General features: G+C 68.2%; 55 protein-coding genes and 1 pseudogene (1 of these 56 running past the window's edge). 23 read left to right on the top strand and 33 right to left on the bottom strand.

The features are described 5' to 3' along the window. On the top strand, positions 1-603 hold a 603-nt coding region (locus KLK06_RS53590; RefSeq protein ID WP_214643603.1), incomplete at its 5' end, for a protein kinase. 239 nt (positions 604-842) lie between these two features. Here the strand turns inward: KLK06_RS53590 and KLK06_RS53595 are convergent. Beyond that, positions 843-2,471, bottom strand: coding sequence for a YncE family protein (locus KLK06_RS53595; protein ID WP_214643604.1), 1,629 nt, complete (start codon positions 2,469-2,471; stop codon positions 843-845). Between the two features lie 1,070 nt (positions 2,472-3,541). Here KLK06_RS53595 and KLK06_RS53600 point away from each other — a divergent pair. Both KLK06_RS53600 and KLK06_RS53605 read left to right on the top strand, forming a co-directional pair. Beyond that, entirely contained in the window at positions 3,542-3,958 is a 417-nt protein-coding gene (locus tag KLK06_RS53600) for a YciI family protein (RefSeq protein WP_214643605.1), read from the top strand. Continuing rightward, positions 3,958-5,172, top strand: coding sequence for an RNA polymerase sigma factor (locus KLK06_RS53605; protein ID WP_214643606.1), 1,215 nt, complete (start codon positions 3,958-3,960; stop codon positions 5,170-5,172). The genes KLK06_RS53600 and KLK06_RS53605 overlap by 1 nt, the downstream gene beginning before the upstream one ends. 103 nt (positions 5,173-5,275) lie before the next feature. Here the strand turns inward: KLK06_RS53605 and KLK06_RS53610 are convergent, their stop codons facing one another. The 5 genes from KLK06_RS53610 to KLK06_RS53630 form a co-directional block, all read right to left on the bottom strand. Then, complete coding sequence (locus KLK06_RS53610; RefSeq protein WP_214643607.1) at positions 5,276-7,678, bottom strand: FAD-dependent oxidoreductase; 2,403 nt, start codon at positions 7,676-7,678, stop codon at positions 5,276-5,278. Between the two features lie 204 nt (positions 7,679-7,882). After that, positions 7,883-8,869: an ABC transporter substrate-binding protein gene (locus KLK06_RS53615; protein WP_308168903.1), complete on the bottom strand. Its 987-nt coding sequence runs from the start codon at positions 8,867-8,869 to the stop codon at positions 7,883-7,885. Positions 8,870-8,913: 44 nt separating this feature from the next. Beyond that, entirely contained in the window at positions 8,914-10,989 is a 2,076-nt protein-coding gene (locus KLK06_RS53620; protein ID WP_214643608.1) for an ABC transporter permease subunit, read from the bottom strand. Further along, entirely contained in the window at positions 10,986-12,047 is a 1,062-nt protein-coding gene (locus KLK06_RS53625) for a glycine betaine/L-proline ABC transporter ATP-binding protein (protein ID WP_214643609.1), read from the bottom strand. Before KLK06_RS53625 ends, KLK06_RS53620 begins: the two co-directional genes overlap by 4 nt. A gap of 24 nt (positions 12,048-12,071) precedes the next feature. Next, the gene (locus KLK06_RS53630) at positions 12,072-13,532 is read right to left on the bottom strand and encodes an aldehyde dehydrogenase family protein (protein ID WP_250907481.1); all 1,461 of its coding nucleotides are present in this window, start codon (positions 13,530-13,532) and stop codon (positions 12,072-12,074) included. 225 nt (positions 13,533-13,757) lie between these two features. On the opposite strand from KLK06_RS53630, the gene purU reads away from it, so the two are divergent. Further along, the gene (gene purU / locus KLK06_RS53635) at positions 13,758-14,621 is read left to right on the top strand and encodes a formyltetrahydrofolate deformylase (RefSeq protein WP_214643611.1); all 864 of its coding nucleotides are present in this window, start codon (positions 13,758-13,760) and stop codon (positions 14,619-14,621) included. A 73-nt stretch (positions 14,622-14,694) separates the two neighbouring features. On the opposite strand, the gene betA is transcribed toward purU, so the two are convergent. Further along, positions 14,695-16,332, bottom strand: coding sequence for a choline dehydrogenase (gene betA / locus KLK06_RS53640; RefSeq protein ID WP_214643612.1), 1,638 nt, complete (start codon positions 16,330-16,332; stop codon positions 14,695-14,697). Between the two features lie 128 nt (positions 16,333-16,460). Here betA and KLK06_RS53645 point away from each other — a divergent pair, with 128 nt between their 5' ends. After that, positions 16,461-17,240, top strand: coding sequence for an IclR family transcriptional regulator (locus tag KLK06_RS53645; protein WP_214643613.1), 780 nt, complete (start codon positions 16,461-16,463; stop codon positions 17,238-17,240). Here KLK06_RS53645 and KLK06_RS53650 read toward each other — a convergent pair. The 5 genes from KLK06_RS53650 to KLK06_RS53670 are packed head-to-tail and all read right to left on the bottom strand — an operon-like array spanning position 17,206 to position 23,252. Then, a complete protein-coding gene (locus KLK06_RS53650; protein ID WP_214643614.1) occupies positions 17,206-19,458 on the bottom strand; it encodes an FdhF/YdeP family oxidoreductase in 2,253 nt (750 codons plus the stop codon). The genes KLK06_RS53645 and KLK06_RS53650 overlap by 35 nt on opposite strands. Beyond that, the gene (locus KLK06_RS53655; protein ID WP_308168906.1) at positions 19,458-20,573 is read right to left on the bottom strand and encodes an aromatic ring-hydroxylating dioxygenase subunit alpha; all 1,116 of its coding nucleotides are present in this window, start codon (positions 20,571-20,573) and stop codon (positions 19,458-19,460) included. The genes KLK06_RS53650 and KLK06_RS53655 overlap by 1 nt, the downstream gene beginning before the upstream one ends. A gap of 56 nt (positions 20,574-20,629) precedes the next feature. Continuing rightward, positions 20,630-21,715, bottom strand: a complete 1,086-nt coding sequence (locus tag KLK06_RS53660) for an S-(hydroxymethyl)mycothiol dehydrogenase (RefSeq protein ID WP_214643615.1) — start codon at positions 21,713-21,715, stop codon at positions 20,630-20,632. A 14-nt stretch (positions 21,716-21,729) separates the two neighbouring features. Continuing rightward, positions 21,730-22,902, bottom strand: coding sequence for an FAD-dependent oxidoreductase (locus KLK06_RS53665; RefSeq protein WP_214643616.1), 1,173 nt, complete (start codon positions 22,900-22,902; stop codon positions 21,730-21,732). Then, positions 22,899-23,252: a bifunctional 3-phenylpropionate/cinnamic acid dioxygenase ferredoxin subunit gene (locus tag KLK06_RS53670; protein ID WP_214643617.1), complete on the bottom strand. Its 354-nt coding sequence runs from the start codon at positions 23,250-23,252 to the stop codon at positions 22,899-22,901. The genes KLK06_RS53665 and KLK06_RS53670 overlap by 4 nt, the downstream gene beginning before the upstream one ends. A 371-nt stretch (positions 23,253-23,623) precedes the next feature. Here KLK06_RS53670 and KLK06_RS63385 point away from each other — a divergent pair. From KLK06_RS63385 to KLK06_RS53685, 4 genes and pseudogenes are all read left to right on the top strand, one after another. Next, positions 23,624-23,989 (top strand): annotated as a pseudogene (locus KLK06_RS63385) (NUDIX domain-containing protein); the annotation flags it as partial. A gap of 69 nt (positions 23,990-24,058) precedes the next feature. After that, positions 24,059-24,427 (top strand): hypothetical protein, encoded by a 369-nt coding sequence (locus tag KLK06_RS63390; RefSeq protein WP_374197205.1) that lies wholly within the window; start codon positions 24,059-24,061, stop codon positions 24,425-24,427. After that, complete coding sequence (locus tag KLK06_RS53680) at positions 24,354-25,508, top strand: 5'-methylthioadenosine/S-adenosylhomocysteine nucleosidase (RefSeq protein ID WP_214643619.1); 1,155 nt, start codon at positions 24,354-24,356, stop codon at positions 25,506-25,508. The genes KLK06_RS63390 and KLK06_RS53680 overlap by 74 nt, the downstream gene beginning before the upstream one ends. Positions 25,509-25,555: 47 nt before the next feature. Then, positions 25,556-27,499 (top strand): hypothetical protein, encoded by a 1,944-nt coding sequence (locus KLK06_RS53685; protein ID WP_214643620.1) that lies wholly within the window; start codon positions 25,556-25,558, stop codon positions 27,497-27,499. 471 nt (positions 27,500-27,970) lie between these two features. On the opposite strand, the gene KLK06_RS62825 is transcribed toward KLK06_RS53685, so the two are convergent. From KLK06_RS62825 to KLK06_RS53735, 10 genes are all read right to left on the bottom strand, one after another. Further along, a complete protein-coding gene (locus KLK06_RS62825) occupies positions 27,971-28,210 on the bottom strand; it encodes a helix-turn-helix domain-containing protein (RefSeq protein ID WP_308168909.1) in 240 nt (79 codons plus the stop codon). Positions 28,211-28,281: 71 nt separating this feature from the next. Further along, entirely contained in the window at positions 28,282-28,575 is a 294-nt protein-coding gene (locus KLK06_RS53695; protein WP_214643622.1) for a hypothetical protein, read from the bottom strand. Next, positions 28,575-30,467 (bottom strand): hypothetical protein, encoded by a 1,893-nt coding sequence (locus KLK06_RS53700; protein WP_214643623.1) that lies wholly within the window; start codon positions 30,465-30,467, stop codon positions 28,575-28,577. The genes KLK06_RS53695 and KLK06_RS53700 overlap by 1 nt, the downstream gene beginning before the upstream one ends. A gap of 43 nt (positions 30,468-30,510) precedes the next feature. Next, positions 30,511-31,365 carry a hypothetical protein gene (locus KLK06_RS53705; protein WP_214643624.1) on the bottom strand — a complete coding sequence of 285 codons (855 nt, stop codon included), beginning with the start codon at positions 31,363-31,365 and terminating at the stop codon, positions 30,511-30,513. Then, positions 31,362-31,775, bottom strand: a complete 414-nt coding sequence (locus KLK06_RS53710; RefSeq protein WP_214643625.1) for a hypothetical protein — start codon at positions 31,773-31,775, stop codon at positions 31,362-31,364. The genes KLK06_RS53705 and KLK06_RS53710 overlap by 4 nt, the downstream gene beginning before the upstream one ends. 14 nt (positions 31,776-31,789) lie before the next feature. Further along, a complete protein-coding gene (locus KLK06_RS53715) occupies positions 31,790-32,239 on the bottom strand; it encodes a hypothetical protein (RefSeq protein ID WP_214643626.1) in 450 nt (149 codons plus the stop codon). A gap of 2 nt (positions 32,240-32,241) precedes the next feature. Then, complete coding sequence (locus KLK06_RS53720; protein WP_214643627.1) at positions 32,242-32,466, bottom strand: hypothetical protein; 225 nt, start codon at positions 32,464-32,466, stop codon at positions 32,242-32,244. A gap of 161 nt (positions 32,467-32,627) precedes the next feature. Further along, complete coding sequence (locus tag KLK06_RS53725; RefSeq protein WP_214643628.1) at positions 32,628-32,843, bottom strand: hypothetical protein; 216 nt, start codon at positions 32,841-32,843, stop codon at positions 32,628-32,630. Then, complete coding sequence (locus tag KLK06_RS53730; RefSeq protein WP_214643629.1) at positions 32,843-34,111, bottom strand: DUF2637 domain-containing protein; 1,269 nt, start codon at positions 34,109-34,111, stop codon at positions 32,843-32,845. The genes KLK06_RS53725 and KLK06_RS53730 overlap by 1 nt, the downstream gene beginning before the upstream one ends. Further along, complete coding sequence (locus KLK06_RS53735; protein WP_214643630.1) at positions 34,108-34,464, bottom strand: WhiB family transcriptional regulator; 357 nt, start codon at positions 34,462-34,464, stop codon at positions 34,108-34,110. Before KLK06_RS53735 ends, KLK06_RS53730 begins: the two co-directional genes overlap by 4 nt. Before the next feature lie 286 nt (positions 34,465-34,750). On the opposite strand from KLK06_RS53735, the gene KLK06_RS53740 reads away from it, so the two are divergent. After that, a complete protein-coding gene (locus KLK06_RS53740) occupies positions 34,751-35,452 on the top strand; it encodes a GntR family transcriptional regulator (RefSeq protein WP_214643631.1) in 702 nt (233 codons plus the stop codon). Between the two features lie 186 nt (positions 35,453-35,638). Continuing rightward, complete coding sequence (locus tag KLK06_RS62830; protein WP_214643632.1) at positions 35,639-36,343, top strand: NPCBM/NEW2 domain-containing protein; 705 nt, start codon at positions 35,639-35,641, stop codon at positions 36,341-36,343. A 202-nt stretch (positions 36,344-36,545) separates the two neighbouring features. On the opposite strand, the gene KLK06_RS53750 is transcribed toward KLK06_RS62830, so the two are convergent. Both KLK06_RS53750 and KLK06_RS53755 read right to left on the bottom strand, forming a co-directional pair. Then, positions 36,546-37,133, bottom strand: coding sequence for an HD family hydrolase (locus tag KLK06_RS53750; RefSeq protein ID WP_214643633.1), 588 nt, complete (start codon positions 37,131-37,133; stop codon positions 36,546-36,548). Positions 37,134-37,145: 12 nt separating this feature from the next. Beyond that, entirely contained in the window at positions 37,146-38,294 is a 1,149-nt protein-coding gene (locus KLK06_RS53755) for a helix-turn-helix domain-containing protein (protein WP_308168911.1), read from the bottom strand. Positions 38,295-38,474: 180 nt separating this feature from the next. On the opposite strand from KLK06_RS53755, the gene KLK06_RS53760 reads away from it, so the two are divergent. The 11 genes from KLK06_RS53760 to KLK06_RS53810 all read left to right on the top strand — a co-directional run bounded on the left by KLK06_RS53760 (position 38,475) and on the right by KLK06_RS53810 (position 48,092). Then, positions 38,475-38,927, top strand: coding sequence for a hypothetical protein (locus tag KLK06_RS53760; RefSeq protein WP_214643634.1), 453 nt, complete (start codon positions 38,475-38,477; stop codon positions 38,925-38,927). A 129-nt stretch (positions 38,928-39,056) separates the two neighbouring features. Then, positions 39,057-39,734: a GPP34 family phosphoprotein gene (locus tag KLK06_RS53765; protein ID WP_214643635.1), complete on the top strand. Its 678-nt coding sequence runs from the start codon at positions 39,057-39,059 to the stop codon at positions 39,732-39,734. 20 nt (positions 39,735-39,754) lie between these two features. After that, the gene (locus KLK06_RS53770; protein WP_214643636.1) at positions 39,755-41,257 is read left to right on the top strand and encodes an APC family permease; all 1,503 of its coding nucleotides are present in this window, start codon (positions 39,755-39,757) and stop codon (positions 41,255-41,257) included. A gap of 16 nt (positions 41,258-41,273) precedes the next feature. Continuing rightward, complete coding sequence (locus KLK06_RS53775; protein ID WP_214643637.1) at positions 41,274-41,933, top strand: GNAT family N-acetyltransferase; 660 nt, start codon at positions 41,274-41,276, stop codon at positions 41,931-41,933. Positions 41,934-42,043: 110 nt separating this feature from the next. Then, positions 42,044-42,238 (top strand): hypothetical protein, encoded by a 195-nt coding sequence (locus KLK06_RS53780; protein ID WP_214643638.1) that lies wholly within the window; start codon positions 42,044-42,046, stop codon positions 42,236-42,238. Between the two features lie 177 nt (positions 42,239-42,415). Further along, positions 42,416-43,360: a hypothetical protein gene (locus KLK06_RS53785; protein WP_214643639.1), complete on the top strand. Its 945-nt coding sequence runs from the start codon at positions 42,416-42,418 to the stop codon at positions 43,358-43,360. 264 nt (positions 43,361-43,624) lie between these two features. Then, positions 43,625-44,416: a class I SAM-dependent methyltransferase gene (locus tag KLK06_RS53790; protein ID WP_214643640.1), complete on the top strand. Its 792-nt coding sequence runs from the start codon at positions 43,625-43,627 to the stop codon at positions 44,414-44,416. A gap of 2 nt (positions 44,417-44,418) precedes the next feature. Continuing rightward, on the top strand, positions 44,419-45,393 hold the full coding sequence (locus KLK06_RS53795) for a hypothetical protein (protein ID WP_214643641.1): 975 nt from the start codon (positions 44,419-44,421) through the stop codon (positions 45,391-45,393). 2 nt (positions 45,394-45,395) lie between these two features. After that, positions 45,396-46,238, top strand: coding sequence for a phytanoyl-CoA dioxygenase family protein (locus tag KLK06_RS53800; protein ID WP_214643642.1), 843 nt, complete (start codon positions 45,396-45,398; stop codon positions 46,236-46,238). Between the two features lie 19 nt (positions 46,239-46,257). Further along, positions 46,258-46,563 (top strand): putative quinol monooxygenase, encoded by a 306-nt coding sequence (locus KLK06_RS53805; RefSeq protein WP_284735402.1) that lies wholly within the window; start codon positions 46,258-46,260, stop codon positions 46,561-46,563. An 83-nt stretch (positions 46,564-46,646) separates the two neighbouring features. Next, positions 46,647-48,092, top strand: a complete 1,446-nt coding sequence (locus KLK06_RS53810; RefSeq protein ID WP_214643644.1) for a glycine hydroxymethyltransferase — start codon at positions 46,647-46,649, stop codon at positions 48,090-48,092. An 812-nt stretch (positions 48,093-48,904) separates the two neighbouring features. On the opposite strand, the gene KLK06_RS53815 is transcribed toward KLK06_RS53810, so the two are convergent. From KLK06_RS53815 to KLK06_RS53840, 6 genes are all read right to left on the bottom strand, one after another. Further along, positions 48,905-49,165 (bottom strand): hypothetical protein, encoded by a 261-nt coding sequence (locus KLK06_RS53815; protein WP_214643645.1) that lies wholly within the window; start codon positions 49,163-49,165, stop codon positions 48,905-48,907. A gap of 54 nt (positions 49,166-49,219) precedes the next feature. After that, positions 49,220-49,522: a hypothetical protein gene (locus KLK06_RS53820; RefSeq protein WP_214643646.1), complete on the bottom strand. Its 303-nt coding sequence runs from the start codon at positions 49,520-49,522 to the stop codon at positions 49,220-49,222. Between the two features lie 46 nt (positions 49,523-49,568). Then, a complete protein-coding gene (locus tag KLK06_RS53825; RefSeq protein WP_214643647.1) occupies positions 49,569-50,540 on the bottom strand; it encodes a peptidoglycan recognition family protein in 972 nt (323 codons plus the stop codon). Positions 50,541-50,614: 74 nt separating this feature from the next. Then, positions 50,615-50,950, bottom strand: a complete 336-nt coding sequence (locus KLK06_RS53830; protein WP_214643648.1) for a hypothetical protein — start codon at positions 50,948-50,950, stop codon at positions 50,615-50,617. Positions 50,951-51,046: 96 nt separating this feature from the next. Further along, positions 51,047-51,694: a hypothetical protein gene (locus KLK06_RS53835; protein ID WP_214643649.1), complete on the bottom strand. Its 648-nt coding sequence runs from the start codon at positions 51,692-51,694 to the stop codon at positions 51,047-51,049. Beyond that, positions 51,691-54,135, bottom strand: coding sequence for a fibronectin type III domain-containing protein (locus KLK06_RS53840; protein WP_214643650.1), 2,445 nt, complete (start codon positions 54,133-54,135; stop codon positions 51,691-51,693). Before KLK06_RS53840 ends, KLK06_RS53835 begins: the two co-directional genes overlap by 4 nt. Between KLK06_RS53840 and KLK06_RS53845 the strand changes: the two genes are divergently transcribed. Then, entirely contained in the window at positions 54,122-54,316 is a 195-nt protein-coding gene (locus KLK06_RS53845; RefSeq protein ID WP_214643651.1) for a hypothetical protein, read from the top strand. The genes KLK06_RS53840 and KLK06_RS53845 overlap by 14 nt on opposite strands. 165 nt (positions 54,317-54,481) lie before the next feature. On the opposite strand, the gene KLK06_RS53850 is transcribed toward KLK06_RS53845, so the two are convergent. The 3 genes in view from KLK06_RS53850 to KLK06_RS53860 are tightly spaced (at most 4 nt apart) and all read right to left on the bottom strand, a layout consistent with a single transcriptional unit that may run on beyond the window. Next, on the bottom strand, positions 54,482-54,649 hold the full coding sequence (locus KLK06_RS53850; protein WP_214643652.1) for a hypothetical protein: 168 nt from the start codon (positions 54,647-54,649) through the stop codon (positions 54,482-54,484). Then, a complete protein-coding gene (locus KLK06_RS53855; protein ID WP_214643653.1) occupies positions 54,646-55,119 on the bottom strand; it encodes a hypothetical protein in 474 nt (157 codons plus the stop codon). The genes KLK06_RS53850 and KLK06_RS53855 overlap by 4 nt, the downstream gene beginning before the upstream one ends. 4 nt (positions 55,120-55,123) lie before the next feature. Then, positions 55,124-57,437, bottom strand: the 3' portion of a protein-coding gene (locus tag KLK06_RS53860) for a fibronectin type III domain-containing protein (protein ID WP_214643654.1). Its footprint extends 401 nt past the window's final position; the window shows 2,314 of its 2,715 coding nt (coding positions 402-2,715); its start codon lies off the right edge, out of view; it ends in the stop codon at positions 55,124-55,126.

The following is a 57,437-nucleotide window of genomic DNA, read 5'->3' on the forward strand; positions in this document are numbered from 1 at the left end:
CAGCCCGGCAGCCTCAACCTCCACCTCCAACAACGGGCAGGCGCCGGCGTCTCGCTGGCGTGGAGCCTGCAGGTCCTGGATCAGGTGCTGGCCGGACTGCAGGCCGCCGCCCTGAGCGACATCATCCACCTCGACATCAAGCCACAGAACATCGTCCTGGACGGCCCTGCCAACATCAGGATCATCGACTGGGGCATGTCCCAACTGCACCAAGCCGGCAAGAGCGTCTCCACGGTATCCCCCGGCGGCACCAAATGGTTCGCCAGCCCCGAGCAGCTCGGCGCCACCGACGCCGCCCCCAGCGGCCTGTCCGACCTGTACGGCGTCGGCGCCCTGGCCTACTGGCTACTGACCGGCCAGGCCCCACTACGACGCGAGATCGAAACCACCATCGGCACCGACGCCGGCGCCGACCTGCTTCAGGTCCGCCACCTGATGCAAGCCGGCACCCGGCCCGAACGCGCCGATCACCTCACCCCGAACGTCCCCGAACACCTCGGCCGGCTCATCGACCAATGGCTCAACTACACCCCCACCAACCGCATCCCACACGGGATGAACCCCACCGCTGCACTCAGCTGGGCACGCACGGCCTTGAGCTGACAACGCCCGTATCCGCATCCCAGTGGGAGACATTGACTGGAAGTGCCCGGCCAGCCGGCCTTCCTCGGGCGTGCGGAGACGTACCCGTTCAGCCGAATGGCTGCGGGCGAACGCGCCGAGGGATTCTGCCTTGGCGCGCCTGCTCTGCTGGTCGTTGCGGGGCCTCTGTAGTCCTTCGCCGTGGGACGGGAGACATGGGTGACGGCGATTCGGATCGCCGTCACCCGGTCGTCGGGATGTTACGCGGTCGGCTGGAGGACGGTGACGCCGTGGCTGGTGTTCGCCGGCTCGACAACCGAGTTCCCAACCAGCCTGATGGTGTACGTGTGTTCGCCGGCCGTGGTCGGCGTATCGGCGAAGCCGAACGACCCGTCGGCGGCGGCAGCCATCTTCACCAGGGCTTTCGAGGTGACGGTGCCATCCGGGCTGACGACCTTGCGTGAGACGGTGATCGTTGTTTGCGGGAAGACGACGCCGTCGGCGCCGAAGGTTCCGCTGAATTCAAGTCGCTCGCCGACGACGCCTGTCGCCGGTCCGGTCACGGTGAGCACCGGGTGATACCGGGCCACCGTGACGGTCACCGAGGCGCCGCGACCCCGGAACCATGAGTTGCCCGGCCAGTACACCTGATACTTGAACGCCCCGATGGACGGCGGGGTGTCGGTGAATTGATAGGTCCCGTCCGCCGCCGTGGTGACCTCCTGGAAGCTGGAGGTGCCGTCGGGGAGCCAACGGTACAGTTCGAGCGTCTGTACGCCGGGCAGCGATCCGGTGCTCAGCGTGAGCCGTCCGCTGAAGGTCAACTGCTTGAATGCGGTCGCCTCGGAGGGAGCCGTCAAGGTCAGTGCGGAGGAGTGGAAGGGCGAAGGCGGCAGCCGCCAGAGGTGCATCCGCCCGGTGTCAGGCTCCTTCAGCACTCCCCAGATGAGTGTGCCGTAGAAGGCGATGCTGCCCGCCACCAACGCCTTCCCCTGGTGGTCGGTCGCGTAGATCACCTCCGCCGTGGTCGCGTCGTACACCACGAGCTCCGCCGTGTCACCCGGAGAGGAGTTCCAGCCGCCCACGACGTAGGCGCCGTCCGGACTGGCCGCGACAGCAGTGGGGAGACCGTGCTCGCTTGACCCGCTGCTGTTGTAGGGACGGGCCTGAGTCAGGGTTGTCGTGTCCCAGGCGTCGAACTGGCGGGCGTCGGCCAACGCCGACAGCGCCGCCGACCCGTCCTCGGTGAGGGCGAGATCCCGCAGGGGCGGCAGCCCGTTCGCGTCTCCGCGGATCTCGCCGCGCGGGGTGGCCGGGGTGGTGCTGATGTCGTACACCCTGACTGCGGCGGGGCTGACTCCCGGCTCCCCAGCCACCAGCGTGTTCCTGGCGATGGCGACCAGCGGAGGCTGGGTCGTGCCCGGCCCGACCCGGACGAGGGTGGGTGTCGTCGCCGACAGAACGAGGCCGACGACACCTCCCTCTCCCGCTTCGCCGCAACCGTATCCGATCCACAGCCGGTCGTAGGACTGCGCCAGAGTCGACGGGCACGGGTACGCGGTGAGGTCGATACGCCTGGTGATGGCGAGCGTGGTGGTGTCGATCTCGATCACTTCATGCGAATCGCGCAGCGCCGCGTACACCTTCCTGCCGGTCTCCGGCGAGGCCAGGGCGACGGCACCGGACAGGCCGGGGATCGTGTTGATGACCTTGCCGTCGATGGACGCGACCATGATCCGATCGTCGGCGGCGACGAAGACCTTGCTGCCGCCCGCCACCACGTCTCCGCCTCTCCCGGCGACGCCGAGGTCGGTGACGATCCCGGCGGCCGCGGCGGCGGGCGCCTGAGCGACGAGCAGGCCCGCCATCAGGAGCAAGGACCCGGTCAAGGCGACTAATCGGCGGGATAGAGGAGCACGGCCAGAGGTTGATGGGCGCACATGCACTCCATTCTGGAGGAGGAGGGGAGAAGCGAGCGCCCCGACATGACTAAGGGACTCGCTTCCGCTGATGATCTCCGTCAATCGAACGTATATTCGCATAGTGTGGCATTGCCGTCTAGGGCACCTTCGGTGTAGTGATTCGAAGGGCGGACCCGTCCCCCGGCCATCACCTATGTCATGACCCACCCGACGGCGGTCAAGACCGCTCTGCCGGCCTACGAGGCGACCCGAACGGCAGCACGCGCGGCCCTCGAAGAGTTTGAGCGAATACGACGACGCCGTGCACCACGAGCGGGAGGCGCTGGCCGCGCAGGCGCGAGCAGCCCGTGACGGAACCGAGCCGGCGGCAGACGTCCCGGCGGACCCCAGGACGCGACGCGATGGGCTTCACGCGGGCCAGCGGTCCGGCACGAGAACACCAGCCTGCTCGCCCAGATGATCGCCGACCTCGAAGCCCGGCTCACCGAACCGGCAGCAGGCTGACCGGGACCACCTGCGCGCCATACAGCCGTCTCGATCCTGACACCGGGCTGACCTGGCCGCGTGTCGGCGTACGGGTTCCGACGCAGCGCCAGGTACGCCAGACGTACACAGGTCGGGATGCTTAGCGCGCCGACCCGGCAGCACCCTTCCGCTACTCACGCTGAGTTATCGGTAGGGTCCGGTCGCACTCGGATCGCGGCAAGAGCGTGCGCCGCGGGCGAAACGCCGCTAAAGATTCCCGTCGCCATCTCTTCAGCCAGGTAGCGGAAAGAACCACTGGCCGCGTCCCGAATGCTTTTCCCAGATCCGTGTGAGCGTTGCCGCCTTCTAAAGCTGCGACGTTAAGCTTTCTGATCAGCATGGCGCCCGCGTCGGACATCGCTCAGGGCCGGTCTGACGGGCGCGACGCGGGCCGGAGGGATCGGCTGCGTCGTGGCGGGAGATTTCTTTGGGACTGTGTCGATCCGCGGGCCGTTCGTTCGACGTGTGGGGTGCGAAGGCCGAGAGGCGGCCCCGCCGAGGAGGAGAACACGATGCCGAAGTACATGCTGATCATGCGGGGCACCGATGAGTCGAACGCGGCCCTGATGGCCGGGTTCGAAGAGTTGGCGGCCACGACTTACCACTACATCGAAGAGCTGGTCAAGGCCGGCGTGTTCGTCGCGGCCGAAGGACTGGACGATGCGGGCCAGGGCGTCGTGGTCGACTTCAGCGGCGAGACCCCGGTGGTCACGGACGGGCCGTACGGCGAGACCAAGGAACTGTTCGGGGGCTACTTCCTGCTCGATGTCGCCTCGAAGCAGGAGGCGGTCGAGTGGGCCAAGCGGGTCCCGTCGGTCACCGGGTCCAAGATCGAGGTCCGGCGGGTGGCCGGGGACGACGAGATGCCGCAGGACAGCGAGGGGTCCGTCGAGGAACGGGCCGGGAGCGAGAGCACCGGCCGGATCTGATGGGTACGGCCGACGTCGAGGCCGTCTGGCGGATCGAGTCGGCGCGGATCGTCGCCGCGCTGACCCGGTTCACCGGCGATTTCGGGCTGGCCGAGGATGCCGCCCAGGAGGCGGTGGCCGAGGCGCTGACGTCGTGGCCGCTCACCTCTCCGGCCAATCCGGCCGGCTGGCTGATGGCCACGGCCCGGCGGCGGGCCATCGACGCGCTCCGCCGCCGGACCGCCCTCCAGGACAGATACGCCCTGCTGGCGGCTGACCCGGTGGTCGACGAGGACATCGACCCCGACCGGATCGACGACGACATCCTGGCGCTGATGTTCGTCAGCTGCCACCCGGTGCTCTCCCCCGAGGCTCGGGTGGCGCTGACCCTGCGCGTGGTCGGCGGTCTGTCCAGCGAGGAGATCGCCCGCGCGTTCCTCGTACCCGTGCCGACCGTCCAGGCCCGCATCACCCGGGCCAAGAAGACGATCGCGGCGGCCGGGGTGCCGTTCGAGCTGCCGCCGGCCGGCGAGCGCCGGGAACGGCTGGGCGGCGTGCTCAGCGTCGTCTACGTGATCTTCACCGAGGGGTCGACAGCCACGTCGGGCGACCGGCTGCTACGCCCCGACGTCGCGTACGAGGCGATCCGGCTGGCCCGCACGCTGGCCGCGCTGCAGCCGGACGAGCCGGAGGTGCACGGTTTGCTCGCGCTGTGCGAGCTGACGGCCGCGCGCTTCCCGGCCCGGACCGGCCCGGATGGTTCGCCGGTCCTGCTGGCGGACCAGGACCGGCGGCGGTGGGACTTCTCGGCGATCCGCCGTGGGCTGGCCGCGCTTGCCAAGGCATCGGCTCGCGGCCTCGGCCCTTACGGCCTGCAGGCCGCGATCGCGGCCGCCCACGCGTCGGCGCCCTCGGTGGAGGCGACCGACTGGGACCGGATCGTGGTGCTCTACGAGGCGCTCGGCCGGATCGCGCCCTCGCCGGTGGTCGAGCTCAACCGGGCCGTCGCCGTGGCCATGGCCTCGGGTCCGGCGCAAGCCCTGGCCATCGTGGACGAGCTGATCGCCTCGGACCGGCTCCCCGGTTCGCATTTGGTTCCGACCGTACGCGGTGAGCTGCTGGCCCGCCTCGGTCGGCGACCGGAGGCGCGCGCCGAGCTGGAGCTGGCGGCCCGGCTGTGCGCCAACCAGCGCGAACGCTCAGTGCTGCTGTGCAAGGCGGCCGCGCTGGGCTGACTTCTCCAGCGCGGCCGGCCGAGATTCGAGCGCGGCCCGGATGCCGTCGATCGCGTCGGCCGATGCTCATCCGAGGTGTTCCGGCGCTGCCGGACGTCCGCTTCTAACCGCGCAGCCGGGTCATCGCCGGGTCGAACAGGGGCTCTTCGGCCACGACGGCGCCCACGCGCCGGTCGAAGTAGCCGATGTGGACGGTCTGGCCAGGGTTCGCGAGCGAGGCGGGCAGCCACGCGTAGGCGATCCCTCTGCCGATCGTGTATCCGTGGGCGGCGCTGGTGACGTAGCCGACCGGCCGCTCGCCGTCGTACACCGGCTCCCTGCCCATGACGACCTCGTCGGTGAGCAGGCAGGTGAGGCGGCGGCCGACCGACTCCTTGCGGGCGAGCAGCGCCTCGCGGCCGATGAAGTCGCCCTTGCCCAGTTTGACGGCGAACCCGAGGCCCGCCTCGTACGGGTCGTGCTCGAAGGTCATGTCGGTGCCGAAGGAGCGGTAGCCCTTCTCCAGGCGCAGGCTGGTGAAGGCGCCCCGGCCGGCGGCGATGACGCCGTGGTCCTGGCCGGCCTCCCACAGGGTGTCCCACAGCTTGAGGCCCATGTCCGCGGTGGTGTAGATCTCCCAGCCGAGCTCGCCGACGTAGGACAGGCGGAGCATGGTGACCGGCACGTTGCCGAGGTGGGCGCGCGTGCCGCGGAAGTAACGCAGCGCGGTCAGGTCGGCGGTGGCCAGCGGCTGGACGAGGTCGCGGGCCTTGGGCCCCCAGAGGCCGATGCAGCAGGTCCCCGGGGTGAGGTCGCGGAGGTACACGTCGGCGGACCGGTGCCGGTCGAACCAGTCGAGGTCGAGGTTGCCGTTGGCGCCGACCTGGAACTCCTGCGGGCCGAGGCGGGCCACGGTGACATCGCTGCGGATGCCGCCGTCGGTGTCGAGCAGCAGGCAGTACGTCACGGAGCCGACGGACTTGTCCACGTCGCCGGTGGTGAGGCGCTGCAGGAAGGCGACGGCTCCCGGGCCGCTGACCTCCAGGCGCTTGAGCGCGGTCATGTCGTACATGGCGACGCTCTCGCGGGTGGCCTGGGCCTCCGCGCCGACGATGGGCGACCAGTAGCGCGCCGCCCAGTCTCCCGGCGTGGGGATGTCGCGGCCCGGCAGCAGCGGGGCGTTGGCGTCGTACCACTGCGGGCGCTCCCAGCCCGACGCCTCCAGGAAGGTCGCGCCGAGCTCCTGCTGCCGGGGGTGGAACGGGCTGGTACGCAGCGGGCGCGGGTCCTCCATCGGCTGGAGCGGGTGGATGATGTCGTAGACCTCGACGTAGTTCTGGCAGCCGCGGGCCAGCACGTAGTCGGGCGCGAGCTGGTGCGGCTCGAACCTGTTGACGTCGCACTCGTGCAGGTCGAACGTCGTGCAGTGGCCGTCGACGAGCCATTCGGCCATCGCCCGGCCGACTCCGGCGGAGTGGGTGACCCAGACGGCCTCGGCCACCCAGAAGCCCTTGACCTCGCGCGACTCGCCCATCAGCGGCAGGTGGTCGCTGGTGAACGAGAACAGCCCGTTGATGCCGTCCTCCACCTTGGCCGAGCGCGTGGAGGGGAGCAGTTCCCGGGTCTGCGTCCAGGCTTCGGCGAAGTCGTCGGGGGTGAAGGTGAGTACGGACGGCATCACCTCGGCGGCATCGACGGACACGATGTCGTCGGAGCTGATCGGCATGGGCCGGTGACCGTAGTAGCCGATGCCGAGCGTGTCGTAGCGCTCGCGGTAGTACAGGTCGGCGTCCTGGTGGCGGAGGATCGGCCGGGAAGCCTCGACGGTCTGGCCCGCCAGGTCGGGCACCTGCCCGGTCCAGGCGAGCTGGTGCGCGAGGGGGGTGAGCGGCAGCTCCATCCCGACCATGCGGGCGACCCGCGGGCCCCAGATCCCGGCGCAGCACACCACGATGTCGGCGGGGATCTCGCCCTGGTCGGTCACCACCGCGGTGACCCGGCCGTCCTCGCTCCTGATGTCCAGCACCTCGTGCCTGCCGAGCACGCGCACGCCGCGCTCCTGTGCCCGCGCGAGCTGCGCGTCGACCGCCTTGACCGCCTTGGCCAGCCCGTCGGTGGGGATGAACAGGCCGCCGAGCACCTTGTCGCGGTCGAGGAGGGAGTGCTTGGCCACGCTCTCCTCCGGGGAGAGCAGGTGGGCCTCGATCCCCCAGGAGGTGGCCCAGCCGTGGCGGCGCCGCAGCTCGGCCAGCCGCTCGGGGGTGGTGGCCACCTCGAGCCCGCCGACCTGGAGGAAGCTGTCCAGCTCGACGAACTTCTCGATGGTGTAGCGGGCCATCTCGGTCATGGTCTTCGATCCGTTGATCTGGAACACCAGACCTGGCGCATGGGAGGAGGAGCCGCCGGTGGCGGGCACGTCTCCCTGATCGACGACCGTGACGCCGGTCCAGCCGCGGGCGGACAGCTCGTCGGCGAGAGCCGCGCCGACCACACCCGCGCCGATGATGACGACGCTCGGGCCCGTCATAGCCACCTCCGTTGTTGCCTAATATGCAACCAAGCGCACTTTCCGCAACAAGCGTCGCTCGCCGCGTTCGGGGTGTCAAGAGTGAGTCGCGCCTTATTCCCTGCGGTTTGCCGGGCCGCGCCGAGCCTGGCCGCCCGCCACCTCCGCACACGCATGCGCCCGGCCCGATCGACGGACGTCGACCGGGCCGGGCGCATGCGGATCTCAGCCGGCGGGCAGCCAGGCCTTGACCTTGTCGGGGTTGTCGGCCACCCACTTGGCGGCCGCCTCATCGGCGGTCATCTTGTCCTCGGCGATGTACTTGGCCACGAGGTTCTGGTCGTCGTTCGTCCAGGTGAAGTTCTTGACCAGCGTGTACGCGGGACTGCCGGAGTCCGCGAACTTCTTGCTCACGATCTTGTCCAGCTCGTACGGCGGATAGTCGCACGCCACCTTGGCCGCGTCGGAGTCACAGCCCTTGGTGTAGGCAGGCAGGTTGACCTTGACCAGCCTGAGCTCCGACAGGAACCACTGCGGCTCGTAGAAGTAGCCCAGGATCGGCTTCTGCTGTTTCTCCGACTGGCGGAAGCTGGTGATGAGCGCGGTCTCGCTGCCCGCGTACACGACCTTGTAGTCGAGCTTGAGGTTCTTCACCAGGGCAGCGTCGTTGGTGACGAACGACGGGTCGCCGTCGAGGAACTGGCCCTTGCCGTCGGACTCGGAGGTCTTGAACAGCGAGGCGTACTTGTTGAGGTTCTTCCAGTCGGTGATGTCCGGGTATTTCTTGGCCATCCATGGCGCCACGTACCAGCCGATGACGCCCTTGTTGCCGGTCGGCCCGGCGGACACGGCGACCTTCTGGTCGTCGATGTACTTCTTCTTGAGATCGTCGTGGGCCCAGTTCTCCACGATGGCGTCGACCTCACCGGTGGCGAAGCCCTGCCAGGCCACCTCCTCCTTCAGGTCCTTCTTGACCACCTTGCAGCCGAGTTGTTTCTCGGCCACCTGCGCGATCACCGCCGCGTTGGCCTCGTAGCCCACCCATGGGTTGACCGCGAGATTGACGGTCCCACAGCTCTTCGCGCCGCCGGCACTGCTGCTCGTGGCGCTCTCGACCTGCCCGACCTTGGCCCCACCGCACGCGCTGAGCAGGAGGCCGGCGCCGGTCACGAGCACGACGGCCCGGACCTTTCCACTCCTGGTTACTGCCACCTGGTCCTCCTGTAGTTCCTCCGGCCGGAACCGGCCGGTGTCGTTCACCTCTGATGAAGCCCGCCGTGCGCGGCGGCGTCCGCCCGCTCGGTGGCGGCCCGTGTGACGCGGTCGAGCACGATGCCGAGCACGACGATCGCGAGCCCGGCGGCCAGCCCCTTGCCTCGCAGCTGGTGCTGCGAGAATCCGGCGACGACGTCGTAGCCGAGCGCTCCCGCGCCGACCAGACCGCCGACGACCACCATGGAGAGCACGTAGATGAGCCCCTGGCTCGTCGCCAGAGTCACGGCGCTGCGTGCCATCGGCAGCTGCACCTTGGAGATGAGCTGCCAGGCACTCGCCCCCGCCGAGGTCGCCGCCTCGACGGTGGTGGCCGAAACCCCCCTGATGCCCTCCGCGACCAGCTTGATCGCGACCGGCGCGGCGAACACCACGGCCGCGATGATCGCGGTGAACCGCGTCGGCCCGAACAGGCCGAGGATGGGCACCAGGTAGACGAAGGCCGGCATGGTCTGGCCGGCGTCCAGCACGGGGCGGAGCAGGGTGTCGACCCGGTCGCTGCGGCCCATCCACACTCCGACGACCATGCCCAGCAGCATGACCAGGACCGTCGCGACGAGCGTCGAGGCCAGCGTGACCATGCTGTCCTGCCAGAGCCCGAGCAGCACCAGCACCAGCAGCCCGACCGTGGCGACCAGCGCGGCCCGCACGCTGCCCACCAGCAGGATGACGACCACAGCCACGGCGGCGACCAGCCACCAGGGCGAGCCCGTCAGCAGTTTCTCGAAGGGGTTGAGCAGCGCGTTGGTGAGCAGGTTCTTCAGCGCGTCCGTGTAGGTGACCAGGCTGTCCTGCACCCACTGGCTCGCGGCGTCGGCCGCGCGGCGTACGTACGGGCCGAGGTTGGCGTCGGCGGGGAACTCCGCCGCCCAGATATAGGTGTAGGACAGGTAGCCGAGCACGGCGGCGACCCCGAGAACGCCCGCCACCTCGACGCGGCGCCCCCGTGCGGTGCGCAGCCGGCCGGCCCGGCGCGCGACCTCCACGCGGCGGCTGGCCGCCGAGGTCACCCGGTCGAGCACCACGGCCATGATGACGATGGCCAGCCCGGCGTTGAACGCGGTGCCCACGTCGAGCGTCTGCAGCGCCTTCAGGACCGTCTGGCCCAGGCCGGGGGCGTCGATGAGCGCCGCGATGGTGGCCATGGACAGGGCGGCCATGATGGTCTGGTTCACCCCGACGATGATCGTCTGTTTGGCCATGGGGAGCCGCACCAGCCTCAGCGCCTGCGCGGGCGTGGCACCCATGGAGGTGCCGGCCTCCAGGGTCTCGGGCGAGACCTGCCGGATGCCGAGCGCGGTGATCCGGATGGCGGGCGGGATCGCGTAGATCATCGTGGCGACCGTCGCGCTGGCCGGGCCGATCAGGAAGAACAGCGTGAGCGGCGCCAGGTAGACGAAGGTCGGCATGGTCTGCATGAAGTCGAGCACCGGGGTCACCAGCCGGTGGAACCGGTCGCTCAGCCCGGCCCACACCCCGAGCGGGATGCCCACGGCCAGCGACAGCACCACGGCGGTCAGCGTGAGCGCCAGCGTGTCCATGCTCTCCTGCCAGAGGCCCAGGACGCCGAAAGAGAGGAATCCGGCGGCGGTGAGCAGCGCCACTTTCCTGTTGCCGTACAGCAGGGCGATGGCGGTCGCCAGGCCGGCCACGCCGAGCCAGCCGAGCACCGGCACCGGCCGGTCGAAGGACGGCTGGCTGATCAGGGCCTGGACGAACCGCACGGCCTCGTCGATGAAGAGCCGGATGTAGTTGATGAAGTAGAGGAAGAACGGGTTGCTGTTGCGGCTGTCGTCGATGGCGTCCATGCCGGTGTTCAGCCCGCCGTGCAGCGGGGTCAGCTCCGCGCCGCCGAGCGCCAGCGTGTCCCGCCCGCGCAGCAGCGCCCAGCCCAGCACCCACACCGCGAGCGTGGCCACGACCAGGTAGCCGCGGGCCGGCAGCCGGGCGGCCACCCGCGCCGCCACCGCGGACACCCTGCCCTCCTTCGCCTGACTCTCCTTCGCCGGTTTCATGGCCACGGTGCCGCGGCTCTGGACGACCTCACCGCGTCCGGTCATGCCTGCGGCCCTCCGGCGATCACTTCGAGAATCTCCGCGCTGGTGACCACGCCGAGCAGCGTCTCCCCGTCCATCACGCGCACCGGCCGCTCGGCCGAGAGCACGGCGTGCACGGCGTCCCTGATGACCACGTCGGGGCCGAGCGTGGGGCCGTCGAGCGGGTCGCCGGGCTGGGCCGGGCGCATGATCCAGCGGAGCGTCAGCACGTCCGAGCGGGGGATGTCACTGACGAAGTCCCTGACGTAGTCGTCGGCCGGCGCGCCCACCACCTGGTCGGGCGTGCCCACCTGGACGAGCTCGCCGTCGCGCATGATGAGGATCCGGTCGCCCAGCTTGAGCGCCTCGCTGAGATCGTGGGTGATGAAGACCATGGTCTTGCCGACCTCGTGGTGCAGCCGGATGACCTCGTTCTGCATCTCGCGCCGGATCAGCGGGTCCAGCGCGGAGAACGGCTCGTCGAACAGGAGCACCTCGGGGTCGGCCGCGAGCGCCCGCGCCAGGCCCACCCGCTGCTGCATGCCGCCGGAGAGCTGGTCGGGGTAGGAGTTCTCGAAGCCGTTGAGACCGACGAGCTCGATCACCTCGCGGGCCCGCGCATAGCGCTCCCGCTTGGAGACCCCGCGGATCTCCAGCCCGAAGGCGACGTTGTGGAGGACGCACCGGTGCGGCAGCAGCCCGAAGTGCTGGAAGACCATGGCCATGCGGTGCCTGCGCAGCTCGCGCAGGCTGCGGTCGTCGGCCTTGCGCACGTCCTCGCCGTCCAGCAGGATCTCGCCCGCCGTGGGTTCGATCAGCCGGGTCAGGCAGCGGACCAGGGTGGACTTGCCCGAGCCGGACAGGCCCATGACGACGAACACCTCGCCCCGCCGCACCTCGAAGGACACGTCGCGGACGGCGGCGACGCAGCCATTCTGCTGCTTGAGCTCGTCGCGGGTGAGCGTGCTGCCGACGACGCTCTCGGCCTTGGGGCCGAACACCTTCCACAGGCCGCGCACGGCGAGGATGGGAGGGGCGTCGATGTCGGGGGCACTACGTTCGGCCACTGACGGCACAGTCATGACCACCTCTTGGTCGTCGGAGCGTCAGTTCGCTGGGAACCACCGCTGGGGTCGCGGGCGGGTGTTCTGCCATACATGTTTGATCTCGCGATATTCGTCCAGGCCGGTCGGTCCGAGCTCGCGGCCGATACCCGACTGTTTGAAGCCACCCCATTCGGCCTGCGGGACGTAGGGGTGGTAGTCGTTGATCCACACCGTGCCGTGCCGCAGCCGTCCCGCGACCCGCTGCGCCTTGCCGGCGTCCTGGGTCCACACGGCGCCCGCCAGGCCGTACTCGGTGTCGTTGGCGAGGCTGACGGCCTCGTCCTCGGTGGTGAAGCGCTCCACGGTCAGCACGGGGCCGAACGACTCCTCGCGCACCACCCGCATGCCCTGCTTGCACGCGTCGAGCACGGTCGGCCGGTAGTAGAAGCCCTCACCGGCCGGCCGGTGGCCACCGCAGCGCAGCACGGCGCCCTCGGCGAGCCCGGCCGCCACGTACTCCTCCACCTTGGCCAGGTGCGCGGCGGAGATGAGCGGGCCGGTCTGGGCCGCCGGGTCGAAGGGGCCGCCGAGGCGGATCAGCTCGGCACGCCGTACGACCTCGTCCACGAACGAGTCGTGCAGCGAGTCCTCCACCAGGAGCCGGGCACCGGCCGAGCACACCTGCCCGGAGTGCAGGAAGACGGCCGTGAGCGCGAAGTCCACCGCCGTGTCGAAGTCGGCGTCGGCGAAGACGATGTTGGGGTTCTTGCCGCCGAGCTCCAGCGCGACCCGCTTGACCGTGGCGGCCGCCGCGGCCATGATCCGCCGCCCGGTGGCCGCGCCGCCGGTGAAGGAGACCAGGTCCACGTCGGGGTGCTCGGCGAGCGGCGCGCCCGCGGCCGGTCCGGCGCCGAGCACGAGGTTGGCGACGCCCGCGGGCAGGCCCGCCTCCTCCAGCGCGCGGATCAGCAGGATCGCGGTGCTCGGGGTCAGCTCGCTCGGCTTGAGCACGAAGGTGTTGCCCGCGGCGAGCGCGGGCGCCACCTTCCACGTCGCCTGCAGCAAGGGGTAGTTCCACGGCGTGATCAGGCCGCACACGCCGACCGGCTCGTAGACGACCCGGCTGATCGCGTCGTCCCGGCCGGTGTCGATCACCCGCCCGGCGTCGGTGCCGGCGACGCCGGCGAAGTAGCGCAGGCTGGCCACGGAGTCGTCGACGTCGTACTCGCTCTCGACGAGCCGCTTGCCGGTCTCGGACGACTCCGCGTGGGCGAAGGCCGCTTTGTCCCGCTCCAGCAGATCGGCCACCCTGTACAGCAGCGCGCCGCGCTCGCGCGCCGGCGTGCCGGGCCAGTCGCCCAGGTCGAAGGCGCGCCGGGCGGCCAGGATCGCGGCCACCGTGTCGGCCGCGGTGGCTTCGGCGACCGTGGTGACGAGGCTGCCGTCGGCAGGGCAGCGGATGTCGCGTCGTCCACCGTCGGCCGGCTCGGTCCACGTGCCGCCGATGTAGAGATCGATCATCGGCACACCCCTGATCGTTGCGTATCGCGCAAGACAATGCTTAGTGGGGAACAGCATTGACGGGCTTGCTCGAATAAGTCAAGAGGTGGCCGACATCACAGCCGGAATCCTTGCCCGGTGATTCCGCAGCTCCATGCTTCGCCCTCTTGACTGGACGGCATCCAGGCATACACCCTGTTGCGCATACAACGCCGCTTTGCGCCATACGCAACACTAGGAGGTGTGATGTCTCCCCGGCCCGATCCTGGACGCGAGTTCATCCTCACGGTCTCCTGCTCCGACAAACCAGGCATCGTGTACGCCGTGACCAGCTTCCTGGTGCAGCACGGCGGCAACATGCTGCAGAGCAAGCAGTTCAACGACCGCCAAGGCGGCGGCTTCTTCATGCGCGTGCACTTCGCGGCCCAGCACGGGCTCGAGGAGCTGCGCGCCGGCTTCACCTACGTCGCCGAGTCCTTCCAGATGACCTGGCAGCTCAAGGACGCCGCGACCCCCACCAGGTCGCTCATCATGGTGTCGAAGTTCGGTCACTGCGTGAACGACCTGCTCTTCCGTCGTCAGGTGGGCGGGCTGAACATCGACATCCCCGCGATCGTCTCCAACCACCCCGACCTCGAACCGCTGGCCGCCTCCTACGGCGTGCCCTTCCACCACGTGCCGGTCACGCCCCAGAGCAAGGCCGAGGCCGAGGCCAGGGTGCTGGAGCTGGTGGCGGAGTACGAGGCGGACCTGGTGGTGCTCGCCCGCTACATGCAGGTCCTGTCGGACGACATGTGCAAGCGGCTCGAGGGCCGGGCCATCAACATCCACCACTCGTTCCTGCCGGGGTTCAAGGGCGCCAAGCCGTACCACCAGGCGCACGAGCGCGGGGTGAAGCTCATCGGCGCGACCGCGCACTACGTCACGGCCGACCTCGACGAGGGGCCGATCATCGAGCAGGACGTGGCCAGGGTGGACCACGAGCTGGACCCCGAGGACCTGATCGCGGCGGGCCGGGACGTCGAGGCCCAGGTGCTCGCCCGGGCCGTGAAGTGGCACAGCGAGCAGCGGGTGCTGCTCAACGGCGACCGCACGGTGGTCTTCCGCTGAAGACTCGGCTGGAGGCGGTGGGGGCGTGCGGCGGCCCCCACCGCCTCTTTTCACTTGCCGGTGGCGCGGCTCCTCACGCGCGGTGCCGGTAGAACTCGGTCGTCTCGGGCGCGAGCGGGGTGTTGCCGAGGATCAGGTCGGCCGCCTTCTCCGCCAGCATCATGACCGGCGCGTAGATGTTGCCGTTGGTCACGTAGGGCATGGCCGAGGCGTCCACCACGCGCAGCCCGTCCAGGCCGTGTACGCGCATGGTCTCCGGGTCGACCACCGACAGCTCGTCGGTGCCCATCCGGGCCGTGCACGAGGGGTGCAGAGCCGTCTCCCCGTCCTTGGCGACCCAGTCCAGGATCTCCTCGTCGGTCTCTACGGACGGCCCGGGTGACAGCTCTCCGGTGCTGAACTCGGCCAGGGCGGGCGCGCCGAGGATGGCGCGGGTCACCCTGATGGCCTCCACCCACTCCCGCCGGTCCTGCTCGGTGGACAGGTAGTTGAAGCGCAGGGCGGGGTGCTGCCGCGGGTCGGCATTCTTGATCTTGACCGAACCGCGGGCGTCGGAGTACATCGGCCCGACGTGCACCTGGTAGCCGTGCCCGCCCGCCGGCGCCGAGCCGTCGTAGCGCACGGCGATGGGCAGGAAGTGGAACATCAGGTTGGGGTAGTCGACGTCGTCGTTGCCGCGTACGAAGCCGCCCGCCTCGAAGTGGTTGGTCGCCCCCGGCCCCCTGCGCGCGAACAGCCACTGCGCGCCGATCCAGGGATGGCGCCACTTCTGCAGGTTCGGCTGCATGGTGACCGGCTTGGCGCAGCCGTGCTGGATGTAGACCTCAAGGTGGTCCTGCAGGTTCTCGCCGACGCCCGGCAGGTCGTGCACCACGTCGACGCCGAGGGCGGCCAGCTCCCCCGCGTTGCCGACGCCGGAGAGCTGCAGCAACTGGGGCGAGTTGATCGCGCCGCCGGAGAGGATGACCTCCTTGGCGCGTACGGTGCCGCCGTCGTACTCCACGCCGACCGCCCGTGTGCCCTCGAAGAGGATCCTCGTCACGAACGCGCGGGTCTTGACCGTAAGGTTCGGGCGCTTCAGCACAGGGTGCAGGTACGCCCGCGCGGCGCTGAGCCGGCGGCCCCGCCGGATGTTGCGGTCGAAGCGGGCGAAGCCCTCCTGGCGGTAGCCGTTGACGTCGTCCGTGAGCGGGTAGCCGGCCTGCTGGACGGCCTCGAAGAACGCCCCGAACAGGGGGCTGCTCGCGGGCCCGCGCTCCAGCGCCAGCGGCCCGTCGTGGCCGCGGAAGGGGGTGCCGGGGTCGGCCAGGCAGTTCTCCATCCGCTTGAAGTACGGCAGGCAGTGCGCGTAGTCCCAGCTCTTCATGCCCGGATCGGCGCCCCAGCGCTCGTAGTCGAGGGGGTTGCCGCGCTGGAAGATCATGCCGTTGATGCTGCTGGAGCCGCCGAGCACCTTCCCGCGGGCGTGATAGATCCGCCGGCCATGCATGTACGGCTCGGGCTCGGACTCGTACCGCCAGTCGTAGAAACGGTTGCCGATGGGAAAGGGCAGGGCCGCGGGCATGTGGATGAACACGTCCCACGGATAGTCCGAACGGCCGGCCTCCAGGACCAGAACCTGCGTGGCGGGGTCCGCGGAGAGCCTGTTGGCCAGGGCGCACCCCGCCGAGCCGCCCCCGACGATGACGAAGTCGTATTGCAGTGGCGTCATAGGTGCCTCGTCTCATCACACGTTTCACCAAATCGTAGCGCTATACGCACCGCGTTTCACTAGCCGCAACAAAAGATCTTTTGGCATTGCGGATCGACGGAGTTCCCTGGAGCACTTACAGTTTCGCTATGAGCAACGATTCGGGCAGTGGAGGCGTACAGTCAGTCGACAGAGCGATCAGCGTGCTGGAGATCCTCTCCCAGCGCGGCGAGGCCGGCGTGAGCGAGGTAGCCGCCGAGATCGACGTGCACAAGTCGACGGCCTTCCGGCTGCTCGGCGCGCTCGAGGCCCGCGGTCTGGTGGAGCAGGCCGAGGACCGCGGCAAGTACCGTCTGGGCTTCGGCATCATCCGGCTGGCCGGCGGGGTCAGCACGCAGATGGACATCACCGGCCGCGCCCGGCCGATCTGCCACCGGCTGGCCGCGGAGATCGGCGAGACGGTGAACATCGCCGTGCTCCGCTCCGCCCACGCGGTCAACCTCGACCAGGTGCGCGGCCCCTCGGCGATCACCACCTACAACTGGGTCGGCCAGATCACCCCGCTGCACGCCACCTCCAGCGGCAAGGTGCTGCTCGCCTACCTGGACGACGGCGAACGCGCCCGGCTGCTGTCGGACGGCGAGCTGGAGAGCTTCACGCCCAAGACGATGGTCGACGCCGACGCGCTGGAGCTGCAGCTCGCGCAGACGCGGCAGACGGGCTACGCCTACTGCCTGGAGGAGCTCGAAGAGGGGCTGAACGCCATGGCCGCGCCCATCCGCTCCTATCACGGCGAGGTCGTGGCCGCGATCAGCGTCTCGGGGCCGGCCTACCGCTTCACCGTCGAGCGCATCCACGAACTCGCCCCCGACCTCGTCAGCGGAGCCGACGAGATCAGCCGCCGGCTGGGCTACGCGGACCGGCCCTGAGCAGCCGGATCACCACGCTCTTCGAGGTCGGGGTGTTGGACGTCTCGGCCACCGAGTCGAGCGGCACCAGCACGTTCGTCTCCGGGAAGTAGGCCGCGCAGCAGCCTCGGGCCGTGGGGTAGGCGATCGCCCTGAACCCCCTGGCCGTACGTTCGCCGTCGGGCCACTCGCTGACCAGGTCCACCAGGTCGCCGTCGGCCAGCTCGCGCTCGGCCAGGTCGTCCGGGTGTACGAAGATCACCCGGCGGCCCGCCTTGACCCCGCGGTAGCGGTCGTCGAGCCCGTAGATCGTGGTGTTGTACTGGTCGTGGCTGCGGACGGTCTGCAGCAGCAGCCGGCCGGGCGGCACCCGCAGCACCTCCAGCTCGTTGACGGTGAAGTTGGCCTTCCCCGTCGCGGTGGGGAAGCGGCGCTCGTCCCTCGGCGCGTTGGGCAGCGCGAACCCGGCGGGCGCCCGCGCGTTGAAGTCCTCGAAGCCGGGGACGACCCGCGCGATGCGGTCCCTGATCGCACCGTAGTCGCGCTCGAACTCCGCCCACGGCACGTGCGGGTCGTCGGCGAAGAGCGCGCGTGCCAGCCGGCTGACCACGGCCACCTCCGGCAGCAGGTCCGGGGAGCCGGGCTTGAGCCTGCCCCGGGAGGCGTGGACGAGCCCCATCGAGTCCTCGACGGTCACGTAGCCGCCGGGATCGCGCTCGGTGCGCCCGAGCACCGGCAGGATCAGCGCCTCCTCGCCGCAGACCGCGTGGGAGCGGTTGAGCTTGGTGGACACCTGCACGGTCAGCCTGGTACGGCGCAGCGCGGCCTCCGTCACGTCACTGTCGGGCGTGGCCCGGACGAAGTTGCCGCCCATGCCGAAGAAGACCTTGGCCGTCCCGTCACGCATGGCACGGATCGCGTCGACCGTGTCGAGGCCGTGGCGGCGGGGCGGTTCGAAACCGAACTCCGCGCGCAGCGCGTCGAGAAAGGCCGCGGACGGCTTCTCGTAGATGCCCATCGTCCGGTCGCCCTGCACGTTGGAGTGGCCGCGCACCGGGCACACGCCCGCCCCGCTCCGGCCGACGTTGCCGCGCAGCAGCAGGAAGTTGACCACCTCCCTGATCGTCGCCACGGAGTTGCGGTGCTGGGTGAGGCCCATGGCCCAGCAGACGACGACCGAGCGGGCCGTACGGACCTCGCGCGCCGTCTCCTCCAGCTCCGCCCGGGTCAGGCCCGTCGCCTCGAGGACCCTCTCCCAGTCGAGCGCGCGCAGGTGCTTCTCCCACGCCTCGAACCCGTACGTGTGCTCGTCGATGAAGGCCCGGTCGGCACTGTCGAGGAGCAGCAGGGACAGCGCCTGGAACAGCGCCATGTCACCGTTGAGCCGGATCTGCAGGAACCGGTCGGCCAGCGCGGTGCCGCGGCCCGCCCCGGAGGGGCGCTGCGGGTTCTTGAAGCGCAGCAGGCCCGCCTCGGGCAGCGGGTTGACCGCGATGATCCGCGCCCCGCCGCGCTTGGCCCGCTCCAGCGCGGTGAGCATGCGGGGGTGGTTGGTGCCGGGGTTCTGGCCCACCACGAAGATGAGCTCGGCCCGGTGCAGGTCCTCCAGCGACACCGTGCCCTTGCCGATTCCCAGCGTCTCGGTCAGGGCCGAGCCGCTGGACTCGTGGCACATGTTGGAGCAGTCGGGCAGGTTGTTGGTGCCGAACCTGCGCACGAGGAGCTGGTAGGCGAAGGCCGCCTCGTTGGAGGTGCGGCCGGAGGTGTAGAAGACGGCCTCGTCGGGGCTGTCGAGGGCGCGCAACTCCCTGGCGATGATCTCGAACGCCCGCGACCAGGTGATCGGCTGGTAGTGCTCCGCGCCGGGCGGCTTGTGCATCGGCTCGGTCAGCCGGCCCTGCTTGCCGAGCCAGTGGTCACTGCGGACGGCCAGGTCCGCCACCGGGTGCGCGGCGAAGAACTCCCGCCCGACCCGGCGCGTGGTGGCCTCCTCGGCGACGGCCTTCGCGCCGTTCTCGCAGAACTCGGCGGGGCTGCGGTGCTCGCCCTCGGGCCAGGCGCAGCCGGGACAGTCGAAGCCGTCCTTCTGGTTCACCCGCAGCAGCGTGCGCGCGGTGCGCGCGACGCCCATCTCGCGATGGGCGATCTCCAGCGCGTGCCCCACGGCGGGCAGCCCGCCCGCCCACTCCTTGGGCGGGCCGACCCTCAGCCCCTCGTCTTCGTTCTCGCCCGTCACCATCAGCCGATCCGGTCCTGGACCCACTCGTGGAAGGCGCCGATGTGGTGCTCGCTGGGCACCAGCACGCCGCCCTCGCGGTACGTACGTGAGCTCATGGCGGGCTGGCAGCGCTCGCAGGCGTCGAAGTCCTGCTCGTTGACGCGGTGGAAGAGCTCGACCGACTTGTCCAGGTCCTTGCCCGCGGCCACCACGTCGGGCAGGTAGAGCCAGTCGCATTCGACCACCGTGCGATCGACCGCGAGCGGGAACATGCGGTGCAGGATCACGTGATCGGGCACCAGGTTGATGAAGACCTGCGGCTTGATGGTGATGGCGTAGTAGCGCCGGTCCTGGTCCTCGGTCACGCCGGGGATGCGGCTGAGCCCGGCCGAGCCGTCGACGGTGAAGCCCTCGATCCGCTCGCCGAACTCCGCGCCGTGGCCGACGAAGTACTGGGCGGCGAACCCATCGGCGAACTCGGGCAGCACCTCGGTCAGCTCGGGGTGGATCGTGGCGCAGTGGTAGCACTCCATGAAGTTCTCGACGATGAGCTTCCAGTTGGCCTTGACGTCGTAGACGATCCGCCGGCCCACCGACAATCCGGCCACGTCGTAGTTGTCGATCAGGTCCAGCGCGCCCAGCCGCTCGGCCACCGCCCCCTGCACGTCCCGCTCGAACGGCGGCGGCTCGTCGGCCAGGCACACCCACACGTAGCCGAGCCACTCGCGCACGTGCGCCTTGACCAGCCCGTACCGCACCCGGTCCAGGTCGGCCATCTTGGTCAGGTTGGGCGCCGCGATCAGCTTGCCGTCGAGGTCGTAGGTCCACGCGTGATACGCGCACTGGAAGGCCCGCTTGACCTCGCCCGACTCCTCCGTGCACAAGGTGGCGCCACGGTGGCGGCAGACGTTGAAGAAGGCGCGGACCGACCCGTCGCGTGCCCGGCTGATGAGCATGCTCTCGGTGCCGACCTGCACCGTCTTGAAGGCACCCGGTTTGGGCAGGTCGGACGAGCGCACCGCGCAGAACCACATCGTCTCGAAGATGTTCCGCTGCTCCAGCGCGAAGATCTCCGGATCGGTGTAGAAGCGGCCCGGGAGGGTGGGGATCACGCTGGAGGTGGTTGAAGTGGTCACGGGACTACTCCTCTATGTAACGGGCCGGGTCAGTGTCCTCGGCGGATCGATCCGCATCACAGCACCACCACAGAGCGGAGCACCGCGCCGTGGTGCATCTTGGCGAAGGCGTCCTCGACGTCGCCCAACCCGATGGTCTCGGTGACGAACGCGTCGAGGTCGAAGCGGCCCTGCAGATAGAGGGAGACCAGCATGGGGAAGTCGCGGCTCGGCAGGCAGTCGCCGTACCAGCTCGACTTCAGCGCGCCGCCGCGGCCGAAGACGTCGAGCAGCGGCAGCTCCAGCGTCATCTCCGGGGTGGGCACGCCCACGAGGACGGCGGTCCCGGCCAGGTCCCGGGCGTAGAACGCCTGCTTGAACGTCTCCGGCCGGCCCACGGCGTCGATCACGACGTCGGCGCCGAAGCCGCCGGTGAGCTCCCTGATCCGCTCGACCGGGTCGGCCTGCCCGGCGTTCACGGTGTGGGTCGCGCCGATGCCACGCGCCCAGTCGAGCTTCCTGTCGTCCACGTCGACGGCGATGATCGTCGTGGCGCCGGCCAGCCGCGCTCCGGCGATCGCCGCGTTGCCGACGCCGCCGCAGCCGATGACCGCGACCGAGTCGCCGCGGCTGACCGCGCCGGTGTTCACGGCGGCGCCCAGCCCGGCCATCACGCCGCAGCCGAGCAGCCCGGCGGCGGCCGGGGAGGCGGCCGGGTCGACCTTGGTGCACTGCCCCGCGGCCACCAGCGTCTTCTCGGTGAACGCGCCGATGCCGAGCGCGGGGCTGAGCGGCGTGCCGTCCGCCAGCGTCATCTTCTGGGTGGCGTTGTGGGTGGCGAAGCAGTACTGCGGGCGGCCCCTCAGGCAGGACCGGCAGGACCCGCACACCGCCCGCCAGTTGAGGATCACGAAATCGCCGGGCGCCACGTCGCTGACATCGGGGCCGACGGCCTCGACCACTCCGGCGGCCTCGTGGCCGAGCAGGAACGGGAAGTCGTCGTTGATGCCGCCCTCGCGGTAGTGCAGGTCGGTGTGGCAGACGCCGCAGGCCTGCACCTTGACCAGCGCCTCGCCGGGACCTGGGTCCGGCACGATGATCGTCTCCAGGCTGACCGGCTTGCCCTTGCCCATCGCGACCACGCCGCGTACTTCATGAGCCATGATTCACTCCTGTTTCAGCCGGTCTGGACCGGCGCGGTCTCCAAATGGCGGCGCCAGCGGGTGAACAGCCGGACCTGGTTGACACCCAGCACCGCCACGAGCCGGTCCCCCTGCCGGTAGGCGGCGAGGAAGCTGTGGTCGGCCGGGTCGCCCTCCTCCACGGTCACCGTGTCCGCGTCGCCGGCGTGCCCGATGAACTGGATCTTCACGTCGAACTGGTCGGACCAGAAGTAGGCCGGGCGCGCGGGCTCGGGGCGGGCGGTGCCGGCGGACAGCAGCGTTGCCGCCGCGACGGCGGCCCGCTGGCGGGCGCCGGTCCAGTGTTCGACCCGGTGGTGCCTGCCCCGCACCGGGTCGTACCAGGCCGCGCAGTCGCCGACCGCGACGATGCCCGGCGCGGAGGTGCCGCCGCCCTCGTCGCAGAGCACCCCGTCGCCCAGTTCGACACCGCTCCCGTGGAGCCAGCCGGTGCTGGGCACCGCGCCGATCCCGACGACCACGACATCGGCGGGCAGGTGCGTGCCGTCGGCCAGCCGTACGCCGTCGGCCCGGTCCGTTCCGGTCACCTCGGTGACGTAGGCGTGGCGTACCAGCCGGACGCCGCGCCGCTCGTGCAGGTCGGCGATGACGCGCCCCATCGTGGGGCCGACGACGGCGGCCAGCGGCGCCTCCCCCGATTCGACGAGGGTCACGTCGAGGCCGAGTTCGCGGGCGGTGGCGGCGACCTCGGCGCCGATGAAGCCGCCGCCGATCACCACCAGCCTCCTGGCGGTCGCCAGGTCGGCGCGCAGCGCGCGAGCGTCGTCGAGGGTGCGCAGCGTGTGCACCCCGCGCAACGCCTCCGTCCCCGGCAGCGTGCGCGCGGCCGCGCCGGTGGCGATCACGATGCCGTCCGCCACGAGCGACGTGCCGTCGCTCAGCGTGATCCGGCGGGCGGTCGCGTCCAGGCCGGTGGCGGCCACGCCCAGCCGCCAGTCGATGTCCTGCTGCTCACCGCCGCCCTCCAGCGCCAGGTCGGACTCGCCGATCACGCCCTTGAGGAAGTCCTTGGACAGGGGTGGCCGGTCGTAGGGCCGGTGCTCCTCGGCGCCGACGACGACGAGCCGCCCCCCGTAGCCCTGGCTGCGCAGGGCCCGCGCCGTCAGCAGCCCGGCCAGCGAGGCGCCGACCACGCAGACCGTCTTCACGCCTGCCCTTTCAGGGTGACGCCCGGCGGCAGGTTGGGCGGCGCGTCCGACGGCACGACGTGGATGACGTCGTTCTCGACGACGACCTGGTGGACGCGGACCGGCCGCTTCGCGGGAGGGGCGTCCACCTCGCCGGTGCGCAGGTTGAACCGGGAGGCGTGCAGCGGGCACTCGATCTCGCAGCCCTCCAGCCAGCCGTCGGCCAGCGAGGCATCTTGATGGGTGCACGTGTCGTCGATCGCCAGGATGTCGCCCTCGTCGGTGTGGAAGACCGCGATGGGCGGATCGACAACATCGAGACGGAGGGCCTCACCTCGCGGCAGTGACGCGAGAGGGCACACTGGGATCATTGTCACACCCCGGTTTCACAACGAGCAACGTCTAGCGCTATACGCAACAGATTGAGGGCGCGAAATGCGGATGTCAAGACTGTTTGCGATGACTTCCGACAGGGTTTCCGATTAGCCCGACGGCGGCCAGCCCCACCCAGGAACCGGCCCGCCGCCATGCCGCGCCGGTCGGCGGTCCGAGCACACGACGAAAGGCCGGTCCCGATACGGGACCGGCCGTCATCAGAGCGCTATGACGACGCGTTCAACGAACGGGTGAGCCAGTGACGGCGCGGCCGAGCGTGGTCCCCGCCAAGGCGGCGATATCCGGGTCGCCACCATCACCATTCCGCTACTTCTTGTCAGTCTGACAAAAAGCTAAGCTCCAGCACATGTCCGACACCTTGTGGGTACCACCGTCCGTCTTGCTTGCCGTTGATCTGGTGATCTTGACCTTGCGCGGGATACGCCTGAGCGTGCTGCTCGTCGAGCGCGGGATCGACCCCTACAAGGGCATGCTCGCGCTGCCCGGTGGGTTTCTGCGGCACGTGGAGGAGGACCTCGCCGCAGCCGCTCGGCGAGAGCTCGAGGAGGAGACCCGCCTCGATGTCACGACCCTCCGCCTGGAGCAACTCGGTGTCTACGGGGACCCGGCCCGGGACCCTCGCGGCCGGGTGGTGTCCGTGGCCTATTTGGCCATCGCGCCCAGCCTGCCGGAACCCGCCGCTGGCACGGATGCGTCCGACGCGGAATGGCACTCCGTCGACCGAGTGCTCTCTGGTGACACCAGCCTTGCCTTCGACCACCAGAAGATCGTCAAGGACGGCGTGGAATGCGCCCGCGTCAAGCTTGAACGCTCTGCCCTCGCGACGGCGTTCTGCGGACCGACCTTCACCATCACGCAGCTGCAGGACGTGTACGAGGCGGTTTGGGGGATGTCCCTGGACCCTCGGAACTTCTATCGCAAAGTCCAGAAGGTGGAGGGCTTCATTGTCCCGGCTGGGGCGGCTCGCAAGGCGGCTACCGGCAGGCCGGCCCGACTGTTCAAAGCGGGCCCGCGCACGATTCTCTCCCCGCCCATGGTTCGACCCGGTGAAACATCGAGCGCAGAGGAGCTGAAGAGTGAACAGACACCACGTGGTGATACTGACCGCGCTGGATCTCGAGTACCAAGCGATCCGGGAACTACTCGTTGAACCGGACGTGCATCGCCATCGGCACGGCACGCGATTCGAGGTCGGCGCCCTCAGGGATGGCCGTTGCACCCTGGCTCTGGCGCACGTGGGCACGGGCAACCAGTCGGCTGCGGTCCTGGCCGAGCGGGCGATCGCAGAGTTCAGCCCGGCGGCGCTGCTCTTCGTAGGAGTGGCGGGCGCACTCCATTCCCACATCAACCTGGGTGACGTGGTCGTGGCCACACGCGTATACGCCTATCACGGTGGGACGAGCGAGGACGGCGGACTCAAGAGTCGTCCTCGCAGTTGGGAAACCTCGCACGCGGCAGACCAGGTCGCCCGACACATCGCTCGCACCGGGGCCTGGACGGACGGCGGTCCGGCGCCCACCGTGCACTTCGGCGCCATCGCCGCCGGCGAGGTGGTGCTCAACTCCAGGACCTCAGGACATGCCCGGTGGATCAATCAGAACTACAACGACGCGTTCGCCGTCGAGATGGAAGGCGCTGGCGTAGCGCAGGCCGGCCATCTGAACGGCGCCTTGCCGGTGGTCGTCATCCGTGGAATCAGCGACAGGGCCGACGGAACCAAGGAGGTCACGGACCGAGCGCTGTGGCAACAGCGCGCCGTGGCCAACGCGGCCGCATTCGCGGCGGCGCTGGCCGAGGAGATCGCCGCTGAGGACAGGGACGGCAACTGGGCCGGGACACCGGCGAAGGCGAGGGGAGCAGAGATGGGGAGACAGCCGGTGACCTACAACATCGCCCGTGACAACGCGCAAGTAGGAGTGCAAGTCGGAGTGGTACACGGTGACGTCAGGAACGGCCCGGACGGCCGCCCGTCGACAGACCTGGCTGCAGCGCTCGCGCGATTCCGCGAGATGCTCCATTCCGCCCAGGCCGACGGCCGTCTGGACGGAGACGACTGCGAGGCGGCGAAGGCAGAGCTGGCCGTGGCGGACGAGGCCATGAGGTCAGCGGAACCCGAGAGCGCGAGCAAGGTCAAAGTGGCGCTCAAGAAGCTGCGGGGCCTGGTCAGCGACGTTGCCGAGTTGGCTACCGAGCTGGCGGCCATCATCGCCTTGACCAAGGGCACGTCATGACGCCCCAGGAAGCCGGCGGAGGGAATACCGCTGCCGAATCTTCGCACGTGGGTGTGCAGGCGGGAGTGGTTCACGGCGACGTCAACAACTACATGGCGCCTCCAGACGCGACGCCGGAGGAGAAGTTCGAGACGGGTATGCGACTCCTCGACAGCGGTGCGCGAGAGCGCGCCTGGCATCTCATCAACGATGCCGTCGTCGCCGGATACTCCACCAACCGGGTCTGCTTCTACTGGCTTCTCGCACTTCTGAGCGGGCGGACGCAGGACGAGCTGCCCGATGAGGAGATCGCCAGTCTGCGGGACTCCGCCCGTCGGCTCCCGCTCACCCAGGACGACTCCTGGGCGGAGGGTGTGCGGGTCATCCGCAGGCTGCTCGACTTCGATGAGGGGCCGGACACAGATGTCCCCGTCCTGATCATGGAGTTCGACAGGCTCAGGCCGATCCAGCGAGCTCTGATACTGCGCCACTTGGAGATGGTCCTGAAGGGCCAGCTCAAGGAGCAGATGTGGATGCGTTCCCTCGATCGCGCATGTGAGGGCCAACTGGCCGACGGCCGCAAGGATCGAGTCTGGAAGTTCTTTCAGCCCACGCCTGCCGGTCCTCGCGTACGGCAGGCGGATCCTCCCGCGATCGCGGTCGGTACCTGGGCGCAGGCGTTGACGGGGACGTTGCTGTGGCTCGCGGCCACGGCCTTCCTCGGCTATCTCCTCGCGCGAGGCGGCCTGCTCATCCCCCTGTTCGCCCTGCTCCTGGCCGGAGGCGTCGGCGGCTATCTCGCCGCGGGGAACGGCATCGAATGGCGCTTCCGCTCACAACGGCGCCGCGCCAAGGACGCGGAGCATGCAATGGGGCCGCCTCCCAAGACGACCGCGCCTCCTGGAGGCTTTGCCAGGAGTGTCGACCATCGATTCGACCACTACTTCGCCCTGTACGTACCGCACGGTATGGAGCGAGATGCCTGGTTCGCGCAGACCGCCGGCATCCGCAAGCGCCTGCGAGACGAGATCGTGGAGGCGTACCGGGAGAAACGAACCCCGGCCAAGACGATCAACTGGCTCATCCGGGACCGGGCCAGTCAGGTCAGAACCCGCTGGGCGAACGGCACGCTCTGGGACTACCGGGTGGAGCTGGCCACGCCCCCGCGCACCAAAGCGGCGGCCCTGCTCGGAGCGCTGCTCTACGTCGCCGCGGAGATCTGGGCCGAACGCGCGGTGCTGGGCATCGATCTGCTCGGCGCCATACTCACCACCCTCCTGATCGTCGCCGGTAGCTGGCTCGCCATACGTGCCTGGCCGGTGATCGCTCTGGAGTACCGCAGGTACACGGCTGACAAAGCGGAGGCACAGAACCGACTGGACGAGAGCGAGATCGCCTTCGCGCGCTGGAAGGAGCGCCTCTCCGACAGGCCTCAGGACCGGGAGATGGCCGAGTGGCTGGACCACGACCGACAGATGCTACTGAACGAGGCGTTGCAGCATTACCGGCTGTCCATGAGGAACGTCATCGCGCACGCGTTCCTCGAAGCGCCCGCAGGTTCCGCCGACAGGGCCCGCGTGCGGGGCGGTCCCTGGCGGTACAAGAGGTATCACCTCCTCGTCTTCGTCCTCACCAACGACGGTGTCCGGCAGCTTGCCGTAACCCTCGACTTCGCGAACGCCACGTTCCACGACCGCCACAGACTGAACTACCGCTTCGAAGCGGTTGCCTCCGTACGCGTGAGACACAGGGACGACGACGAACGCACCTTCGAGCTCACCCTCATGGACGGTCAGAAGATCGACGTCCAGATGCTGGAGGCGGCGACGGAGGAACTGCAGGAGGGCGAGGCTCCGGGAAGCGTCTCCACGGTGACCTTGGACGCGGCGGGGCTGCACCACACTCTGCACGTCCTGGAGGGGATCGCGGCGGAGGGACGGGCATGGCTGAGCCGGGACCGCCGTCGAGGCGATCCGCTTGCTGGAACGGAGAACACTCGGTCTCAAAGGTGACGCGATCAGAAGCACGCTCCTGCGGACCTCGCATGGGCCCGCGGGAGCGGGGGCTAAACGGTTCCGCCGTTGACGCAGGAGGAAAGTCCCCGTACGGCTGGTGAGCGTGCCGGTGAAGCGTTCGGTGCCGACGAAGTTCGCCGAGCCGTCGAGGCGGACGGCCTGGAGAAACTCCACGACGCCCATCACCGGACGGGCAACCCAGTAACCGCCCGCCCAATGATCAACCGCTGAATCTCGGAAGTCCCCTCGAAGATGGTGTAGATCTTGGGCGCCCCAAAGACCCACCTGCGGCTAATACCCTGAAAGCTGCGTTGACCTGGGCAGACTCTTGCCTTCGTTTGCCATCGTTTGTCATCGCTAGCCACCGTCGGGCAGAACTGGAACAGAACCAGACGAAGGGCAGCGACTGCCAGAAACGCCACGGCCCCAGATCACAGACAGTGATCCAGGGTCGTGGAGGTAGCCAGATCAGCCGACTTGCTCCGCATACAACGACTCCTCCCATGCGTTCACATCCACGACCTTGTAGCGGACATACCTGCCGATCCTCATGAAGCGCGGTCCACCGCCACGAGAGTTCCACTGGTACACCGTCGAGACGGGTACACCCACCCGGTCCGCCAGATCCTCTGGAGTCAGGTGCTTCTCCGCCACCGTTGTCCCTCCGCCAGTCGGCCGCCACCCTTGAGCATCAGCCGCATTTGTCATGCTTTCGCACTGGTTGCCATCCTGAGTATATGACGCGTCAGACGCGTCAGACGCTCCCTATCTCCCGATTGTTAATGCCCGACCTCACTGAGGAGGAGAATCACGGCGGCCGACAGCACCAGCGCACTTCCGCCGATCACGCCCCACGTAGCGACCACCAGCCCCCACACCGCGACGGCCGTCAGCACGATGCCGACCACGCCCGCCCCGTGCCGCTCCAGATCCTCGAGGGCCGCGCCGACCACCACGACAACGAGCGGCACCGTCACCGCCAAGCCCCCGCTGGCCACCTGCGCCAGCGGCGCGGCCGCCCAAACAACCGCCAGCCAGGCCGCCACCATCTCGACCCGGAACAGTGCCTTCATCAGGTCTCCAGAATCTCCTCAAGCAAGGCGTAAGCCTCTCCCCCGTCGTTGCCGACCAGCCACACCCGCCCGTCCTTCACGAGTCGCTTGAGCTGCGCGTGGATCTCGCTCGGCGGGGCCGTCACCCGCCGCTTGAGCACCAGGTGCAGCAGCTCCCCCAGCTCCAGCGCCAGGCCCTCCGCTTCGGCGAGCACATCGACAATCGCCGCCTTCACGTCGCCAGGCGTCGAACGCGGCTCCTCCGCAGCCGCGCGCTTGCCAGCGCGCGGCTCGCGCCCGTCCTTCTTCGCTTGGACGAACTCCTCGATCCAGCCCATCGTCAGGTCGTCGATCCGGCCCGCGGCCGGCTGTCGGGCGATGAGCTTCGGCTTCTCGGTGTACAGCCACCGCATCAGGGCGGCCCGCCGGTCGATCCCGGACAGGTAGGCCAGGCCCTGCGTCAACTTCCCGTTCTTGAACGTCGCCGGGAGCAGCGATGGGTCGTGCGGGAGCCCCATCTGGTAGGCCGCGCCGGGCGTCTGCGTCCGTAGCGCGCACGCGTTCTTACGGAGCTGCGCCCGCAGCGTCACCGACCCGCCCAACTCGGTCATGTTCGGGTCCTGGGCGACCAGAACGATCCCGCCGCCGCCCTTGCGCCAGGTCTTCGCGCCGGATGCAAGCAGGCCCACCGCCTTCTTGCCGTGCACGTCGTGGGTCAGCAACTCGGGCGCCTCCTCCAGGACGAAGAAGATGCCAGTCATGCCACCGGCATCGGGGTCGCCGGGCACGAGGTGCGTCTTGCCGCACCGCTCGTCGCCGTCCTCGTCGATCCACGGGATCCGCGCGAGGTGGTGAACGCGGCGGCGCATCACCCAGTGCCACAGCCCCAGCTCGTCCGCGCAGTCGTCCTCGCCGAGGGCACAGCGGTGGGTGTTGTCGTTCCAGTCCGGCATGGAGCCGCCCTGCGGGTCGAGCAGCACCGTCGCGAGCTTGTCGGACAGGTGGGCCAGGCCGAGCAGCGTCTCCACCGACCGGGACTTGCCCGCTTCGGAGTCGCCGACGATGATGCCGTGCCGCATGCCACCGGACTGGGTGAAGAACGCCCAGTGGGCCGGGGCGAGGTCGTAGAAGTAGCCGATGTGCGCGCGGCCGTCCTTGCCGATGCGGGGCTGGATGTCCTCGAACCGGCGCACCTCAGCCAGCGTGTCCCCCTTGAGCAGGGTGAACATCGCCCGGCTGTTGTCGCCGTACGACACCTCCTCCAGCACGGCAAGCTGCGTCGTCGTCTGGAACGCGGAGGCGACCTTTCCGGCCGCCTGCATGATGTCTTTGGTCTCCTTCTCGCCCGGCACCGCGTGGATCTCCGCGCGGTAACCGGCGTCGATCCGCTTCGGCGTCGTCAGCGTCATGCCGTCCAGCGCCTTGCCCTTGGTGGCAAGACGCTCGTGGAATCGGGCGATGATCCGTGCCACCTCGGGGTCGATCTCGACCTGCTCGACGGTGAACGGCGGCTCATCCTCGATCGTCTCCTTCCGGCCGGGCAGGGGCAGACGGCGGTGGCGCCGCCAGTGCAGCAACGCGAACGTCAGCCAGCCGGCCACGCCGACCTCGGCGGCCAGCCCCGTGGGGCCGACCGTCGAGGTGGAGATGAGCCAGGCTGCGCCGAACGCCGCGGCGGCGACGTTGCGGCCGCCCTGGACCGCCTTGCGAACCGGGACAACCACTGTGGCCGCCGCGATGAGGACGGCCACGGCCGGGTGCACCGGCAGCAGGTGGAGTCCCGCTGAAAGCGGTAGCGCAATTAACCAGCCGAACGGAGCCGCCATCACCATGCGGTACCGCTGACGGAACGCGACCTGCCGCACGGTACGGGCGACATCATCGGTCGGCTTCAGCTTGCGGACCTCGGACAATGGAAGCTCCTTTCGCGTGGATGATGCTGGACGTACGGCGGGGTCAGCCGCCCGCGTACGCCTCCTTGTCGGCCACGTTGTCTACGCCGCCGACTGCCGCGTGGGCCTCGGCCACGTTGGATTGGGCGGCGGCGAGGTCAGCGATGTTCTGGTGCTGAGCGGCGAGCTGGTTCACGGTCTCGTGCGCGGCCATCAGCGCCGTGATGAGCGCGCCGTGGCCCATGTTCTTCTGGAGGAGGCCGGCCATCTGGCCGTCGATGGCGGCGGCGACCTGAATCATGTCGGTGTTGGCGGTGTCGTGGTCGTGCTTGAGCTGGGCGAAGCTGGTGAATTCGGCGTTCACGGTGGTCCCTTCAGTGCTGTCGTAGCTGGTCAGGTCGGTGACGGGCTTGTTGGCGGGCTTCTCGTCGGCGGCGGCAGACAGCTCGGGCGTCTCCTCAGGCGGGTTCTCCTCGGTCTCTGGCGCTTCCTCCTCGGCCTCTTCGACCACCTCGGCTTCTTCGATCTCGCGGGTGGCCTGGTAGTCGCGGTATGCCTGGCGGGCACCCTCGACGGCTTGGCGACCGATGCGGACGGCCCCACCGAGAACCTTGAGTAGTCCGTACGTGCCGCCCGCGACCGCTGCGGTGGTGCCGCCGACGACCCCGAAGGCGAGGGACGTCCACCAGCGGAGGTTGCGCGGCCCCGGCGGGGCGCCGGACGCGGTCGGGCGGGTGAGGTACTTCTGGGCCTGGTCGTAGTGGGTGCGCGCGGCGGTGAAGCCTTTGCGGAACTCGATGTCGGCCTGCGCTGCGCCGGCCCGGAGCCCGCCCATGGTGGCGGCTCGGGCGTCAGGGCGCTTGACCAGCGCGGCGGTGATGACTCCGGACAGGGCCAGCAGCAGGATCATGGTGATCATTTGCGGCCTCCCTCGACGTTGGCCGTCATGGTGTCCTGCCACGCCTTCTTGGCGTCGCGGCCAAGGTCTGCGGTGTTGATGCCGAAGATCGTGATGGCGCTGACGACCAGCAGCGTGGGGATGGCGGGAGCGACGATCGCGGTGGCCCGGCCGACCGCGTTCTTCTTGCCCCATACGTCCGCGAGCCAGATGGCCACGCAGACGCCCAGCAGGATCGACGGGACGACGGGGTGCAGGCGGCCGGTGACCGTGCGGACGACGGCCTCGAAGAACGTGCCGATCAGGCCGAACCCGGCTACGAGCATCCACCAGGCGGTGAACTTCGGCGCGGTCTTCTTCCAGGTGAAGACGATGCCGAACGCCAGCATAAGGGCGGTCACGCCGCCGAGTCCGACGAGCAGGTTGTCCACGGTGAGGGGTCCTTTCAGGCGAAGAAGTGCAGGATGAGGTAGGCGATGATCGCGGCTGTGGTCAGCTCGGGGAGGAAGATCGTCATGGCGGGGATGTAGAACGCGGTGTAGAGCAGCGCGCGGGCCAGGAGCAGCACCCGCCATGCCCACAGCACGAGACCTGCGTCGCTCGGGAGCCACTGCGGCGACCACCGCTCACGGATGAACGTGATGGGCGAGGGCATGTAGGAGGGTCGCTCGCGGGCGATCCAGTCCGACAGCGGGCCCTGGAGGAACTCGACGAGCTGTTCCAGTCGCGGCGCGGCAGGCTTGGCGAGCGACTGGGGCTGGTCCTCGCGCAGGGGCACGACCGGGGCGACCTGCTCGTCCGCGTCGGAGGCGGCCTGGGGCTGCTCGGCGGCCTGGTCGGGCTGCTCGTCCTTCGGCTGCGGCTCGGCGGGATACGGGGAGCGGATGCTGCGCATGGTCACCTCCTCTGGCGGTTGACGTCGTCGCCGCTGCTCCGGAGCTCAGCGGCGTAGTGCGTGTAGAGCCGATCGCCCTCGGCCTCGTCGACGTTGTGCATGTCGGCGAGTTCGGCCGTGAGGTAGCGGATGGCCTCGTGGAACGCCTCCTTGGCAGTTGGCGCGCCCACGATGCTGGCGTGATAGCGGGCCTTGCGGGCCTTACGGCGGGTCGGCTTGGTGGGCACGTGACTCCTCCCGATCGTCACGGTCGGTTACGACTGGCGGGGCCGTGGTACGCTCTCGCGCACGTGCGCGCACGTACACCTGCGCGCGTCGAGTCGCGGCGCGGCGGCGGGCTCCGGCTCTGGTCGGTGGCGAACACCGCCTGACGACTGGTCACGGTCGGTCACGTCCGCATGAGGTTGGCGATCACGGCGTCCCAGTCGATCCGCGCCTCTCTGGTCGGCACCGGGGCGGGCCAGTCCTCGATCTCCAAGTGGACGGAGTACGGGTCGTCCGTCCGGTAGGTCAGCCACCCGTTGTGGAAGTCGTCGTTGGCGTCGTCCCACATCGGCACGTAGCAGGACCACTCGGTCGCCTGGTTCGTCTGGCTGGTCGTCATCAGTTCGCTCCCTCGCCGTCGTCAATCGGTGTGTCAGTGGCGTGTGCCACGTCGTTGTCAGTCGTGTCACGGGTCACCCCATCGGGCGTGTCACCGGCCGTGTCATCGGGCGTGTCACCCGTGTCACCAGCCGTGCCACCGCTTGTGCCATCAGCCGCGTCACGCTCGCCAAGTCCGGCCTTCTCGATGTAGCGGTAAGCCGTGCGGGGGCTCACCTTGTACTCGTCGAGCACCGCGTCACGCAGCTCCGCCACGGTCATGCCGGGCTTCCCCTTGGCGAGGTTGTGCAGCCACGTAATGCGCTGCTCAAGCTCTCTGTCAGTGGGTGGCGCGGCCGTGCCCTGACGCGTGCCATTCGGGCGGCGTGCCGCAGGCTTGACGGGGGGTGACACGGGCGTCGGTGACACAGTCGGTGTCACGCCATTGCCGCGTGACACGGTGCTGTTCTTCGTGCCATCGCCTGTGACACGCACATCACGCCAGCGCACGCCCGTCGTGCCATCCGTCGTGCCACTGGCCGTGCCAGTCGTCGTGCCAGTCGTCGTGTCACCGGTCGCGTCGCTCACCTCGGCTGGCACGGGAGCCGGGGAAGTGACACCCGTGCCAGCCTCGATCGCGCGCGGCTGCGTCACCGGAGCGAGCTCGCCGAGCTGGTACAGCGCCCGCTCGCGACGCGTCGCCTTCCACCGCCACAACCGGCCGTGCTCGTCCTGCAGGTCCGTCTTGGCCAGCACGCGGTCACGCTCACGGCCCAGGGCATCCGAGTAGGAGCGGATCTCCCACAGCACCATCCGCCGCCACAGAGCGAACGTCTTCAGCGGCGCGAGAATCCAGCGAGAGATGCGGATCTTGTCCATGCGCGTCGGGTTCGACAATCTGGCCCGCTTGCGGACGACGTGCGCGCCGACCTCGACCGCGACGACCCACAGCAGCGGCAGCGTGGCGTGGGCCACGACACCGAACAGGGTCTCCTCGGTGGCGACGTTCAGGTAGACCGTCGCGCCGGTCAGCGCCCACGGGATGAGCCGCAGCCACACGATCCTCATCTCCAGGCGGGCCAGCACGATGTCCAGCGCGGAGAACGCGAGGATGCCGAGGTCGATCCCGAGCGGGACGGTGAACGCCAACGCTCCGAAGGTGGGCGCCGCGGCGTCCATGACCTTCTTGAAGGAGTTGACGAAGCCGATCACTCCGAGGACGCCGACTGCGATGGTGACGGCGTTGATGGCGTTGTTCTCGGCCTGCGTCAGCTCGCGGGGCGTGGTCACGCTGCCATCCCGTCGTAGCCCTCGAAGTACGTGCCGATGCCGAGCTGGCGGCGCAGCGCGGGGTCGGTGCCGCCGATGACGCCGATCGGGTCGTACGGCAGGAGCCCTGCCCGCTCGACGCACGGGCCGGCCAGCCCGCTGAAGGGGCAGCCCGAGCAGCGCTTGCACGCCTCTTCGTAGGCGTCGGCGGTCTCCGCGATGGGGAACCAGTCGTCGGGGTCGGTGCCCGGCTGGCGGCACAGCGCCTTGGACGTGAGCAGGAGTTCGTCGAGCTCGCGCAGGCGGGCGGCGGCCTGGCGCTCGGGGTCGGATGTGACAGTGTGGCGGCGTGATGCCACGATGTGGCTGGACATCGGGTCTCGGTTCCTTTCACGAGGGGTGAGAGACCTGGTGATCTAGGGCCCCGCCTGGAAGTGGAGTTCCGGGTGTGGGCCCGCAAGGGCTTATAGTGGCGGCTTTCCGGTGGAGCGGAGGACGCTTTTTCGCACCCTGCTACGCTGTGTTTACCAGTAAACAACATCGCTTTAGTCATGGTGCATCACCTAACGATCACTGTCAAGCCCGCAGGTGAGACGCACCCTGCCGCCGCTCGTACTACGATCAACGCTAGCCCGAACAGCCCGACGAAGGAGCCCGCCCGTGCCCGTCGCGAGGTTTCCCGAGGTCCTAGCCGACCTCCGGACCAAGATCCTCGACGGCTCCTATCCGGCGGGCGAACCACTCCCCCACACCGAAGAACTGATGCGGGAGTACGGCATCAGCAGGCACGTCATCACCAACGCCATGCGGGAACTGAAAGAGGAAGGGCTGATCTGGCGCGTCGCCAACAAGGGCATGATCGTCCGAGGGCCGGCCGTCACCATAGAGATCGCCATGGCCATCGAGCGGCGCGACGAGCCCACCGCATGGGCCGCCGCCTGCCGCCGGGCCGGAACCACCGGCCACCTGACGGCGCACAGGACCCGCGACGAGGCTGCGGCCGAGGAAGTTGCCCAAGGTCTACATCTCGATCCTGACTCCCCCGTCGTCACTTGGGAACTACACGGCGACATCGACGGCCAGCTCGTGTGCCTCGACCAGACGTACGTATCCGAGGAGCGGCACGAAGCCGACGCGTTCGACGTGGAGCGGTCATCTGGCGTCGTGGAGCTGCGCACCCGCATCCGCTCGGCCAGCCCGAAAGAAGCGTCGAAATTCCGGGTCAGCCGCGGCAGCCCCCTGCTTGACATCACCCGTATCACCTACGGCGACACCGGCCAGCCTCTCCACCTGCTGCGCCGCCTTGTCAACCCGCAGCGGGTCCACATCACCGACCAGCGTCTGCCCATAACTTCGCCCTGATTCCCGAACGCTGGGACGAACCTCTATCAGAGCCCATGGCGATCTGCCAGGAACCGTTCGTGTGACTCAAAGGCTCAACATCTTGCCACAAATCGTACTTTAACTAATAAACCTCGCAAATACGCCCATTGGGCACATGTTTCAGATTTTCGCAAACTCCCAATCCCGGCCAGGTAGCATGCGCGCGTGAGCAGTAATCCGCAGCCCCCTCAAGAAAAGGGGAGCAGCCTCGCAATCAAAGCCGCCTGGATAACCGTTGCGGGAGGCATCGTCGCCGCACTATTAGGTGGAGCCGCCACACTAGGCGGAGCACAGATTCAGTCGGGAGCAGAAAATCCTGGCAGATCAGCCACCCTAGGACCGACCACATCTACTAACAATCACAGCACCCAGCCAAGCAATAGGGACTCATATTTATCGCCATCAACCCCTTCGCCATCGGAGAGTCCGGCGGATAAACCAGCCACCTCTCAAGCGCTTCCCCCCACAATGGTAAGAGATCTTGTCTCCATCGACCAAGAAACGGGGGACACGTGGGAAATAACGAAAGGCGATATAGACGGAAAGTCCTACCCCGACTCCCTCTGGTCGTCGACTTGCTCCATCATTCAGACGAGCCAGCAAACCTACATTATCCGCAAAGGCTACAAGAAGTTCAAGGCAAAAGTCGGCATAGACGACTCTTCAGAGAGAGCGTCTCCAGTGTATTTCAGCGTTATAGCAGACGGCGGCACCATCTACCATCGCAAGGTTTACCCAGGAGCCCCCGCATCGATCGACGTATCGATTTCCGACACCGTCAGACTCATATTGTCAATTGAAATTGACGACTATGATTCCAACTGTAACAAGACTTATGCAATTTGGGCTGATGCGCGCCTAGAAAAATGATCCTGGGATTGGGGATGCTAACTGACAATCGACATATAAACCGGCCCCGCCAATTAGCCCTCTTCCTTCTTCCCCATCCAGGTGAACAGGGTCGCGTGGCGCCCACCTTCGGACCGCATCTTAGAGGTCTCGATTTACTCGCAGGCGTCAACGATCGCCCGGATCTCCGCAGCCTCCCCCGGCCGCCCAAGCACTTCGTCACCTAGCTCGACCGCGCGGATCCGCCGTTCAGCGCATGCGCCAGCCACTCCAAAGACCCCGTGCGCTGCACTTCCTCCGCAAGACGTTTGCCCGTCTCGGTGGCCAGGGCCGCAACCGAAGTGTCGATCCACGACTGCATGTTCTGATGGCCCTGATCCCGATACTCGATGGCCTGCATCAGGCAGTCGAGCTTGTCGGCGTCACGGGCGCACACCGCTTCCAGGCTCGTCTTGGTTTCATACTCATCCACTGCCCCTTTGATTACGTCGGCGACAGCGCTGGGGACGTTGCGGACCTGGTCGGCTGTGACTTGCTCGTTGGGCGCCACCTGGAGGTACCGCTTTCCGAGATAGGGAATATCCGTGGTTCGCGTCTCCTGGGTGTCGTGGAACAGGCTCAAGAACGCCGCCCGCTGAGGATCTGCGCCTTCCATCGCGGCGAGGACTGCTGCGATGATCGCCGTGCGGAACGAATGCTCCGCGATGCTCTCCGGTTCACGGACACCAGCGACGAGCCAGCCTGTGCGCTTGTAGCGCTTGAGCAGGCCAATCTCGTAGAGCAGGCCCGTCAGCCCTGCCAGATCCTCCACGTAGGAACCCCTTCAACCTCGATCGATCATGCGCAGAGCGTAAACCACGGTCTCAAGCTCACGCCGGGACTGGTCTGATACTGCCGGGTAATCCAGCGCTTGACGAGCGTTTTCGATCACTTGCTTCGCTGCCGAGGGGTCGAGCACACCAGGGCGAAGCATGATCAGCGCCCATAGGGTGTGGGTCACCACCTCCATGTAGGGGTTTAGCGGATCCAGCCTGTTCATCAGATGCCGAAAGAGCTTGGTACCCCGCCAGGCTTCGGAGCCAAGATTGATCATGAACAGGTCCGTTGCCTGAGGCTCGGCTGCTTCTCCAAGCCAGTAGGCCCAGTAGTTGAGGTTGGCCATCTCACAGACTTCGTCCGACAGTCGCGTGCTGATGAACTCCTGCAGGCCCTCCCGGTCACCCAGCCTTGCCAGCGAGTGAGCACCTGAGCGGACTACAGCCCACGAAGGGGTCCATTCACTGGTGCGCCGGAGCCTGCGTATCTCGGATCGCTGCATGCTAGCCAGCCATTCACCCGTATCTGGCGTGTCGTCGAAGCTCGCCACGTAGTACGCCTGCCGCCGCAGTAGAGCACTCCGAGGCTGATCATCCTTTGCGCTCTCGGCAGCGATCTTCAAATGCTCGAAGAAGTGTGCTCGTTCACCGGTCTCCAAAGCAGGTGAAGCGGCCGCAGGGCCTCGCCGTCGCATATCGCCGGCCAGATGGCGGAGCGTCGAAGGCGCGCATGCCGTCAAAGGCCATGACGCGAATTCGGTGAACGTACGGTTGATCACCCAGGAGGCCAGCGGGTGCTCGTCCGCCACGTCCTCGGTTGGCCTGTTCAGGACATACCCGATGAACTGGTCCGCTTCGAGCGCGGTATCGAGCTGTCGCACGAGCTGGGGCTGGGCTCCAAGCTGAATGAGGGTCTGGCGCAGAGCGAAGTAGGTCGCCATGGGGATTGCCATCAGCGGCCGACGCCCCGACTCCCACCCCTGCACTGTGGTGACGTCGATGCGGAGCCGCTCCGCGAACCGCTCCTGGGTGAGCCCAACCGACTGGCGGATGATCTTCAACGTGTGTCCCGAAATGCGGCCCTCAGACGAGCGCTCGGCGTAACCCTGACCATCAGTCAGGGTTCGCTTCCCGCGGGAAGCCATGGTGGTGATCACCGCCGTTGCTACTCGTACTCAGGGTCAGTACCTCAACGCATGCGCCTTGCCTAGCGTGGCTTTCAGCGAGCCCAGCGTAACTCTCATCAACGCTTGGGTGGCGGAATCGTTCAGGCGGGAGACGGAAATGCGACCAGGTGGGCTCGGCTATTACGCCCAGCGCCCCGCAAGGGGCGCGGCATGACGACCGAAACGGACACCAGTCTGAGCGACGAGACGGCCCAATTCCTGGCCGCGCAGTTGCAGGAGTCGTGGGGCGGCCGCCGGCAGGTGATGTGGAAGCCCAGGGGCCCTCGGCCTACATCATGCCGGCGAACCCCGAGGACAACCATGCTGCTGGCCAGCGAGATCGACGCGGAAGTCGACAAATGGGCGATACCTATCGCCGAGGAACTCCAGCGACGTGCAGGCGGCTGGTGGCTGGTGATGTGGAGCTTGGGCAACCGCTGCTTTGTCGCCATATACCTGGGCTTCTGGCAGGAAGGGGGACTGGTCGTCGAGGCAGAAGCCCCAGACACGCTGTGGGCACGGATGGCGCCTCACATTCCTATCGAAGTCCTACTTCGCGCCCCCGGGATGCCCGGCTGGGCTGCGAGACCCACGCCGGTCGCCGACACCCTGACTGCGGCCTGAGCCCTCAGCGCCGCGCGGCCGCCGGATGGGGAAGGCGGACGCACCCACCCTCGTGCACCATCCGCTTTCCCCCACAAGTTCCTAACCAGCGCCATCCCGCACCGATGATCACTGGAAGGGCTCGCCCTCATGGACTGGACCCCACCCGCTACGGGTGGCGCACGCGGCAGGACAGCGCTCCTGCTTGCCGATGACCTGTTCTTCACGATGTGGGACACCACGCACGCGGGTCTGCCCTACCTGCACCCGTCACGGGCGACACTGGGTCTAGCGGGCGCCCTGATCGGCGAGCTGGTGCTGCGCGACCGGCTCACCGTCGAAGGCGAGCATCTGCGCGTCATCGATACGCGGCGAGTCCACGAGAACGTGGCCGATGGCGCGCTCGCCTCCATCATGGCCTCGCCGCGACACACCGCCGTCCGCACATGGCTCGAATATCTGGCGAAAAACGCTGTCAAGAATGTGACCGGGCGGCTGATCGCCGCCCGACTCCTGACGCGCGAGAAGCCCACCCTTCTCGGCCGTGAGCGCTTTCGCTACACCCAGTTCACGAAAGCCATGTGGCCGTCCACCCGGCTGCGACTGGACTTGGACGAGCGCGCACCGATGACCGTGCAGGACATGCTCTTGGCCGCGCTAGTGGACGCATGCGACCTGATGCGCGTGGTGATCGAGGATCCCGCCGACCGGCCAGCCGCCGCGGCGTATCTGACCGCTCTGCTGAAAGAGCGGATGCCGCAGCCGCTGAAGGACCTGGTCGGCGGCGTACGCGCTGTGGTCGGCGATTCCGTTCTGACCTACCGCTGATCTCTTCAAGAGAGGACCTGATGCGCACCACCCCCTCCACCAGCCACTCCAGCAGGCATGATCCGATCGCTGGCGCGTTAGCCGCCGACCGGCTCAACGCCCGCGCGATCATCTTCTTCACCATGAGTGCGGCCGCGCCGCTCACCGTGGTGGCCGGTTTGGTCCCGACCGCTTACGCCGTCACGGGGAGCACGGTCTTGCCGGCCGCGTTCCTGATCATGGGCGTCGTGCTGGCGGCGTTCTCCACCGGCTATGTGGCGATGGCCCGGCACATGCCCAGCGCTGGCGCGCTCTACACCTACATCAGCCGGGGGCTCGGCCGACCGGCAGGCGTGGGCGCGGCGTGGGTGGCGTTGATCGCCTACAACTGCATGCAGACGGGCTTGTACGGCGCGGTCGGCTCGGCGCTGACACCGATGCTGTACCGCTGGTTCGGTATCTCTCCGCCGTGGTGGCTGATCGCCCTGGCCGCCTGGGCGCTGGTGGCGGTCCTGGGGGTGATGCGCGTTGGCGTCAACTCCCGGGTGCTGGCCATCCTGCTCGTGGCCGAGGTGACGGCGATCCTCGTCCTGGACGTCACCGATCTGTTCCACCCGGCCGCCGATATGGCGGTGGAGATGCTGTCTCCCGCCGTCGCGTTGACCAGTCCCGGGCTGGGTCCGAGCCTCATGATCGCCGCCGTGGGGTTTGTCGGGTTCGAGTCGGCGGCCACCTTTTCGGAGGAGAGCCGCGAGCCCGGCCGCACGGTGCCTCGGGCCACGTACGCGACCGTGGCGATCATCGCCGGGCTGTATGCCCTGTCGGCGTGGGCGATGGCGGTGGCCATCGGACCCGGCGCCATCGTGGAGACGGCGCGCAGAGACGGGGCGCGTACGATCTTCGTGCTGGCCGCGGGGCACTGGAGCAGCCTCATGGTCGACATCGTGCAGGTGCTGTTCGTTACCGGTTTGGTGGCCGCGAAGGTCGCCTTCCATGGTGCGACCGCGCGATATGCGTTTGCGCTCGGCCGCGAGCGGCTGCTGCCCGCGGCCTTCGGCCGGACCCGGCCGCGCAGCGGGGCGCCCCTGGTCGGCTCCATCGCGCAGAGCGTGCTCGGCCTGGCCGTGATCGTCACCTACGCCGTCGCGGGCCTGGACCCGCTGGTGGACTTGTTTTACTTCGTCGGGACCGCCGGTGGATTCGGCGTGCTGCTGCTGATCTTCGTCACGTCCATCGCCGTCATTTACTACTTCGCCCGCCACGCCCACGGGCAGGATCTCCGGCAACGCCTCATCAGGCTGACACCCGCCGCGATGGCCGCAGGCGCCCTAGCCACCATCATGTGGCTGATCTCGAGCAACTTCGCGGCCCTGCTCGGCGTCCCGCAAGATCACTGGCTCGTCACCTTCGTGCCCCAGCTATATGTGACCGTCGCGGCGCTCGGCGTCCAGTACGGGGTCTTCCTGCGCTGGCTCCAGCCCAATATGTACGCCCGGATCGGGATGGGCGCCAAGGCCGCCCTCCCCAGCACACCCCTCAACTAGAGACTGGAGACCTTCCATGCCCCCGATCATCCGCCAGGGCGTCGTAAGCGACATTGGGCCGGCCGCCGACCTGATCGCCACCGCCTTCAACTCGCTGGATGCGGCGCGCTACCTGGTGCCGGACCCGGACGACGAAGGCCGCCGCCACCCAGTCATGGCCAGCCACTTTCGGCTCATCCTGGAGGACGCCCTGACGAAGGGCGTGATCGATGTCATCGACGATGGCCGCATCGGTGATGACATCGATGTGCGGCTCGACCTTGGCCCCGTTCCTGCCGGGGTCGCGGTCTGGTTCGACCTCACCGACGGGCCGCTGCCGCAACTGGAGGACTACGACGACCGCCTGGCCGATGCCACCGGAGAACACGTTGACCGCTTCCGTGTGTTGGACGATCTGTTCGCCAAGCATCATCCAGCCGCGCCACACTACTACCTGGCGCTACTCGCGGTACATCCGGGCTACCAGTGTCACGGGCTGGGCGGCGCCCTGGTGAACCACCATCTCACGCGGCGGCCTGACGCGGCCGTCTACCTCGAAGCGAGCAGCCTGCGTAGCGCGATGCTGTACGGGCGGCTCGGTTGGAGGCATCAGGGCGACCCGTTCCGGCTGCCAAATGGGGCGTTGTTCTACCCCATGTGGCTCTCCGCGCGAACCGATGACGAGGCGCTGCGGTAGACGTCGGCGCCTGCCGCGGCGGCGTGCGCGTACCCGCCGATCATACCTGAGGCTCGGGCAGGACCCCCCTCCGCCCCGCTCTGGCCACCCGATTCACGAGGACGTTCGGGATGGACCACATCATGCTCATCGTCCTGGGCTGGCGCCTACAACGCCCCGGAGAGCAGGACCAGCTTGACCAAGAGCGGTCCGGATACGTTGACCACGAGCCGGAACGACGACCTTCCCCCGCTGTGGGCTTGCGGGCCCCCGCGCAAGCCCACAGCACCGCCCCGGCCGAGCTGGGCTGGGGCGACCGGCCGTGAGACGGCGTCCCTCTCCGCGCCGTCTCACGGCCACCCACATTCCATCGGCACGGCCCGCCACTCAAGCACGTGAGACCACATAACCCCCGGCAGTAAACGCTGCGGCTTGACGCAACCCGGCAGCGGTACCCACCCGAGCAGCCCAGCCCCTTCTCCCTCCTATCCTCTGAAGGCTCGATGACTACCTCCCCTCAGCGCCCTCTGCGGTTCGGCATCTACTACGACGGTGGCTGGTTCACCCAGCTATGGCGGCACATGGCCGGGCACTCCCCGTGGAAAGCCGGCCTGAATTTCGGCGGCGTACATGACCTGATGCGTTGGCACCTGCACCGCCAGTACAACCACCCGCTGGCCAGCGTCGTCCTGGCAGAGACGCATTACGTTCTGGGCCGCCTTCCTGAGAAGGCAGACGCGCAAACGGACGACAGCGGATGGGTCGGAACCCCCTGGGGATCCTCACCGATGTGGGACCGCATCCTTAAGGAGGAGGGGATCGTCCGGCACGACACCGCCATGACCGCCACCAGTAAAGCCGGCAAGTCCCACGCTCAGATAGGCACCGACGTCAAGCTAGCCCTGGTCACGCACATCACCGCGACCAGCGCCAAGCTGGACATCGTCGTTCTCATCGCCCCGTACGCTCACTTCGTTCCGCTCGTCTGGCATCTGCATCAGGCCGGAATCCAAGTCGTCGTCCCCAGCATCTACGAGCGGTACTCCACCGACACAGGCCACCGTGTTGAGCTCATCACCGAGCCTGCCTTGATACAAGCCGCTGACCACACACCCACATGGACCGACCTGATCACCGCCGGTCTGCAAAATGACTATCGACTCACCTATCCGTTCGTCGCAAAAGCTGGCGGCGGCCCCAACATCGGAACTGCACGACCCGAACTGGGATTCCGATACGGCACCGTCAACCGCTGGGATTCGGGCTCCCATTTCGGATTCATCACCGAAAACGACGGAACGCGCTGGTTTGTCAAGGTTGGCGAGGTCAAGGGTGGCTTCCCGCTACGCAAGGGGCAACCCGTCCAATTCCGCGGTGAGCCGTATCCCGCCCCCGGCAGGGACTACCCCCGTGTCCGCATCTGCTGGGCTTATGACGTGGACGCATGAGAGCCGCTCACGACATGGCGGCCGACCAGCTCATCCTGCCCTCCAGCCAACACCGGACAACTCTCGGCACGCTTAGGACCCAGCGATGTTCCCCCCTCCCGCGCCCGATGGCGGCTTCTACGGGCTGCTCCCAAACCTCGAGAACGCCGAACTACGCCCGGTCTGGAGGCGGTTAGGGCGGCTGATCCGGGCACTGCTGCCACGCCCGCCGAAAGCGTCACCGCTGGGGAGAGCCCGGCCCTGCACGTCCATTCGGAGACTGAAGTGATCAAAAACGGGATCTCGGCGTTCGTCCACGAACGCCGTTGCAATGACACGCACGCAGCCGAGCCCTACAGCGGGCTGGCCGACGACTACCACACGCTGCTCGGCGACTTGGCCGAACACACCTGGCGCGTCGGCGTCCTGCCCGAAGCCGCGCAGATCCGGCCGCGCCGGTCCGCGGTGGTCGTCGATCTCGGGGCCGGGACCGGTATCGGCGGACGGCTGCTCGCCACTCACATGCCGTCGCTCACACGCATCGGCGTGGACCGGTCCCCGGCGATGCTCGCCCTGGCCACCAACGCCTACGATCGCACACTGCTCGCCCCCATCGAGGCTCTGCCGCTGGGCGAGGAGTCGGCCGACCTGATGCTGTCCGGCTTCGACACCCTCAACTACCTGCCCATCCCCGTGCTGGGCCAATGCCTGCGCGAGGTCTGGCGCTGCCTGCGACCTGGCGGCTGGCTGATCGCCGACTTGTCCTCTCCTCACCTGCTGCGCCGCCACTGGCGCGACCACAGCGAGGTGCAGGAACTCAGAGACGGCACCGTGCACTGGCATCACCGCTACGAACCCGCGATGGACCGGTGCGTCAGCGTCGTCGAACGCAGAGACGCCGCCAACACGACCTGCTGGACAGAAACCCACATCCAGTACGCGGTGGACGCCGACCAGCTACAAGAGCTGGCCGCCGCGGCAGGCATGCATGTGGAACGTGTCCGCGACCTGGAGCGCGACCACTACAGCCCCTCCGCGTTCACCCACGTGTGGACGCTGCAGAAGAAGGCGAGGTAGGCATGTCGCACCTGGCCACCGTGTCCCGCGCGTTGCGCCACCGCTTCGGCGCCGACGTACGCCCGATCACCCTGGCAACCCTGAACCGTGTGGACCTCCTGCCGACCTATCTGCAGGCCGGTGCCGACGTGCATGGCAGCCATAGCCTGTTCTACTGGCTGCGTGCCCGTGGCCGCGGGCACGTCGTGAGCCGCGACAACGCTGCGATGGGCCTGGCCTGGCGCGACGACGTGAAACAGCTAATCGCCATCCGCCCGGTCGGCCCTCTTGAAGCCGTGATGCGACTCCTCGACGCGGCTGCCCAGTCGGTCAACGACCGGGCGGGGCCACCTCTGGTCGTCCGATACTGCTCACCAGCCGTCGCCGAGCACCTCCGCGACCAGGGGTGGACGGAGATGAGCAGTCCCTGGCACGCCGACGCGCCGGCCGACGACGAAACACACCCCGAAGTGATCGTCACCGCTCCTGCCGTCGAGATGCCCGGCGGCCGCAAGTACAAGCCGCTGCGGGAGGCCGTGTTCCTGCACGCCCCTCACTGTCAATACACCGCCCGGCCCGCACCGCTCGGCATCGGCGAGACCACGCTCATCCACGCCGAAGCGGCGCGAGCCGACGACTACGATCAGCACGAGCTCGGGTTCAACGACGCCGTCGCGGCCAGCCTGGCGTCCCACCACCACGATGGGCTCACCTACCACTATCTGACCCGCCGAGATCGGCTGGCCGCCTTCGCGATCACCGCCGACATCACCGGCATCGCCCACGGCTACTATCTGGCAGCCCGTAGCGAACCTCGGCTGGTCACCTACTTCCTGTGGCTGATCTATCTTCAGCAGCGCCGCGCCGGCGCCTCAGCGCTGAACCTTGGCGGTTCGGAAATCCGGTCGCTGTTCGAGTTCAAGACGCGCACCTTCCCGGACCACATACAGCAGCGCACCTGCCTGCTGCAAAGTCCCCACGCCCCCACTGACAGGTGAACATGACCATCAACTTCGTCATCCACAACGCCGACGTCGTGCTCCGCGAACGCACCTGTACCACCATGCTCACCCCGCAGGAAGAGAACGTGTTCGTCGACCAAGGCGTAGTCGTCCCTGCCAACCGCATGCCCGACGACACGATCGACCTGCTGCGTGATGCGATCGACCTCCAGGTGGCCGAACACTTCCCCTCCGCCGAGGACAGAACCTACGACGCGGAGTTCTCCGGCCAGTACGTCCGGGACCCGCACAAGCAGGACCCGCAGATCGCCATGATCCCGTTGCTGTCCTTCGGCCTGGCCGACACTGTCCGCTGTCTGCTCGGCCCTCGGATCGTGCTGCGTAACTCGAACGTGCGCGTCACCCACCCACGCACCGGGGATGGGACCGTGTGGCACACCGACTATCGGCCCCACACCTCACCAGCGTCACGGCTGGCATCAGCGCCGACCGTGATCACCTGCCTGATCTACCTCGACGCGGCGGACGAGCAGACAGGGCCGCTGCTGGTGGTGCCGGGCAGTCACAACCGTCTCGACCAGCCGCCGGCCACCGACGACCCCCTCGACGACCAGGTCATGATCCAGGTTCAGCCTGGCCAAGTCGTGCTGATGAACGCCGCCATGTGGCACCGCGGCGGCGCCAACCACAGCGAGCGGACCACGCGCCGCCTGCTCACTCTGCAACTGTCGTCAATCTTCATGCCAGAGTTCAACTTCGAACCCAGCCTCCCCTCAGCCGCCTACCAGCGGCTACTCGAACAGGCTCGATCGAGCGAGGACGAGCCGTTGCTGGAACTGCTCGGCCACGGCGGGCTCAATCCGACCAGCGCCCGCTACTGACCACGCCGCAGGAGGACAGATGATCCTTTACCGCGTGGCCGTCACCGTTGACCCTCGCCATCTGGAGCGCGCTCGCCGCATGTTCGCCGCGTTGGCCGAAGCAAGCCGTCGAATCCCCGGAGTCATCAACTTCGACATCCTGCAAGACCCCGACGACCCGCACCGGTTCGTGTCGATCGAGGTCTACGCCGATGAGGATGCTGTGGACCGCCAGGGCAAGCTGCCCCAGCTCCACGCGGTGATGGCGGCGTTCCCCACAGTGCTGAGCGCCGGACCCGAGGGAAGAAAGTTCGTCGTGTCAGACAGTGAGCCGTGGCCGTCATGACGATCTGCCCGCATGGCAGCGCCATGACCACGGAGTGTGAAAGCCTGGCTGCTGTTCTTCACCCATACCTCGGAGACACGATCATGGCCCTGCCTGCTGAGCCCGCCGACTCGCTCGCCTTCGCCGCCGCGCTGGACCTCATCACGAAAGTCGAACCGCGCGTCGCCGAAGCGATCCGGCAAGAACTCCAGGACCAGCGTGAAAGCCTCAAGCTGATCGCCAGCGAGAACTACGCCTCGCCCGCCGTGCTGGCAGCGATGGGGAACTGGCTGAGCGACAAGTACGCCGAAGGCACCATCGGCCGCCGCTTCTACGCGGGATGCCGCAACGTCGACACCGTCGAGCGCATCGCCGCCGAGCACGCCACGGCCCTGTTCGGCGCAGCCCACGCCTACGTGCAGCCGCATTCGGGCATCGACGCCAACCTCGTGGCGTTCTGGGCGGTGCTCGCCCAACGGGTGGAGGCTCCGGCCCTGGCGCGTGCGCAAGCCCGTCACGTCAACGACTTGTCCGACAGCGATTGGGAAGAACTGCGCCGCGACCTGGGTAATCAGCGGATGCTGGGCATGAGCCTCGACGCCGGAGGCCATCTGACCCACGGCTTCCGGCCCAACATCTCTGGCAAGATGTTCCACCAGGCAAGCTACGGAACCGACCCGGCCACCGGCCTGCTCGACTACGACCACGTCCGCGCCAAGGCCCGCGAGTTTCGGCCGCTCGTCCTCATCGCGGGCTACTCCGCCTACCCCAGGAAGATCAACTTCCGGATTATGCGGGAGATCGCCGACGAGGTCGGAGCCACCCTCATGGTGGACATGGCCCACTTCGCCGGCCTCGTGGCCGGGAAGGTCTTCACCGGCGACTTCGACCCCATCCCGCACGCCCACATCGTCACGACCACGACCCACAAGACCCTTCGCGGCCCACGCGGCGGGATGGTGCTGTGCCAGCCCGAGCTGGCCGACCAGGTCGATCGCGGCTGCCCGATGGTGCTCGGCGGGCCGCTCCCGCACGTCATGGCCGCCAAAGCGGTCGCCCTGGCCGAAGCACGCACGCCCGACTTCGCCCGCTACGCCGAGGCCGTCGTCGCCAACGCCCAGGCGCTCGCCGAGGGCCTGCGACGACGGGACGTCACCCTGGTCACCGGCGGCACCGACAACCACCTCGTCCTGCTCGACGTCTCCACATTCGGGCTGACCGGACGGCAAGCCGAAGCCGCCCTGCTCGACGCGGGCGTGGTCACCAACCGCAACGCCATCCCGCGCGACCCCGCCGGCGCCTGGTACACCTCCGGCATCCGTCTCGGCACTCCCGCCCTGACCACCCGAGGCCTCAACCTGGCCGACATGGACCGCATCGCCCACCTGATCCACACGGTGCTGGCCAGCACCCAGCCCGCCACCACGCCTGACGGCAAAGCCTCGCCGGCCAAATACACCTTGGACGCCAAGGTCCGCGACCAGGTCAGAGAGGAGGCAGCCGACCTGATGACTGGGTATCCGCTCTACCCGGCGATCCACCTGGGATGATCCAGGCGGTTGGGGAGCGGCATCCGGCCAGGAGCGACCGGGCTCCCACGTATCGACCGTCCACGCCCACCACGCCGCCACCACAGTGGCGTGGTGGCGACATGCCCGCCCGCTCTCCGCATCACGGCCTCCACGAAAGCGGGAGCGGTTCCAATGTCCGGTAGATGCCCGGTTGCTGCCCTGGTCCGGGTCCTTACCGGAGGCGAAACTTAAGTCAGCCCGGCTTTCGGGTCAACACAGGCCGGACATGAGTCTGCGCTGTGAGATCGGAAGAGGGAGACGACCATGCGAACGAAAATCATGCGGATTGGGCAAGTGACCATCGCTACCGCCGCGACGGTCATAGCTATGACCGCACCTGCAGAAGCACACTCGTTTAGAGTGGGAAACGAGATGGGCTTCGCAGAGATCAACTCCAACCACACGACCCTGACTGTCTGCAGAGTGCTCGGAAGCTGGCCCGATTCAGACGTCTGGGGCTCGGTTAGGTACAGCGGCGGCACTATCATCCGTTATGATGCGCCCACGGTCAGCGGCTTGTGTTACCCCCACTCCCTAAGGGCCAACCCCACCGATGTCAGGTACTGCTGGCGGCCTTCAGGGGGAAGCAACCAATGTACGGCGTGGAGGGGCGAGTGACCTCTCCTGCAGTTTCTGTCCTTCTTGGTCCATGAGGTTGCGGACCTTGACCGGTTGCGCCACCTTGCCTCCGGGCCACCGGTCAAACATGGTCAGGACTAGCTGCGCAAACACGAAAAGCGCCCCGCTCCTCCACAAGGGAGAAGCGGGGCGTACCCGTTTCGATTGACGGCTTACCGCTGCGAGTCAGGCAGGTCCGGCCGCGGCGTGTGCCGGGCCTTGAACCCAGCAAGGGCCGCCAGCGCAGTGGGCACCAGCGGCAGCGTGATCGCCTCCACCCAGTCGGGCAGGAAAGCGATCATCGACGCGTCGGCAGAGACTGCCTGCAGCACCGCCATACCGGCGACACCAGCGAGGTAGGACGCCAGGCCCATAGCCTTAACCTTGGTCTCGACGGGCGGCTTGGAGTAGGTGACCTGGGGATCTGCGTGCATATGCCCCTCCTTCGGGACAGCCCGCCACCTCGGCGGGAAGTTTCAACGGAAAGATCAGGCGCGGGGCGGCCACGACCATTGGCCGTGGTCCGTGCCCTCGGACCGCGACGTCGCCCAGTAGCTGTGGTTGCCGTCCAGGAACACCTGGAGGTTCACGGCCGTCCCGGCGCCCTCGAAGGTGCGCGTGATGATCGCCGGGAAGACGTCGCCGAGCTTGACAGGGGAACGGACGACGCCCTGGCCTCCGAACGACTGCATCGACTCTAGGTTGATCATGCTGACGTCATGGCCGGACAGCTTGTAGTGAACGATCCGGCCGATCGTCGGCGTCGGAGTCGTCTCGGTAGGGGTGGACACGGGGTGGCCTCCTTAGAAAGGATTCAGGCTGATAGCGGGACCGCTATCAGCGGTTGAACATGGCGATCTTGGCCATCGACACCTTCTCGACGACCGCCGTGGCGATGTCCTCGCGCGGGTTGATCACCCGGAGGCGGAGCTGGTTCTTGGTGTTGAGCGAGAACTGGCCGCCCACGGACTCCTCGACCCGGCCGTTGACGTCGGCGCGGAAGCTCAGCCGCCAGGCGTCATCCTCGAACTGCTTTCCGTCGCGGCTGTAACGCGACCACGCCACGTCGATCTCCGCGCCCGGTGCCAGACCGCGGACCTTCACCAGGCCGTCCACGATGCACCAGCGAGATGCCTGCGACAGGACTGCGGTACCGTCCGCGCCGTGTGCGTTCGGGTCGTCGGTGTACTCGGTGTGCCAGCGCACCGCCAGTTCGTCGCCGGCCGGGACGCTCTGGTCCTCACCGGCTCCCAGAGAGATGACCTCGGGCATGTCTTCCTCCTGCTGATTGATGGGCGTTCCGGGGCTCTTGAGCAGCGCGGCGACCCGCGACCGGAACGTGGACATGTTGAGGCTGTGCGGGTCGGGCTTTTGGGTGTTGACTTCCTTGTGGCCACGGACGCTGGAGGCGGGAACCCCGAACTCCCGACACAGCTCGGCGCACAACGCGTGATAGGCGTCGATCTGCACGCTTGGCCACGGCGTGTGGCCGTCGTTCTCGGCCTCGATGCCGAGCGACGTGCTGTTCATGTGGTGCGGACTGGTGCTCGGCGCGTTGTGCCAGCACCGCCCGGCGGCGACGACCCAGATCCGACCGGTGTGCTGCAGCCAGACGTGGCTGAGCGGCCCGCTCAAGCCCGGCCGTCCGTTCACGACGACGCCCCGGTCATTCCATCCGGCGGTGTGGTGGCACACCACGCCCTCGACGGAGGGCTGCGGCCCGTGCCCGCGGGTCTTCCACCCGCCTACCTCTGTTACTGGGAAGCCCGTCTTGCGGGCGACGTCGGCGAGTTGCGTAAGCCACGGCATGTCAGGTGTCCCCCTCGGAACTGTCTGCGGGCACGGCGAACACACCGTGCTCAGTAGGAAATGCGATCAACGGGTCAGCCGCGGGTGAGCTGGATCAGCGCGATCACCGCGCCCGCCACAGCGACCATGACGGTGACGACGGCGATGATTTGTCGGGTCCGCTCGGCAAGCTGGCTACGCGTCACGGCCTCCCGTTCCACCATGTCCAGCCGGGACTCCAGCGCCGTGTGCCGGGTGTCTGCGACTCCCCGGTCCTGCTCAACCCGCTGCGCAAGCTTCGCGTGCTGATCGTTCACCTGTTCGAGCTGCTGCAGAAGGAGCGCAATCTGCCCGTTGACCTGGGCAAATCCCACCTCGACCAGGCGGCGCAACTCGGCCAGCGACAGCGCGAGATTGGGAACCTCATCCACTGGCCACCGGCCACGGCTTGCGCCCCATCCACGTCGCCACCCGCTTCGTCATCCGGATCGCCCGCACCTTCACGTGTGACCCTGTTATCCCTTCCATCAGGCCGCCCCGGTCGCGGCGGCGTACTCACGGCGGGCGGCAGCAACCTCGGCACGTTTACGGGCCAGGGCATGCTTGTCGAACACAACCGTCGAGCGGATCAGGTCCAGCGGATCCGTTGGCGCCGCCAGGATGGCGGCCGCCTCTGCCTCCGCCAAGCCCGCGCGATGGAGGGTCCTGGCCTTGGCTGCTGCCGAGGACTGCGCGAAGGACACCACTCGGACCTTGGTTTGCTTCAGCTCCTCGATCCGTGCCAGCAGCGACTGGCGGGCGTCGTCGATCGTGGGCGCGTTCCACAACGTGACCGGCTCTGGCTCGGCCTGCGCACTGGCGGCTGCGGCGGTGAGCCGCGCCGCGCCCAGTGCGCTGGAGACGGCGAGTTCCCGATCCCGACGTGGGACGGGCAGGAACGGCTGGTGAAGTGCAATGTCGAGCAGTTGATCAATATCATCAGGGGGGATGTTGTACTCGGCCGACAGTGATTCCATCAGCTCGGTCGGCATCACCTGGAGGATCTTCACCCCGTCTGGGCGGAGTAGGTCCAACGCCCAGTAGGTGGTTCCCTCTTCGGCCTGGCACAGCCGCACCTCGGTGATGACCCACTCGGCGACCTCTTCTGCAGCGGCAGTCTCGGGCAGAGCGGTCATGTCCGGAAGACCCAAAAGAACACCTCTTTTCCGTAGTTGGTTCGGTTGGTGGCGTCTGGATCGACCTGCCAGTCCACGTCGAAGGAGCTGAAGGTGTTGTTCGACAGGCACCAACGGAAGTTCGGTACAGCGTCGACGGCGTGCTTCACTCCGGCGACGGGGTTCGGCACGGTCAGCAGCGTCGTCGGGTAGTTGATGCGCATGCCGCCGTAGTCGTTCCCGACGGTGAGGCGGCCGGTGAGGATCCCCCAGCGTGGGCCGGCCGTGAGGTGGTTCCAGCGGCCGACGTGGGTGGTGCGCGGCCCGTAGCCGTAGTCGGAGAACTCGAAGTAGTTCTCGTCCTCGCTGCCCGAGCCGTACCAGCCGACCTTCGTGCCGGAGTCACGCAGTTCCATGAACCCGCCGTTGGCCTGAGAGGAGCCGCTGTAGCGGTACTTCACCTCGAACAGGGACGCCGACTGCACCAGCGTGAAGCGCCGCCCGGCGGAGTCGGCCGACCCGACGATTTCGATGCCCGTGCCAAACGACCCACCTGCGGTAATGGAGGCTTGGCCGCCACCGGAGGAGGTGAACCGGACCTCCGGCAGGCTCGCACCGGGCGGGGCAACCTCGATGCGCTGCCCCGAGGAGGCAGTCCGCAGGTAGGCGCCCGTGATGGTGCCACCGGTGATGGATTTGCCGGTGATCGCATCGGCCGCGATCTTCGCTGCCGTGATCGCGTTCGCCTGGATCTTGTCGGCTGTGACCGCATTCGCCGCGATATGCGCCGCCTCAATGGCTCCCGCCTGGATCTTGTCGGCCTCGATGGCGTTGGCCTTGATGTGCCCGGCCTGGATCTCCAGCGCCCGGATCAGACGGCCGGTGATCGAGTCGGCGGTGATTTTCGCGTCGCCGGGGATCGTGCCGTCGATGATGTGCTCGGCCCCGTTGATCACCTTGCCGATCACGTCGGTGTCCACGAGCGGCACCGTGGCGATCGCCCCGGCCGCTGTCGGCGCTGACTCGTTCCCCGACCGGTCGACTGCGGTCAGCCACACCTCGCGGGCCTTCCCGTACGGCTGATCCGGAATCACCACGACACCGGCCGCCGACAGATACCCGACCTCGGCCGCGCCCGGCGCAAGCGGATCCTGCATCCACACGCGGACCCGCTCAAAGTCGGTCGGCATCGGCACGCTGCCAGCACCCAGGCCGTCCCACGCAACATGAATCACGCCAAGCCGGGTCGTCACCGTCGGCTCGGACGGCACCGGAGGCGGCGTCGCGTCATCCGGCATCAGCTTCACTACCTGGTCGGAGAAGACGCCCTTAACTCCGGCCGAAGTCGCGCGGACCTTCCACGCATACTCCCAGCCGACCACCAGCGGCGAGACCGTCGCCGTGGTGTCACCGGACGCGGTCTGCGCAACCAGCAGCCACAGCTCCCCCACCTGGTTGCGGCGGGCGTACACCTCGTACCCGTCGATGTCGAGCGCGACGCCTGCGACGTCGGCGGTGACCGGGCTCCACGTCACCGTGGCCTGCCCACGTGCGTACCCGTGCTCATCCAGGTACGCGGCCGCCCCGACGACAAGTCCTTGCGGTGCGGCCGGAGTACGGTTGTTCGTCTCCGGGGCAGGCTCGCCCCCAGATCCGCCCGACCCTATCCCGCCATCGAGAATCCCGGCGGCCTGCCTGGCCAAGCGGATCTCGCGCTCCAGAAAACGATCATTCAAGACGACGTTGCCGCCGACCTGGCCATCCTTGTCCACCGACAAGGTGATCTGCCGCAGACGCAGCGACTCCATCGCCCCGCCATCGCCCGGCGCGAGCAGATAGTCCCCCGGCTGGTAATGCTCGAACGGCAGCCACCGCGCGAGGTCGAACATCAAGCCGCGGGTGACCTGCACCCGCTCACGGGCGACCCGATCCAACGCGTTCTGGCCCAGCAGCCTCGCCGTACCCACATCTGAGACGCCGCTCTGCGCCTGGTAGGTCTCCCACCTACCCCACGGTGCGACGGCGGCCGAGTTGTTCACCTCCACCGACAGGCCAGCTTCGCCACCGATCAGGATGGCCGACACCGCATCCTCCAGAGTCCCCGTGTCCGGGGCCTCCGTGATGTCACGGCCGTACCGCAAATCCACCGGGTCACGCCCAGAGGCGAGGTCAGTGCCGAGCACCGTGTCCGGATTGAAAACCTGCAAGGTGCGGCCCTGCATCCGCCAATCAAGGACGCCCTGCTCACTCAAATTGATCAATATGCTGAGCAGGTCCTTGCCAGGCTCGATCGCCAGCGTCAACCGCCGCGTGCTGTCCCACTCCTTGTTGTCGCTGTCGCGGGTGTCGGAGAAGGTGTGGGTCAGGAAGCGCAGCGCACCGCGCGCCTGCGCCTCCTGGATGAACGTCGCGAGGATCGCCCCGGCGCTGACCGCATTGAACTGGCGCTTGCCGTCCACCATCGCGCCGTTCGGGTACAGCACGATCTTCCGCAGCATCCACGCCCAGCCGGGCAGCTCGTACGACCTCGCCCCCGCCCGGTCCGTGCTGTCCCCGCCCCGCTTGATCCGCAGGAACCTCGCGTTCGGCGGCTCGACCCAGCTCCCGCCCTCCACCGCGTACTCCACCGCGACCTCGCAGTAGTTGGCGATGACCTCAGCGTTCAACCCGCCAGCCGGGTAGCTCAGCTTCAGCGACGGCACATCGTTCAGCGGGTCGCCCAGCTCGAAACCGCTGTGCTGCGGCAGCACGCCCAGACGCGGCCCATTCGGCGCGTGCGCCACCAGCCGTAGCGCGAACTTAGCGGGCTCACCTGGGATGATTATCTGCATCGCTGGTCCCCCTCAGTTCGTTGATCTCGTCGCGCTGCTGGTCCACGGCCGCCGACAGGACGGCGTTCTCGTATGTCAGCTCCTCGATGCGGCGGCGCAGCACCGCGATGATCCGTGCGGGCTCGACCACCAGGTCCTCCATCACGCCCCCGACTGCAGGAGCGCCCGCTGCTGCTCAAGCCGTACAGCCGCGACCTTCACCGGGTCGATCCGCACGTGCGACCTCAGCGGGGCGAGCACGTCGGCCGCCTTCCGCGCGGCTGCCGTACGGGCCTTCGGCACGGTTGTCTCGACCGTCGCGTGGTCGCGTTTGCACCGCTCGACCCGCTCCAGCACGGCGGCGCGGGCCTCGTCCGCCGACATCTGCCACGGGTTGGGCTCGGGCAGGTTCGGCTCGTAGATCGGGTGAACGGCGCGGTGCATCAGCATGTCGATCGCCTCGTCCGTCGAGGCCAGTCCGCACGCCACGGCGGCGGACTCGATCGCCACCTTCGGCAGGAACACCCCGACCGTGACCCCATCGGCCACCCGGGTCAGCGTGATCTCCCACGCCTCGATCCGCCCGGACTCGTCGGCCGTGTTGATCACCTCCGTAACCTTCCAGCTGTCCGGCACTGCGTCACCTCCAGGCCCAGATGTGGAACGTCCGCGTTGGCGGCGAGGTCCCGGCGGACGGGTCGAAGAAGAACAGGTCGCTGTTGGTGCGGCTGAAGAGTTGCATGGTCGTGGTCTGCTCGGCGGTGAACGTGACCTTCGGCACGGTCGGGAAGGAGAAGCCGAGAGCCACCTGGTAGTAGGTGGCGCCCCTGGACACCGTGACCGACAGCATGATCAGACCGGAATCGGCGGCGTACAGCCACGTCCCCCGGTGAAACGTGCCCGTTTGGTCGAACACGAGGAGCTGGTCCTGCTGCGTCGGGTGCATCCACCCGATCGACGCCTGCCCCTCGACCGCCGAAACCGCGCCGCCGCGCTGCTCCCCGTTCGACGGGTTCAGGATGGCCGCCTGCCAGAAGCCGGCCGCGTGGGTGAGGCGGCACATCGCGGTGCTCGCCTGGTTGGTGCCCGACTCCATGACCAGCGTTGCCTCCCCGGTGAAGCGGGAGCCGTCGCTGTAGATGCGCGACTGGTTCGTGCCGCTGCCCGGGATGAAGCGGATCTCCGGGCTGGCCGCGCCCGCGGGGTTGACCACGATCCGCGCCCCGGTCACCCCGGACGCGAGCTGACCCACGATGGACACCGCGCCAGTGGCTGCCGAAATACTCGCGGTCTGCTGCCCGGAGCCGTTGAACGCCACCAGGCCCGAGCTGTTGAGCTCGACCCGCGCCCCGGACGCGCTGCCCGCGATGACCCGCGTGGACAACGTGAGTACTGCGGCGAGCTTGTCGGCCACCACCGCGCCGGCAATGATGTGCTCGGCCTCGACCGACCCGGCGGCCAGCTTGTCGGCAGTGACTGCATTTGCAGCCAGCGCGCCCGTCGTGATGCTCTGGTTGGCGGCGTCGCCCTGGACGAGCTGCACCGCGGCGATCGTTGCCGACGCGGACGGGGCCGATTCGTTGCCGGACCTGTCGATGGACGTGAACCGGAACTGCCGGTCCGCGCCGTACGGCAGGTTCGGCACGAGGATCGCCCCGGCCTCGCCCAGGACGCCGATCTCCGACCAGCCGGGCACGAGCGGGTCCTGCATCCACACGCGGACGTGCAGGAAGTCCGGCGGCATCGGCACCGAGCCGACGCCGAGCCCGTTCCACGTGGCCCGGACCACGCCGAGACGCGTGGAAAGCTGCGGGACGGTGGGCACTGGCGGCGCTTCGTCGTCGTCGGGGATCGTCACCGCCACCTCGGGCGAGAATGCTCCGACCTGGCCGAGGTTCACCGCCCGAACCTTGAAGACGTACGACTCGCCGATGACGAGCGGCGAGTACGTCGCCGTGGTGTCGCCCGCCTGGGTCGAGGTGACGAAGAACCACGGCGCCCCCTCCTGGTTGAGCCGCATGAACAGCTCGTAGCCGCCCACGGTCAACGCGACCCCGCCGACATCGGAGGTAACCGCGCCCCACGAGACCGTCACCTGTCCATGCGGCAGGCCGTGTTCGTCGATGTACGGGAGCGGGTTCACGATCAGCCCGGCCGGGGCCGCCGGCGTGCGCGGCTCGGGAGCTTTCGGGGTCGGTTGCGCCCCTGAACCTCCGTCCGTCGTCGATCCTCCGACGATCCCGGCCGTCCGCCTGGCCAGCCGGATGTCGCGCTCCAGGAACCGGTCATGCAGCACCAGCGACCCACCGAGCACGCCCGTCGAGCTGCGCGCCAACGTCACCTGCCGGACTCGCAGCGACTCCAGCGCTCCGCCGTCCCCCGGCGCGAGCACCCGGTCACCTGGCTGGTAATCCTTCAGCGGCAGCCAGCGTGCGCCGTACAGGACGATGCCACGTGTCCGTTGCACCCGCTCGGCCCCGGCGCGCTCGAGCGCGGACTGCGCGAGGATCGTCGCAGTCCCCTCGTCGGAGACGCCGCCAGCGCCGACGTACTGCTCCCACGGCCCCCACGGCTGGATGGCCGCAGGGTTGGTGTACGTCTTGACGAGCCCGTTGTCGCCGACGACCAGCACCGACGACGCCGTGTCCTCCAGTGTGCCCTCGTCGGGCGCTTCGGCCACGTCGCGCCCGTACCGCAGATCCACAGGCGCGGGCCTGGATGCTAGGTCCCTGCTCAACGTCGTGTCGGCGTTGAACACCTGGACAGTGCGGCCGGACATGCGGAAGTCGCACACGCCCTGCTCGGCGAGGTTCTGCAGCGCCGTGAGAGCGTCCATGCCCGGCTGGTAGTAGATCGTGATGACCTTGTCCCACGCCTGGCCTGCGCTGTCCTCCTCGGGGGTGAAGTCCCATTGAAGGCCCGGCACCACGCCCCGGCCCTTGGCCTCGGCGATG

This window comes from Nonomuraea sp. NEAU-A123 (assembly GCF_018603905.1).
GTDB lineage: Bacteria > Actinomycetota > Actinomycetes > Streptosporangiales > Streptosporangiaceae > Nonomuraea.

Excerpts from the sequence above, each read along its gene's own strand:
- KLK06_RS53695 (WP_214643622.1), bottom strand. The coding sequence starts at position 28,575 with ATGAAGGCACTGTTCCGGGTCGAGATGGTGGCGGCCTGGCTGGCGGTT.
- KLK06_RS53815 (WP_214643645.1), bottom strand. The coding sequence starts at position 49,165 with ATGCACGCAGATCCCCAGGTCACCTACTCCAAGCCGCCCGTCGAGACC.
- KLK06_RS53770 (WP_214643636.1), top strand. The coding sequence starts at position 39,755 with ATGCGCACCACCCCCTCCACCAGCCACTCCAGCAGGCATGATCCGATC.
- KLK06_RS53840 (WP_214643650.1), bottom strand. The coding sequence starts at position 54,135 with ATGGTGGACGGCAAGCGCCAGTTCAATGCGGTCAGCGCCGGGGCGATC.
- KLK06_RS53765 (WP_214643635.1), top strand. The coding sequence starts at position 39,057 with ATGGACTGGACCCCACCCGCTACGGGTGGCGCACGCGGCAGGACAGCG.
- KLK06_RS53705 (WP_214643624.1), bottom strand. The coding sequence starts at position 31,365 with ATGATCACCATGATCCTGCTGCTGGCCCTGTCCGGAGTCATCACCGCC.
- KLK06_RS53825 (WP_214643647.1), bottom strand. The coding sequence starts at position 50,540 with ATGCCGTGGCTTACGCAACTCGCCGACGTCGCCCGCAAGACGGGCTTC.
- KLK06_RS53630 (WP_250907481.1), bottom strand. The coding sequence starts at position 13,532 with ATGATCGATCTCTACATCGGCGGCACGTGGACCGAGCCGGCCGACGGT.
- KLK06_RS53670 (WP_214643617.1), bottom strand. The coding sequence starts at position 23,252 with ATGATCCCAGTGTGCCCTCTCGCGTCACTGCCGCGAGGTGAGGCCCTC.
- KLK06_RS53600 (WP_214643605.1), top strand. The coding sequence starts at position 3,542 with ATGCCGAAGTACATGCTGATCATGCGGGGCACCGATGAGTCGAACGCG.
- KLK06_RS53735 (WP_214643630.1), bottom strand. The coding sequence starts at position 34,464 with ATGTCCAGCCACATCGTGGCATCACGCCGCCACACTGTCACATCCGAC.
- KLK06_RS53805 (WP_284735402.1), top strand. The coding sequence starts at position 46,258 with ATGATCCTTTACCGCGTGGCCGTCACCGTTGACCCTCGCCATCTGGAG.
- KLK06_RS53795 (WP_214643641.1), top strand. The coding sequence starts at position 44,419 with ATGTCGCACCTGGCCACCGTGTCCCGCGCGTTGCGCCACCGCTTCGGC.
- KLK06_RS53725 (WP_214643628.1), bottom strand. The coding sequence starts at position 32,843 with ATGACGACCAGCCAGACGAACCAGGCGACCGAGTGGTCCTGCTACGTG.
- KLK06_RS53780 (WP_214643638.1), top strand. The coding sequence starts at position 42,044 with ATGGACCACATCATGCTCATCGTCCTGGGCTGGCGCCTACAACGCCCC.
- KLK06_RS53775 (WP_214643637.1), top strand. The coding sequence starts at position 41,274 with ATGCCCCCGATCATCCGCCAGGGCGTCGTAAGCGACATTGGGCCGGCC.
- KLK06_RS53715 (WP_214643626.1), bottom strand. The coding sequence starts at position 32,239 with ATGCGCAGCATCCGCTCCCCGTATCCCGCCGAGCCGCAGCCGAAGGAC.
- KLK06_RS53810 (WP_214643644.1), top strand. The coding sequence starts at position 46,647 with ATGGCCCTGCCTGCTGAGCCCGCCGACTCGCTCGCCTTCGCCGCCGCG.
- KLK06_RS53835 (WP_214643649.1), bottom strand. The coding sequence starts at position 51,694 with ATGACCGCTCTGCCCGAGACTGCCGCTGCAGAAGAGGTCGCCGAGTGG.
- KLK06_RS53800 (WP_214643642.1), top strand. The coding sequence starts at position 45,396 with ATGACCATCAACTTCGTCATCCACAACGCCGACGTCGTGCTCCGCGAA.
- KLK06_RS53650 (WP_214643614.1), bottom strand. The coding sequence starts at position 19,458 with ATGGTGACGGGCGAGAACGAAGACGAGGGGCTGAGGGTCGGCCCGCCC.
- KLK06_RS53645 (WP_214643613.1), top strand. The coding sequence starts at position 16,461 with ATGAGCAACGATTCGGGCAGTGGAGGCGTACAGTCAGTCGACAGAGCG.
- KLK06_RS53610 (WP_214643607.1), bottom strand. The coding sequence starts at position 7,678 with ATGACGGGCCCGAGCGTCGTCATCATCGGCGCGGGTGTGGTCGGCGCG.
- KLK06_RS53785 (WP_214643639.1), top strand. The coding sequence starts at position 42,416 with ATGACTACCTCCCCTCAGCGCCCTCTGCGGTTCGGCATCTACTACGAC.
- KLK06_RS62825 (WP_308168909.1), bottom strand. The coding sequence starts at position 28,210 with ATGACAAATGCGGCTGATGCTCAAGGGTGGCGGCCGACTGGCGGAGGG.
- betA (WP_214643612.1), bottom strand. The coding sequence starts at position 16,332 with ATGACGCCACTGCAATACGACTTCGTCATCGTCGGGGGCGGCTCGGCG.
- KLK06_RS53605 (WP_214643606.1), top strand. The coding sequence starts at position 3,958 with ATGGGTACGGCCGACGTCGAGGCCGTCTGGCGGATCGAGTCGGCGCGG.
- purU (WP_214643611.1), top strand. The coding sequence starts at position 13,758 with ATGTCTCCCCGGCCCGATCCTGGACGCGAGTTCATCCTCACGGTCTCC.
- KLK06_RS53620 (WP_214643608.1), bottom strand. The coding sequence starts at position 10,989 with ATGACCGGACGCGGTGAGGTCGTCCAGAGCCGCGGCACCGTGGCCATG.
- KLK06_RS53660 (WP_214643615.1), bottom strand. The coding sequence starts at position 21,715 with ATGGCTCATGAAGTACGCGGCGTGGTCGCGATGGGCAAGGGCAAGCCG.
- KLK06_RS53760 (WP_214643634.1), top strand. The coding sequence starts at position 38,475 with ATGACGACCGAAACGGACACCAGTCTGAGCGACGAGACGGCCCAATTC.
- KLK06_RS53625 (WP_214643609.1), bottom strand. The coding sequence starts at position 12,047 with ATGACTGTGCCGTCAGTGGCCGAACGTAGTGCCCCCGACATCGACGCC.